This is a genomic window from Kroppenstedtia sanguinis, from assembly GCF_050433445.1.
GTDB lineage: Bacteria > Bacillota > Bacilli > Thermoactinomycetales > DSM-45169 > Kroppenstedtia > Kroppenstedtia sanguinis.
This window is the reverse complement of sequence record NZ_JBNPXF010000007.1, coordinates 1-57,671: the sequence shown is the minus strand read 5'-3', so window position 1 is coordinate 57,671 and position 57,671 is coordinate 1. Positions and strand designations below refer to the sequence as shown.

50 protein-coding genes and 1 pseudogene (1 of these 51 running past the window's edge) are annotated in these 57,671 nt (G+C 51.8%); 47 read left to right on the top strand and 4 right to left on the bottom strand.

Annotated elements, in window-relative coordinates; genetic code table 11:
* Positions 1–21 carry the 3' portion of a MetQ/NlpA family ABC transporter substrate-binding protein gene (locus tag JOD24_RS06065; RefSeq protein ID WP_429246527.1) on the top strand. 789 nt of this gene lie to the left of the window's left edge, so 21 of the gene's 810 nt are visible here — the last part of the coding sequence; its start codon lies beyond the left edge, outside the window; it ends in the stop codon at positions 19–21.
* Positions 22–70: 49 nt separating this feature from the next.
* Here the strand turns inward: JOD24_RS06065 and JOD24_RS06060 are convergent, their stop codons facing one another.
* Positions 71–709, bottom strand: a complete 639-nt coding sequence (locus JOD24_RS06060) for a YigZ family protein (protein ID WP_380165149.1) — start codon at positions 707–709, stop codon at positions 71–73.
* Positions 710–870: 161 nt separating this feature from the next.
* Here JOD24_RS06060 and JOD24_RS06055 point away from each other — a divergent pair, with 161 nt between their 5' ends.
* A complete protein-coding gene (locus tag JOD24_RS06055) occupies positions 871–1,098 on the top strand; it encodes a hypothetical protein (RefSeq protein WP_380165151.1) in 228 nt (75 codons plus the stop codon).
* A 247-nt stretch (positions 1,099–1,345) separates the two neighbouring features.
* On the opposite strand, the gene JOD24_RS06050 is transcribed toward JOD24_RS06055, so the two are convergent.
* Entirely contained in the window at positions 1,346–2,302 is a 957-nt protein-coding gene (locus tag JOD24_RS06050) for an LCP family glycopolymer transferase (protein ID WP_380165153.1), read from the bottom strand.
* A 116-nt stretch (positions 2,303–2,418) separates the two neighbouring features.
* On the opposite strand from JOD24_RS06050, the gene JOD24_RS06045 reads away from it, so the two are divergent.
* The 18 genes from JOD24_RS06045 to JOD24_RS05960 all read left to right on the top strand — a co-directional run bounded on the left by JOD24_RS06045 (position 2,419) and on the right by JOD24_RS05960 (position 23,454).
* Positions 2,419–4,737 (top strand): S8 family peptidase, encoded by a 2,319-nt coding sequence (locus JOD24_RS06045; protein ID WP_429246526.1) that lies wholly within the window; start codon positions 2,419–2,421, stop codon positions 4,735–4,737.
* Between the two features lie 763 nt (positions 4,738–5,500).
* Complete coding sequence (gene metK, locus JOD24_RS06040) at positions 5,501–6,724, top strand: methionine adenosyltransferase (protein ID WP_380165157.1); 1,224 nt, start codon at positions 5,501–5,503, stop codon at positions 6,722–6,724.
* Positions 6,725–7,417: 693 nt separating this feature from the next.
* Positions 7,418–7,810: a hypothetical protein gene (locus tag JOD24_RS06035; protein WP_380165159.1), complete on the top strand. Its 393-nt coding sequence runs from the start codon at positions 7,418–7,420 to the stop codon at positions 7,808–7,810.
* A gap of 73 nt (positions 7,811–7,883) precedes the next feature.
* Positions 7,884–9,518, top strand: coding sequence for a DEAD/DEAH box helicase (locus JOD24_RS06030; protein WP_380165161.1), 1,635 nt, complete (start codon positions 7,884–7,886; stop codon positions 9,516–9,518).
* Entirely contained in the window at positions 9,515–10,222 is a 708-nt protein-coding gene (locus tag JOD24_RS06025; RefSeq protein WP_380165163.1) for a ComF family protein, read from the top strand. The genes JOD24_RS06030 and JOD24_RS06025 overlap by 4 nt, the downstream gene beginning before the upstream one ends.
* Before the next feature lie 183 nt (positions 10,223–10,405).
* Complete coding sequence (locus JOD24_RS06020) at positions 10,406–10,678, top strand: HU family DNA-binding protein (protein ID WP_380165165.1); 273 nt, start codon at positions 10,406–10,408, stop codon at positions 10,676–10,678.
* Between the two features lie 174 nt (positions 10,679–10,852).
* Entirely contained in the window at positions 10,853–11,623 is a 771-nt protein-coding gene (locus JOD24_RS06015) for a basic amino acid ABC transporter substrate-binding protein (protein WP_429246525.1), read from the top strand.
* A 646-nt stretch (positions 11,624–12,269) separates the two neighbouring features.
* Positions 12,270–12,950 carry an amino acid ABC transporter permease gene (locus JOD24_RS06010; RefSeq protein ID WP_380165169.1) on the top strand — a complete coding sequence of 227 codons (681 nt, stop codon included), beginning with the start codon at positions 12,270–12,272 and terminating at the stop codon, positions 12,948–12,950.
* Positions 12,951–12,958: 8 nt separating this feature from the next.
* Positions 12,959–13,681: an amino acid ABC transporter ATP-binding protein gene (locus JOD24_RS06005; RefSeq protein ID WP_380165251.1), complete on the top strand. Its 723-nt coding sequence runs from the start codon at positions 12,959–12,961 to the stop codon at positions 13,679–13,681.
* Between the two features lie 123 nt (positions 13,682–13,804).
* Positions 13,805–14,002 carry a cold shock domain-containing protein gene (locus JOD24_RS06000; protein ID WP_380165171.1) on the top strand — a complete coding sequence of 66 codons (198 nt, stop codon included), beginning with the start codon at positions 13,805–13,807 and terminating at the stop codon, positions 14,000–14,002.
* Positions 14,003–14,154: 152 nt separating this feature from the next.
* The gene (gene hpf, locus JOD24_RS05995; RefSeq protein WP_380165173.1) at positions 14,155–14,706 is read left to right on the top strand and encodes a ribosome hibernation-promoting factor, HPF/YfiA family; all 552 of its coding nucleotides are present in this window, start codon (positions 14,155–14,157) and stop codon (positions 14,704–14,706) included.
* Positions 14,707–14,920: 214 nt separating this feature from the next.
* Positions 14,921–17,467, top strand: a complete 2,547-nt coding sequence (secA, locus tag JOD24_RS05990; RefSeq protein ID WP_380165175.1) for a preprotein translocase subunit SecA — start codon at positions 14,921–14,923, stop codon at positions 17,465–17,467.
* A 103-nt stretch (positions 17,468–17,570) separates the two neighbouring features.
* Positions 17,571–18,672, top strand: a protein-coding gene (prfB, locus tag JOD24_RS05985) for a peptide chain release factor 2 (protein WP_380165177.1) whose coding sequence is annotated in 2 segments (ribosomal slippage) — positions 17,571–17,642 and positions 17,644–18,672 — 1,101 coding nt in all. Because the reading frame shifts where the segments join, the coding sequence is not laid out codon by codon here.
* Positions 18,673–18,871: 199 nt separating this feature from the next.
* The gene (locus JOD24_RS05980) at positions 18,872–19,318 is read left to right on the top strand and encodes a hypothetical protein (RefSeq protein ID WP_380165179.1); all 447 of its coding nucleotides are present in this window, start codon (positions 18,872–18,874) and stop codon (positions 19,316–19,318) included.
* A 360-nt stretch (positions 19,319–19,678) separates the two neighbouring features.
* The gene (locus JOD24_RS05975) at positions 19,679–20,545 is read left to right on the top strand and encodes a response regulator transcription factor (protein ID WP_429246524.1); all 867 of its coding nucleotides are present in this window, start codon (positions 19,679–19,681) and stop codon (positions 20,543–20,545) included.
* On the top strand, positions 20,503–20,628 hold the full coding sequence (locus tag JOD24_RS05970) for a hypothetical protein (protein ID WP_429246523.1): 126 nt from the start codon (positions 20,503–20,505) through the stop codon (positions 20,626–20,628). Before JOD24_RS05975 ends, JOD24_RS05970 begins: the two co-directional genes overlap by 43 nt.
* A gap of 1,290 nt (positions 20,629–21,918) precedes the next feature.
* Complete coding sequence (locus tag JOD24_RS05965) at positions 21,919–22,758, top strand: ABC transporter ATP-binding protein (protein ID WP_429246558.1); 840 nt, start codon at positions 21,919–21,921, stop codon at positions 22,756–22,758.
* Positions 22,759–23,454 carry an ABC transporter permease gene (locus JOD24_RS05960; protein ID WP_429246522.1) on the top strand — a complete coding sequence of 232 codons (696 nt, stop codon included), beginning with the start codon at positions 22,759–22,761 and terminating at the stop codon, positions 23,452–23,454.
* A gap of 592 nt (positions 23,455–24,046) precedes the next feature.
* On the opposite strand, the gene JOD24_RS05955 is transcribed toward JOD24_RS05960, so the two are convergent.
* Positions 24,047–24,829, bottom strand: coding sequence for a YwqG family protein (locus JOD24_RS05955; protein WP_429246521.1), 783 nt, complete (start codon positions 24,827–24,829; stop codon positions 24,047–24,049).
* A 218-nt stretch (positions 24,830–25,047) separates the two neighbouring features.
* Here JOD24_RS05955 and JOD24_RS05950 point away from each other — a divergent pair, with 218 nt between their 5' ends.
* The 27 genes from JOD24_RS05950 (at position 25,048) to JOD24_RS05820 (ending at position 57,027) form a co-directional block, all read left to right on the top strand.
* Entirely contained in the window at positions 25,048–26,181 is a 1,134-nt protein-coding gene (locus JOD24_RS05950) for a conserved virulence factor C family protein (RefSeq protein ID WP_429246520.1), read from the top strand.
* Between the two features lie 592 nt (positions 26,182–26,773).
* Entirely contained in the window at positions 26,774–27,559 is a 786-nt protein-coding gene (locus JOD24_RS05945) for an enoyl-CoA hydratase/isomerase family protein (protein WP_429246519.1), read from the top strand.
* Between the two features lie 115 nt (positions 27,560–27,674).
* Complete coding sequence (locus tag JOD24_RS05940) at positions 27,675–28,052, top strand: hypothetical protein (protein ID WP_429246518.1); 378 nt, start codon at positions 27,675–27,677, stop codon at positions 28,050–28,052.
* A gap of 292 nt (positions 28,053–28,344) precedes the next feature.
* Complete coding sequence (locus JOD24_RS05935) at positions 28,345–28,665, top strand: c-type cytochrome (protein ID WP_429246517.1); 321 nt, start codon at positions 28,345–28,347, stop codon at positions 28,663–28,665.
* Between the two features lie 143 nt (positions 28,666–28,808).
* On the top strand, positions 28,809–29,579 hold the full coding sequence (locus JOD24_RS05930; RefSeq protein WP_429246557.1) for an ABC transporter ATP-binding protein: 771 nt from the start codon (positions 28,809–28,811) through the stop codon (positions 29,577–29,579).
* Positions 29,554–31,488 carry an ABC transporter permease gene (locus tag JOD24_RS05925; protein WP_429246516.1) on the top strand — a complete coding sequence of 645 codons (1,935 nt, stop codon included), beginning with the start codon at positions 29,554–29,556 and terminating at the stop codon, positions 31,486–31,488. Before JOD24_RS05930 ends, JOD24_RS05925 begins: the two co-directional genes overlap by 26 nt.
* Before the next feature lie 465 nt (positions 31,489–31,953).
* Positions 31,954–32,655 (top strand): winged helix-turn-helix domain-containing protein, encoded by a 702-nt coding sequence (locus JOD24_RS05920; RefSeq protein ID WP_040387492.1) that lies wholly within the window; start codon positions 31,954–31,956, stop codon positions 32,653–32,655.
* The gene (locus JOD24_RS05915; RefSeq protein ID WP_429246515.1) at positions 32,652–33,635 is read left to right on the top strand and encodes a sensor histidine kinase; all 984 of its coding nucleotides are present in this window, start codon (positions 32,652–32,654) and stop codon (positions 33,633–33,635) included. Before JOD24_RS05920 ends, JOD24_RS05915 begins: the two co-directional genes overlap by 4 nt.
* A gap of 95 nt (positions 33,636–33,730) precedes the next feature.
* Positions 33,731–34,444, top strand: coding sequence for a response regulator transcription factor (locus tag JOD24_RS05910; protein ID WP_429246514.1), 714 nt, complete (start codon positions 33,731–33,733; stop codon positions 34,442–34,444).
* The gene (locus tag JOD24_RS05905) at positions 34,434–35,459 is read left to right on the top strand and encodes a sensor histidine kinase (protein WP_429246513.1); all 1,026 of its coding nucleotides are present in this window, start codon (positions 34,434–34,436) and stop codon (positions 35,457–35,459) included. Before JOD24_RS05910 ends, JOD24_RS05905 begins: the two co-directional genes overlap by 11 nt.
* 86 nt (positions 35,460–35,545) lie before the next feature.
* Positions 35,546–36,466: an ABC transporter ATP-binding protein gene (locus JOD24_RS05900; protein ID WP_429246512.1), complete on the top strand. Its 921-nt coding sequence runs from the start codon at positions 35,546–35,548 to the stop codon at positions 36,464–36,466.
* Positions 36,459–37,196 (top strand): ABC transporter permease, encoded by a 738-nt coding sequence (locus JOD24_RS05895; RefSeq protein WP_380165209.1) that lies wholly within the window; start codon positions 36,459–36,461, stop codon positions 37,194–37,196. The genes JOD24_RS05900 and JOD24_RS05895 overlap by 8 nt, the downstream gene beginning before the upstream one ends.
* Positions 37,197–37,251: 55 nt before the next feature.
* The gene (locus JOD24_RS05890) at positions 37,252–37,797 is read left to right on the top strand and encodes an undecaprenyl-diphosphatase (protein ID WP_429246511.1); all 546 of its coding nucleotides are present in this window, start codon (positions 37,252–37,254) and stop codon (positions 37,795–37,797) included.
* A gap of 383 nt (positions 37,798–38,180) precedes the next feature.
* Positions 38,181–39,212, top strand: coding sequence for an N-acetyl-gamma-glutamyl-phosphate reductase (gene argC / locus JOD24_RS05885; protein WP_429246510.1), 1,032 nt, complete (start codon positions 38,181–38,183; stop codon positions 39,210–39,212).
* 19 nt (positions 39,213–39,231) lie between these two features.
* Positions 39,232–40,476, top strand: a complete 1,245-nt coding sequence (argJ, locus tag JOD24_RS05880; RefSeq protein WP_429246509.1) for a bifunctional glutamate N-acetyltransferase/amino-acid acetyltransferase ArgJ — start codon at positions 39,232–39,234, stop codon at positions 40,474–40,476.
* 20 nt (positions 40,477–40,496) lie between these two features.
* Complete coding sequence (gene argB / locus JOD24_RS05875; protein WP_429246508.1) at positions 40,497–41,306, top strand: acetylglutamate kinase; 810 nt, start codon at positions 40,497–40,499, stop codon at positions 41,304–41,306.
* On the top strand, positions 41,275–42,468 hold the full coding sequence (gene argD / locus JOD24_RS05870; protein WP_429246507.1) for an acetylornithine transaminase: 1,194 nt from the start codon (positions 41,275–41,277) through the stop codon (positions 42,466–42,468). The genes argB and argD overlap by 32 nt, the downstream gene beginning before the upstream one ends.
* A complete protein-coding gene (locus JOD24_RS05865; protein ID WP_429246506.1) occupies positions 42,446–43,498 on the top strand; it encodes a carbamoyl phosphate synthase small subunit in 1,053 nt (350 codons plus the stop codon). Before argD ends, JOD24_RS05865 begins: the two co-directional genes overlap by 23 nt.
* The gene (gene carB / locus JOD24_RS05860) at positions 43,491–46,700 is read left to right on the top strand and encodes a carbamoyl-phosphate synthase (glutamine-hydrolyzing) large subunit (RefSeq protein ID WP_429246505.1); all 3,210 of its coding nucleotides are present in this window, start codon (positions 43,491–43,493) and stop codon (positions 46,698–46,700) included. Before JOD24_RS05865 ends, carB begins: the two co-directional genes overlap by 8 nt.
* The gene (argF, locus tag JOD24_RS05855; protein WP_429246504.1) at positions 46,697–47,659 is read left to right on the top strand and encodes an ornithine carbamoyltransferase; all 963 of its coding nucleotides are present in this window, start codon (positions 46,697–46,699) and stop codon (positions 47,657–47,659) included. Before carB ends, argF begins: the two co-directional genes overlap by 4 nt.
* A gap of 592 nt (positions 47,660–48,251) precedes the next feature.
* Positions 48,252–48,527: a hypothetical protein gene (locus JOD24_RS05850; RefSeq protein ID WP_429246503.1), complete on the top strand. Its 276-nt coding sequence runs from the start codon at positions 48,252–48,254 to the stop codon at positions 48,525–48,527.
* Between the two features lie 5 nt (positions 48,528–48,532).
* Positions 48,533–49,813 (top strand): glutathionylspermidine synthase family protein, encoded by a 1,281-nt coding sequence (locus JOD24_RS05845; RefSeq protein WP_429246502.1) that lies wholly within the window; start codon positions 48,533–48,535, stop codon positions 49,811–49,813.
* A 242-nt stretch (positions 49,814–50,055) separates the two neighbouring features.
* Complete coding sequence (locus tag JOD24_RS05840) at positions 50,056–50,511, top strand: SRPBCC family protein (RefSeq protein WP_429246501.1); 456 nt, start codon at positions 50,056–50,058, stop codon at positions 50,509–50,511.
* 1,030 nt (positions 50,512–51,541) lie between these two features.
* Positions 51,542–52,948 carry a DNRLRE domain-containing protein gene (locus JOD24_RS05835; protein WP_429246500.1) on the top strand — a complete coding sequence of 469 codons (1,407 nt, stop codon included), beginning with the start codon at positions 51,542–51,544 and terminating at the stop codon, positions 52,946–52,948.
* Between the two features lie 350 nt (positions 52,949–53,298).
* Entirely contained in the window at positions 53,299–54,843 is a 1,545-nt protein-coding gene (locus JOD24_RS05830) for a class I adenylate-forming enzyme family protein (protein WP_429246499.1), read from the top strand.
* A gap of 106 nt (positions 54,844–54,949) precedes the next feature.
* Positions 54,950–56,209 carry a Tm-1-like ATP-binding domain-containing protein gene (locus JOD24_RS05825; RefSeq protein ID WP_429246498.1) on the top strand — a complete coding sequence of 420 codons (1,260 nt, stop codon included), beginning with the start codon at positions 54,950–54,952 and terminating at the stop codon, positions 56,207–56,209.
* The gene (locus JOD24_RS05820) at positions 56,206–57,027 is read left to right on the top strand and encodes a phosphoenolpyruvate hydrolase family protein (protein ID WP_429246497.1); all 822 of its coding nucleotides are present in this window, start codon (positions 56,206–56,208) and stop codon (positions 57,025–57,027) included. Before JOD24_RS05825 ends, JOD24_RS05820 begins: the two co-directional genes overlap by 4 nt.
* A gap of 71 nt (positions 57,028–57,098) precedes the next feature.
* Here the strand turns inward: JOD24_RS05820 and JOD24_RS05815 are convergent.
* Positions 57,099–57,671: pseudogene (locus JOD24_RS05815) on the bottom strand (IS3 family transposase); the annotation flags it as partial.

Genomic DNA, 57,671 nt, shown 5'->3' with positions numbered 1-57,671 from the left:
GCTGTGGTCCCGGCATTCTGAAGAAACCCAAACCCTCCCCGGCTCATCTGATGAGCTAGGGAGGGTTTTCTTATACTTCCATGGGACGGTGCTCTACACCGCGAAGGGTGACCCGTCCCCGACCATGGGTCCACTCTGCCACCCTCTCTTTGATCGATGATTCCTGACCGACGGGGACCCAGACTCTCCAGTGAACCTGCTCGTCGAAGCGGGGAGATTCCACTTCAACCTCCATGGATCGAAGTGCATGCTCCACTTTTCCCATGGCAGCATAGTCCACTGTAATCTCCATCTGGCTGTGTAGTAGCCAGTTCAGTGTTCCGGCGGCATCCAAGCCGGTGGAAGCCGATTGACTGTAGGCACGGACCAACCCTCCGGCCCCCAGTTTGATTCCGCCGAAGTAACGGGTGACCACCACGGCGGTGTTGAACAGTTTCCGTGCCTTGATCACTTCCAAGATGGGGCGGCCGGCTGTGCCGCCAGGTTCCCCGTCGTCGGAGGACTTTTCTGCTTTACTCTCTCCCAACACGGAGTAGGCATAACAGTTATGGGTGGCATCCCAGTGACGCTTGGAGATTTCCGTGATCCAGGCGACGGCTTCTGCTTCTGATTCGACACGGTTTACACGGCAGATAAAGTGGGATTTTTGGATGTGGATCTCCGCCTGTCCAGCTCCCTTCACGGTGAAGTATTGGGACGGCTTTTGCAACGGAATGCCTCCTCTCTTGTCGAAGTAAGGATCCCCTTCGGAGTTGGAGGGAACTGGGAAAACCTTTTGGCAACCTTTGTCGAAGGGCTGGTCAATTGGATTCTCCCTGTGTATTCTTTGAATCATTAACGGATGCTTGTCCGCTGAAAGGGTGGATTCTTTTGTATACCATCGGTATTTTGCCTGTTTATGAAGCGTGTCTGGCTCAACAGCTCCCCTGGATCTCTCCTGATGCCCGGGAGGGTGAGAGAGAGGGGCCCAGAAAGGAGCAACCTCCGCCTTTGGGAACCACAGAGACAGGGTGGCGGTGGATCTGGGATGAGCCGAAGCTGGAGCCGACCATCCGAGGAAAAGTCCTGATGCGAGATCCACCCCTAGAAGCGTTGTGATTTACTGCGCGGTCGGGATGGGATTTCACATATCGGCACCAAGGTTCTTGCGGGCCCAAGTCACTCCATGTGAAATCCCATCCTCCCTGTGAACGTTTTTTTCACAACGTTTCCAGGGGAGGGAAGGAGGGGTGAAAGGGTCAGCTGTTTGTGATTCTAGTGCCATGATCATCATACTGGAAGCCAGGTGAGAAAGTCCATCGGCCGCCAGGGGTTTCACAAGAAAATCGTAAAGAAAAACAGGCCTTTAGGGCCTGTGTGATGTGGGAGATTTCAATTCCAGATGCTCGCGCAGGACTTGACTAACCCGTTGCCGTTCCTTCTCTGGCACGATCATGTAGTAACGGGGGCTCCATTGATCTCTTCCGGACAAGTGAAGCACCTCCACGTTTTCTTCCTGGATCAGGCGCAGGGTACGGAGGAGGCGCCAGGTATCCTGCAGGCTGAGATCCGTTGTGACATGTTGTTGAAGGATATGGTAGAGATCATCCATCTTTAACAGGGTGGACCAATGTGTTCCTTTCTTCCACAAGCTTCTCATCACTTGTTGCTGTCGTTTGTGCCGATCCAAATCGTTTCCCCCTGTCCGATCCCGAACATAAGCCAGGGCTTGGGAACCGTTCAGTTTCATGGGGCCTTTTTTAAAGGTATGTCCCTTATAAGAAAAATTGCGGCTTCCTTCCACATCAACCCCGCCGAAGAGGTCGACTACCCTGCGAAAGCCGGAGAAGTTCACCTTCACATAGTGATGGATGGGTAGGGATAAAAATTGCTCTACCGTGCGGACTGTGGAGGGAATTCCGTTGCCGAGGGAATAGGCGTGGTTGATTTTATCCTCCTGGAGGCGTCCCTCCCCCAGCACAAGTCGGGTTTTACTGTCGCGTGGGATGTTGAGTACTTTTACCGTTTTTCGGGAGGGATTGAGTGTGACGATCATCAGGGCATCAGCTCTTCCCACATCCCCCTTTCGTTGATCCACTCCGATCAGCAACAGGCTGACGGGTTGACGGGTGGGAGGAGGAAGCCGCGGTTCAGAGGGGGAGGGGATCTGCTGTGTCAAGGGGGCGGGGGGGTTCTCGGGCGGTTTTTTCTCCTTGGGAAGCGACTCCAACCCGGATGGGCCGAAGCCTTGCATCCATAGAAGAGCCGAGACTCCGATGACTAGGATGAAAAGAAAAATAACCCAACCTTTGTTTTTTTTCAATGAGATCACCTCTCCCATCGCCTGATCTTGTTATTATGGTTCAGTTTCCCCATTCCCATCCGATTCATGGTAAGCTGAATTTAACAAACAGAGCCGACGGGATGGGGTTGAATGGGATGAACAGAGCAGGTTGGCTGATCGCAGTCGGATTTTTGCTCCTTCTCTTGATCACCGGTTGCACCAATACAGATGAAAAAAATGAGTCTGACTCGATGCCGGGGAAAAAAGAGTCGGGAAAAAAGACGGTGCAACAGGAGTGGGTGATCAAATGGAAGGGGAAAAAGGTGGATCCTGCTTTCCTTCGTACTGTGGACGTGCTTCATCGAAGGGAGAACGGGAGTGGGATCAACATGTTGGTCCGACTGAAAGGCGAAGTCAAGGAAGATGAGTGGTTGGATCGTTGGTCCTCCCACGTCGACGTGGAGTTTATCCATCCCAACCAGAAGTACGAAGTGGAAAAAGAGAAGCACCGAGACGAGAATGAAACAGAAGGATTGTACTATATCCAACAGATTCGGGCGGACCAGGCCTGGCGGAAGGTTTCTCTCCCCACCCAAAAAACGAAGTCAGATCCAGAGGTTACCGTGGCGGTGGTGGATACCGGAATCGATCTGGATCATCCAGATCTGGTTCCCTATCTGGTGGAGGGGGTGAATCTGAAGGACTCTTCTTTGCCCCCTGAGGATCAAATGGGTCACGGCACTCATGTGGCGGGGGTCATCGCTGAGGTGTGGAGAGGCTGGGAAGAGAAAGGGGATCGGATCGGCTTGCACCTGATGCCGGTGAAGGTGATGTCCGACGGTTCCGACGGTGATGTCTATTACACCTCCGAGGGAATCCGGGAGGCGGTTCGCAAGGGGGCTCGTGTCATTGTCCTCGCTCAGGGAAGTTGGACCTACTCAGAAGCGATGGCAGATGCAGTGGCTTACGCCGAGGAACACGGAGTGGTCTTAGTGGGGGCGGCGGGAAATGCGAGTGTCAACCGAGAGGGTGAAATCATCTACAACAGTCCTATCTATTATCCCGCTGCCTTTCCCACCGTCATCGGGGTCGGTTCCGTCGGTCCCACAGGCAAGGTGGTCCCCACTTCCAACTGGGGAACAGGGATCGATGTGGTAGCCCCAGGAGAGGGGATTCGAGCCGCTACCTTGGCGGGCCGATTTGGGAAGGATTCGGGTACCTCCTTTGCCACCCCGCAAGTGGCAGCTTTGGCGGCCCTGATTCTCCGTAAGGATCCGGAGCAAAGTCCTGCGCAAGTGCGCAATCTGATTCGCCAGACGGCCCGACCTGAAAAGGGAGTCCGTTGGAATCAACAGGGCGGCTATGGTCTGATCGATGTGTACAAGGCTTTGACTGAAAAGCCTCGCAAAGATATTTATGAGCCCAACGATCGGGAAGCGGAGGCGGCACCTTTTCCGCTGAATCAGGTGGTGGAGGGTGTACTGAAGGGGGCGCGGGATCGGGATTGTTTTGAAGTGGAAGTGAACTATGGTGGCATGCTGACTTTGACCCTCAAAGGAGTCGGCCAGAAGATTCCGGGGATCACGGCCGAAATCACGACAGCAGATCAAAAGCGTGTCCGCTACGAAGGGAAACAGGCAGAACAGATCCGGGTGACGGTACCTACCTATGGATCTGTGATTGCTTGCTATTCCACATCTAAGGATCGCTCTTGGGAGTACACCTTGGAGAATCGTTACCGCCCGCAACCGGATAAATATGAAAACAATGATCACCAATGGAATGCTTTCAATATCAAAGTGAAGCCCGGATACAGCGTGTTTAGAGCCACATTGCACAAGCGGCGGGATTACGACTGGTATCGGCTGGAGATCCCGGAAGAAGGCACCCTGAAACTTCGAGCGGAGATCTGGAGTCCGCGGGGGGACCCCGTCCTGTTTATTCAACGGGAAGGTTCCTGGAAAGGGAAAAAGGTGGACCAAGGGGCGGAAGGGAAAGTAGAGAAATACCAGATGAAGGTGAAGAAGGAGAGCATCTACATTCGGGTGTCGGATTACGGAACGAACCCCATCGATGACCCATACAATCTCACAGTCCAGTTTGCACCGAAAGACGGGAGTGCAAAAGAGAGCCATCGGATCCCCTCACGCGCGGCTCCCCTCCATCCCGGTACCACTGCTGGAAAGATCGAAGGGGAGATGGATCCAGATTGGTATGTCCTCGTCCTCCCCCAAACAGAGAAGACCACCCTTCGGCTCCAACTCCCTCGAGGAGCTAAGGATACCACTTGGTGGCTCTATGACGAAAACCTACGGGTCTTGGAAGAAAAGCACCTGTCAAAGGGGAAGAAACAGAGCGATCTGAATTCCAAACTACCTCCCGGTACTTACTATCTCCGGGTCCGGGGAGGAGATGTGGATCTCGGCAAAGCATATCGGCTGAAAGTGACTCCAAAAACCACTGGAAGGGGATAGGGTGAAAAAGATCCTAGACTACCTCCCTCCAAAGAAAGGAGAGGATGATGACGAACTCTGTACATATGAATGGAGGCAGGCGTGTTGATTAGACCTATTTTAGGCAGGAACTAAGGTCGGGATGGTGGGACGGTGAGAGCCTTTACACTCTTTGTAAGAGATCGTAGCCGTCCCACCATCCCCGTCCTCTCGAATGATATTTCGAGAGAGGGCAATGGGAAGAGCGAAAGGGTGGTTTTGTTCCTATCATCTTTTTTATGGTTAATCAACAGCCCTGGAATGGAGGGAATAAATAGAACCACCGGGGAGCCCCCAGTGGTTCTATTTTTATCGGTAACCTGGTTTGTATAATCATATCCAGCGTATCCTTAGATTTCGATCTCCTGGGACACTGTTCCATCTGCCATCCATTGATCCAAAGCTTTCTGTAGCCCCCCATTCAATCACCATCAGTTTTTTACTTCAAATCCTTCCATTATTTCTGAATAGCCTTCTCTGTCCATTAAAATCGATTGGAATTGATCCGCATCGTATTTTAGCATCGGGGTTGATCCCACTCTTCCAATGATTTGGCCTACCTAATCGAAAACGGCCCATTTAGGGTGTGTCGGGGGTAAGGGAGGGCTTGGGGGTTCATTGCCCATCGCTTGTCATTGGGCCCCTTTTCATGTATTCTTGATATGAAATTTTCCAGTGTAATCAACGTGAAAGAACAGCCGGATGTGGGAGAGTCTGCGGGGGCGCCTACTCCGGGCTTTTTCCTATGGATGAAGTATTTGGCTGTGAAGGGGGAATCACCTTGCGAAGTCTGTTCACATCGGAGTCGGTTACGGGGGGACACCCAGATAAGATTTGTGACCAGATCTCCGATGCGGTATTGGATGAAATTCTGGCTCGGGATCCCAATGCTCGTGTGGCTTGTGAAACTGCAGTGACGACGGGACTGGTGCTGGTTTCTGGAGAGATTTCCACGACTTGTTATGTAGACATTCCCAAGATTATTCGAGATACGATCCGGGAGATTGGATACACCCGTGCGAAGTATGGATTTGATGCGGAAACCTGTGGGGTGTTGACCTCCATCGATGAGCAGTCCCCTGATATCGCCGCTGGGGTGGACGAAGCCCTGGAGAAGCGGGAAGGGCAGATGACCGAAGAGGAAATCGATGCAATCGGTGCCGGCGACCAAGGACTGATGTTTGGTTTTGCCACCAATGAGACACCGGAACTGATGCCGATGCCGATCTCCCTGGCCCACCGCTTGGCCCGTCGCCTTCATGAGGTGCGGGTGGACGGGACTTTGGATTACCTCCGTCCTGACGGGAAGACTCAGGTGACGGTAGAGTATGAGGGAGACCGTCCGGTACGGATCGATACAGTGGTCGTCTCGACCCAACACTCGGAAGAGGTTTCTCTCGATCGCATCCAGGAAGAGATTCGGGAGCATGTGATCCAGCCGGTAATTCCTGTCGAAATGCTGGACGAGCGGACTATTTTTTATATCAATCCTACGGGGCGCTTTGTCATCGGGGGTCCGATGGGGGATGCTGGGTTGACGGGGCGGAAAATCATTGTGGATACCTATGGGGGTTATGCCCGACATGGCGGAGGGGCTTTCTCCGGCAAAGACCCGACCAAGGTGGATCGTTCCGGAGCATACGCCGCCCGGTATGTGGCCAAAAATATTGTAGCTGCTGGCTTGGCGGACAAATGTGAGGTTCAGCTGGCCTATGCCATCGGTGTCGCCCGACCCGTCTCCATCCATATCGATACTTTTGGGACTGGCCGGGTAGATGAGAAAACCCTCGTCGGCCTGGTACGGAAGCATTTTGACCTCAGACCAGCGGGGATCATCCACCAATTGGATCTGCGCCGTCCGATTTACAAGCAGACGGCGGCCTATGGCCATTTCGGCCGGACAGATCTGGACCTTCCCTGGGAGAAAACCGACAAGGCGGATGTACTCCGCAGGGGTGCCGGGCTGTAAGAAACATACGGAACGAGGGCGAAACGGTGATAAGTGTCAGGGCTGTTGATGAACCCTAAAGAGGATGTTGGGAACAAAACGACCTTTTTCCTCTTCCCCTTGCCCCCATCGTAAAATATGGCTTGAGGGGAGAGGGATGGTGGGAGGGCTACGATCTCTTGCAAAGTGCGCAAAGGCCCACCATCCCGACCTTAGTTCCTACCTAAAATAGGGCGAATCAAGACGCCAGGATAAGTGTGATTCAGGACCGCTGTCGGGGCGGTTCTTTTATTTTTATCGGTTCACAAAAATAGGAAAATGAGATAAAATGAAGGAGGTTCTCCTGCCGAGGTCTGTCGATAGAAGGTTGTGGATAAACCAGAAAATCGGCGGGGGTAGGGAGTCCTGTGCTGCCCAAGTCACTGGATCACGACTTCCATTCCCCTCTTGATGGGCTGAAGCTCCGGAATGAAAGCCGATTGTGAAACTCCATTCCGACCCTCTTCAAAAGCGGTAAATCCCAACGCTTCTAGGGCCTACTTCCTTTTGATCCTTCCGACTGCCTCAACAGTTAGATTCCGAGGGGACTGTCTTTACTTTCCTTGCAGGATGACATGGTCCCGTGGGTGAACAGGATCTCCTGGCCCCATCCATTCCGCAGAACCCCTTGGCTCTCTTGTGCATATATTGGGGGCAAAGGGGGAGAAAAGAACCATGGAACAGTGGCTTTTCTTTGGAATTGCGCTGTTCGCGGTCATCCGGATCACGGCGGACCAATTTTCAAGAATATTCAGCTTCCCCGGCCTTTACAGCCATTCCCCCCGACTGGTCCTGTTGACCCGTAACAGCCAGCAAAATGTGGAGTGGGTCATCCGTTCTTATTGTCAGCGTAGAAGATTGGCGGGAAAGCCATCCGAGATCTTGTGTCTGGATACAGGTTCCACTGACGATACCCCTTTGATTCTGCAACGGTTGCAAAGACGATACCCTACTTTGGAAGTGTTGCCGTACACTGCAACCTCCGCCAGATGGGACCGGGAACCGGAATCCAGCGGAGGGAGAACCACTTGGGTGCTCGATCTTCGCAATGATTCCGGAAATAAATAGTCAGCAGTACCAACCGAGCCGGACTGCCCCTCCCCTCCGGAGGGGATTTTGCATGGGAAAGTGGGGGAGAACTATGGACTTTACTATCTATCAGGTTCAAGGGGACACTTGGATCACCCTCGCTCCCGAGGTGGATCACTGTTTTTGGAGGAGATATGGCGTAGAGATCCACCCTGTCCAAACCCTTTCCTCATTTGGACAAGCCTTCCGTCAGGTGACCGGAGGAGTCCCCCCTCTTTGGACTGGAGAAGGGGGAGAGGATGTACAGCGGTGGGAAAGGATGGCCCATACTCTGCATCGACGGTTAGAGGGAAGAGCCCTCATCTGGGACGAGTTGAGAGTGGAGGAGTCAGAGGTGGAGCTACGCCAGGGGCTGCAATGGTTGGCTTTGACGAAGCGGGGGATCTTCCTTCCTGGAGTCGAGGCCACGGGTGCCGCTCTGCGCCGTAGGTGCAATCGTTGTGGAGCGGATGCCAGCCGGATCCGTACCGGTCCCTGTGCCCGCTGCGGGGGAGTCTGCGCCTGGTGTGACCGCTGTGTGATTCTGGGAAGGAATCGGGCTTGCATGCCCCTGGTTCTGGTGGAACCCCTGGGAAATCATTCAGCAGAGAAGGAGGTGGAACTGAGGTTGCCCGCTTTGTCTATGGCTCAACAGGATGCCGCGACCCAGTGTCTCCAGTGGTTGGAAAGGGAAGAGGCGGAGCTGTTGGTGTGGGCTGTCACCGGTTCCGGCAAGACGGAGATGCTATTTCCGGCAGTTCGGCAGATTCTGGAGCAAGGCGAGGGGGTATTGTGGGTCTCTCCCCGTCGGGAGGTGGTTACTGGGGTGGCGCAACGGATGCGACGGGCTTTTCCCGGAACGGAAGTGGCAGAAGTCCACGGGGAGACGGGAGAGATCTGGGAGAATCGGCCGCTGACCGTGGCGACGGTACAGCAGACCCTTCGCTATTACCGCCGATTCAGACTGGCGGTAGTAGATGAAGCGGATGCTTTTCCTTTGCAGGAAGATCCCCGCTGGCTCCAGGGAGTCCGTCGGAGCTTGATCGACGGGGGTCAACAAGTCTATCTGACAGCTACACCGCCCTCTAGCTGGAAACGACGGGTTCAACGAGGGAAAATGGCTTCTGTGACGGTTCCGGCCCGCTTTCACGGCTCCCCGCTGCCTGTTCCCAAAGTTTACCGGCTTGGGGGCTTACAGCGGAGATTGGAGCGAGGGGCTTCCATACCGCAGTTGGAGTTCTTTCTGAAGGAGGTATCGGCGGAGAAGGGACAGGCTTTTCTGTTTGTTCCGCGGATCTCCGATGCCAATCTGGTGATGGACTGGATCGAGCAGCGCATGCCCGGGCTGAAAAAAGCCACCGGGTTGGCCACGGGCAGAAATGAGAAAAGACGAGAAACGATCCAATCTTTCATGGAGGGAGAGCTTCAAATTCTGGTGACCACTACCGTGATGGAACGGGGCGTGACCGTACCTCATTGTCATGTGTTGGTGGTGGGGGCGGATCATCCGGTATTTGATCGTGCCACTTTGATCCAGGTGGCGGGGCGTGTGGGCAGGGATCCCGCCTGGCCGCAAGGGGAGGTGTGGTTTCTATCCACGGTATGGACAGAGGCCCAAAGAAGTGCGATCCGGGAGATCCGGAGTCTGAACCGATATGCAGAGGAGAAGGGGTACCTGTCAGTGGAAAGGGAAGCACCTGGGTTATGAGTCGATGGTGGGAAAAGTGGTTTGCCGCACCTGGACTTTGCCCCCTGTGTGGGTCTGTTCACTCCGCTTCCGTCTGGGCTGGAGTCTGGGACCGTCTCTGCTCCTCCTGTCAAGCCGGACTTCATCTGATCCAGCCGCCTTGCTGTCCCCTGTGTGGACGAAGCTGGCCGGTTGCTTCCCTCTGCGGGGATTGTCTCCGCCATCGGTCTCGGGATTTGGAACGAAATGTAGGTGTGATTCGCTATACTTCATTTGCAAAAGAATGGATACGTCTGTTCAAGTATCGGGGACAGGAGGGGTTGGCAGAACCCTTGGGGGAGATGATGGCGGAAGCCCTCTTCGCATCTGGGATGCGACCGGAGGCGGTCACCTATGTCCCTCTCCATCCAGACCGGATGCGCCAACGGGGGTTTAACCAGTCGGAACTTTTAGCTCGGGAAGTGGCCCATCGTCTCCATCTTCCGCTGAGGTCTGTTTTGGAGAGGACCCGGCCCACTCCGCCCCAGAGCCGCCGCAATCGCTGGGAGAGGATGAACGCCCTCGTCGGCGCCTTCCGATTGCAACCTTTTTGCGCTGAAACTATGGACAAAAAGTGGCTGATAGTGGATGATGTCTATACCACCGGATCCACATTGACAGAGTGCGCCAAAACCTTGAAGACAGCAGGCGCAAAGCAGGTTTGTTCCCTGACCTGGGCTCGTTGAACCGGAGGGGTGTATATGAGATTCATATGGGGAAAGGTATAGAACGGGGAAAGTTGGGTAACAAAGGGGAATAGAGCTCTATTGACCTTTCTGACAGATGGGGAAGAGAGCGTTTACCCCTGCAAATGATCCGCCTCCATAGAGAAAGGTTTAAGAGGTTTCAACTGATAAGGAGTGTGACCTATGAACAAAACGGAATTGATTGAGCAGGTGGCCGAATCTACTGGAAAGACCAAAAAAGAGTCCGCAAACTTGGTAGATGCGGTTCTCGATTCTATTGCCGAAGCATTGCAAAAAGGGGAGAAGGTTTCCCTAATCGGATTCGGAAATTTTGAAGTACGGGAGCGGGCGGCTCGGACCGGACGCAATCCCCAAACCGGGGAGCCCATCGAAATCGGTGCGAGCAAAATCCCTGCTTTCAAACCTGGAAAACAGCTGAAGGAAGCTGTCAACTGAAGAATGGTTCTTCCCTCCGGAAAAAAACCGGAGGTTTTTTTATGGGACAAAGGCAGGAAAATCTTCGTTACAGGACGAATAGTAGATTTTATTTACGGCTGATTTGGAAAAACGGAGGTAAGGAATAGTCTTAATAATAGCAAATTAATAGTGTAAACAGCGGAAGGGAGCAGAATGATGAAAGGAAAAAAAGGGTTTCTCCTGGCTATGATGCTGGTATTAGCTGCATGGATGACAGCGTGCAGTGGAGGTAAATCGGCGGATCACGCCACGGAGTTCAAAGTGGGAACGGATGCTCAGTATCCTCCCTTTGAGAAGCAGGAGGGAGATGGTGAACTGACCGGCTTCGATATGGAGATCATCAAAGCGATTGCCAAGGCGGAAGGAATGAAAGTCTCCGTCAAACATACGGGTTGGGATCCACTCTTTGAGGCGGTTAAACGAGGGAAATTAGATGCGGGAATTTCCGCTATGACGATTACAGAAGATCGTCTGAAGAATTATGATTTTTCCGATCCCTACTTTGAGGCTAAACAACTTCTCCTGGTTCCAGCCCAGTCGAAAGTGAAAACCCTGAAGGATTTGAAAGGCAAGCAGATTGGCGTCCAATCAGGGACCACGGGGGAGGAGGTAACCAAGAAAACTTTTGGAAAGACATACAGCGGGATTCGCGGATACGATGACACCCCGGCGGCGATCGAAGACTTAGTCAACGGACGGGTAGATGGTGTGGTTGCCGACAATGGAGTGGTTAAATATTTTATGAAGCAACTGGATGACCAAAAGTTCAAACTGATTGAGGACCCTTCCTTTGAGGCCGAAAATTATGGAATCGTGGTGAAAAAGGGGAACACCGAACTGCTCAAAAAGATCAATTCTGGTTTGAAAAAAATCCAGGAAAACGGCACCTATGATCAAATCCACAGCAAATATTTCGGGGAATGAGGTCGGTTTGGAGGGTGAGGGACACCCTCTTTTTTTTAAAATGTGCCTGGTAAATCTATCAGGGCTGTTGATTAACCAGAAAATGGGCGGTGGAAGGGAGTCGTGTGCTGCCATAGCGAGACCTGGGAGCGGAAGCGACCCTGGCGAGACTTGTGCCCTGTGGGTGCGAAGCGACTTTTGCGCCATGGGCACTACAATCCAAGGGAGCTGAAGCCCTGGAATAAAGGTAGCCATCCTGCCCAGCGGAGAAGTCTTACGAGAGGGCGTTTAGGGGCAACCTCTTCCCTGTGTTGCTTCCGTAAGGCTTTGCCCCTGCCCGATGGTCAGATTTGGAGCGGCCAGTTTTCACTTCCTTGCCGGATGGCAACGGTCGCGTGGGTGAACACGATCTCCCCACCCAAAATAGGGCTAATCAACACGCCTGTAAATCTATATATATTTGGGACTCAGCCAGTCGGGACGGGGCTTTACATGTCGTTTTCGTTGTTCTTCTGAGCCCAGATCACTCCAAATGAATCCCTACCTTCCCTCCGATGTTTTCATTCCACTGTCGGAACAGATCTGACCTATCCAACCTGAAATACAGACACGCCTGAGCTGACGGGACACTGTACTATATGATGTGGTCTGGAAAAGGAGTGTTTCCATGGACTGGTCTGTTGTTATTGAATATAAGGACTATTTTATTGCTGGACTCTGGATTACTTTTTTATTGACCCTGATCGGGGTTTCAGTTGGGTCCGTGATTGGATTAACTTTGGGTTTGATGCGGTTGTCCGGTGTATTTTGGTTTCGAATTCCGGCCAAGGTGTATGTGGATATTTTCCGGGGAACTCCACTTCTTCTCCAAGTATTCTTCATCCACTTGGCAGTGATCCCTACGATTTGGGAGGATTTACTCGGAGCCGAGATCCCCAGTGCCATGTTTTCCGGTTTCGTCGCCCTCTCCCTCAATGCGGGGGCCTATATTGCGGAGATCTTTCGTGGCGGTATCCAATCTATCGACAAGGGCCAGATAGAAGCGGCCCGCTCTCTGGGGATGTCTCAAAGTCAAGCCATGCGTCATATTATCCTTCCCCAAGCCTTTAAACGGATGTTGCCTCCGCTGGGGAACGAGTTTATCGCCCTGTTGAAGGACTCCTCCTTGGTATCGATGATCGCGGTCCATGATCTTACTTATGCGGCCATGACCACAGCGAAGAACACTTGGGTGCGATGGACACCCTATATCACCGCAGGGGTGATGTATTTCATGCTGACTTACCTATTGTCCCGGCTGGTGTTCCGATTGGAGAGGAGATATAGCAGGGAAGGAGAGGAAAGGTGATGACCGAGATCATTCAGATCGAGGGACTGGTGAAGAACTTCGGCACGACAGAAGTGCTAAAGGGTATCCATCTCACCATTCGGGAGCAGGAGGTGGTTTGTGTCATCGGTCCTAGCGGTTCAGGGAAGAGTACACTCCTTAGGTGCATGAATCTGCTAGAGTCGATCACCGCGGGGCAGGTGTTGGTGGACGGACATGACTTGACCGATCTGAAAATCAATATTGACAAAGTACGGACCGAGCTGGGCATGGTGTTTCAACAGTTCAATCTCTTTCCTCATAAACGGGTGATTGACAATATCAGTCTGGCGCCGATGAAAGTGCGAGGATGGAGCCGAGAGAAAGCTGAGGCAAAAGCCCAGGATCTGTTGCGAAAGGTGGGGCTGGAGGAGAAAGCCCATGTCTGGCCGGAACAGCTCTCCGGAGGTCAGATGCAGCGGGTGGCCATCGCCCGAGCCTTGGCGATGGATCCCAAAGTGATGCTGTTTGACGAGCCTACCTCAGCATTGGATCCCGAGATGATCGGCGAAGTCCTGGCAGTGATGAAGCAACTGGCCGCCGAAGGGATGACCATGGTCGTGGTGACCCACGAGATGGGATTTGCCCGTGAAGTGGGGGATCGGGTTTTGTTTATGGATGGAGGGAAAATAGTAGAAGAGGGCCAGCCAGAGGAGTTGTTTAATCATCCAAAAGAAGTGCGGACCCAGGAGTTTTTAAGTAAGGTGTTATAACCTTTTTCTTGCTTGTATACATCTGGTTTTCCTTGACTTTGGATAAAATGAAGTGATATAGTGGTTTTGCATGGAAGATCCTTCGGTATTTCATGTGCATTAACTAATGAAGGGATTGTTAATATGCAAGGCAAAGTCAAGTGGTTCAACGCGGAAAAAGGTTATGGGTTTATCGAGCGCGAAGGTGGCGACGACGTTTTCGTCCACTATTCCGCAATTCAGGAAGAAGGATTTAAAACCTTGGACGAAGGTCAAACTGTTGAGTTTGAAATTGTAGAAGGGCCGCGTGGACCGCAGGCTGCTAATGTAGTCAAGGCTTGACCCAACTATTGGATTCGACCCCTCCCGGACGCAAGTGCGGGAGGGTTTTTACATAAAGGGAGTTCTTTCGACAAAAAATCGTCATTAATCAGGAGGAATTCAAGTCTTAAACGGGAATAAATACAGTAGAAAGCGAAAGGGGGATTCGCTTGATGAAGTACAACATCCGTGGGAACAACATTGAAGTGACTGCAGCACTCAGGGATTACGTGGTGAAGAAGCTGGGACGATTGGAAAAGTACTTTGACTCCGCAGCGACAGAGGCCAACGTATCCCTAGGGGTTTTCCGCGACGACCACAAGGTGGAGGTGACGGTTCCCTTCCCAGGTCTGCTGGTACGTGCCGAAGAGGCGTCAAAGAATATGTACGCCTCCATCGACAAGGTCGTGGAAAAGTTAGAGCGACAGATTCGAAAATATAAGACGAAGGTGAATCGCAAGTTCCGCCAGGATGGAACGATCCGTGCCCTGGATAACGGAATGACCCCCGAGCTAGAAACGGATCTGGCTGAGGATCGTGACGACGAATTTGAGGTCGTTCGCACCAAACGGTTCAATCTGAAACCGATGGATACGGAGGAGGCAATTCTGCAGATGGATCTGCTGGGACACAGTTTCTATGTCTTCTCCAATGCTGTCACCGATCAGGTGAATGTGGTTTATAAGCGAAAAGATGGGCGTTATGGGTTGATCGAACCTGAATAAAGTAAAAATGGATCCCCGTCGGGGGCAGCCCTCTGTGCTGCCCTCTTTTTTGGATGAGGGAAAAATCTTTTGCGAAACAGTGAAAAGATGAACCGATTTTTGTTAAAATAATAGAGAATACCTTTTCATGGAACCCACAGACCATGTTCGTCTGTTCATAATAGTTTAGTTGTATGCAGGAGTGCCAAGCAGTCTCACGAAAGGAATGAAAGTTATGCTCAATCTTTTGAAAAAGGTGCTGCCTGATTCCAATGAACGGGAACTGAAGAAGTATTACAAAATAGCGGATCGGATCGAGGCTTTGGAACCGGAAGTCTCGGCTCTCTCTGATAAGGACCTCACCGGGAAGACAGAAGAATTCCGCAAGCGGCTCTCCGCAGGGGAGACACTGGATGATCTGTTGCCCGAGGCTTACGCCGTGGTTCGGGAAGCTGCTCGACGAGTCCTCGGCATGCGCCACTTCTATGTTCAATTAGTAGGTGGGATCGCCCTCCATCAGGGCAATATCGCTGAAATGAAAACCGGGGAAGGGAAGACGTTGGTTGCTACTCTGCCCACCTATCTGAACGCCTTGCCCGGTGAAGGGGCCCATGTGGTTACCGTCAACGACTACTTGGCCCGTCGGGATAGGGAATGGATGGGGCAGGTGTTTGAATTTCTAGGTCTCAAGGTGGGACTCAACCTGGCGGACATGGGACCTGATGAAAAAAAGGAAGCCTACCAGGCGGATATCACCTTTGGGACCAACAATGAGTTCGGATTTGATTACCTGCGGGATAACATGGTTTTGTATCCGGAGCAGATTACACAGCGCAAACTTCACTTCGCCCTGATCGATGAAGTGGACAGCATTCTGATCGACGAGGCCCGAACCCCTCTGATCATCAGTGGTCAAGCCAATAAAGCCACCGACCTCTACTACACGGCGGATAAGTTGGTACGCCGGTTAAAGCCGGAAGAGGATTACACCGTGGATATCAAGACCAAAAGCGTCTCTCTGACAGAGAAAGGTGTGGACAAGGCCGAGGTTTTCACCGGAGTGGAAAACCTTTTTGATGCCAAGAATATCAGCATCAACCACCACATCCAACAGGCTCTCAAAGCCCATGTGATTATGCAGCGGGATCATGACTATGTGGTCAATGAGGATGGAGTGGTCATCGTCGACGACTTCACCGGTCGGCTGATGCATGGCCGTCGATACAGCGACGGATTGCATCAGGCTATCGAAGCCAAGGAAGGTCTCCAGGTACAGCGGGAGAGTATGACCCTGGCCACGATCACCCTGCAAAACTATTTCCGTATGTATGAAAAGCGGGCAGGGATGACGGGAACGGCCAAGACCGAGGAAGAAGAATTCCGCAAAATTTACGGTATGAATGTGATTCAGATTCCGACGCATCGGCCCATGATCCGTGAGGATCACACCGACCAGTTGTACAAATCGGAAGATGGCAAATTCAAAGCTGTGGTGGAGGAGATCGCCGAACGCCATGCGACGGGCCAACCGATGCTGGTGGGGACCGTCTCTATCGAAAAATCGGAAAAGCTGTCCAAGATGCTGAAAAAGCGGGGCATTCCCCACCAGGTGCTTAACGCCAAGAACCACGCCAAGGAGGCAGAAATCATCGCCCAGGCAGGGCAACGGGGAGCGGTCACCATCGCCACCAACATGGCGGGACGGGGAACGGATATCGTCCTCGGCGAAGGGGTTTCCGAACTGGGAGGCCTACATGTGATCGGGACAGAACGCCATGAGAGTCGCCGCATCGATAACCAGCTCCGGGGCCGGTCCGGACGTCAGGGAGACCCAGGCTCTTCCCAGTTTTATCTTTCCTTTGAAGATGACCTGATGCGCCGGTTTGGCTCTGAGAAGATTCAGGGGATGATGGACAGTCTGGGGATGGATGAGGACCAACCGATCGAAGGGAAAATGTTTAGCCGGGCGGTGGCCAACTCGCAAAAACGGGTGGAAGGGAACAACTTTGATGCACGTCGCTGGGTGTTGCAGTATGACGATGTCCTGAACCAACAGCGGGATATCATCTATAAACAACGCCGAGAAGTGCTACATGGAGAGAACCTGCGAGAGGCTGTTCTCAATATGGGCAAAGAGATGATCACTCGCGTGGTGGAGGCCCATACCTCCGAGGATGAGATCCCCGAGGAGTGGGATCTGGAACCCGTGGTGGAGTTCGCCAATTCTTCCTTTCTCCAGGACGGTGAGTTGGAGGAAGAAGACCTGGATGGCATGGAGGAGCGGGAAGAGATCATCGACTTCCTCTATGACAAACTGGTCAAGCACTATGAGGAACGGAATCAGGAGATCGGAGCTGAACGGCTGGAAGAATTCATCAAAGTGGTCACTCTGCGGACCGTGGACCGGAAATGGATGGATCATATCGATGCCATGGATCAACTGCGTCAAGGGATTCATCTGCGGGCCTATGGTCAGACAGATCCCCTCCGTGAATATCAGTTTGAGGGCTTTGAGATGTTTCAACAGATGGTTGAGGAGATCCAGGAAGAACTGGTTCGCTATGTGATGAAGTCGGAGCTGGCGGAGGATGAAGAGATCGAACGGGAAGAGGTGGCCACCCATCAAACGGCTTCTTCCGGAGGTTCTCCTCATGAGGAAGGAGAGAAACCCAAGCGGCAGCCGATTCGCAATACAGACAAGGTAGGCCGAAACGACCCTTGTCCCTGTGGTAGTGGCAAGAAATACAAACAGTGCCATGGCCGGACAGCTAGCACCGGTTGATCGCCTCCGATTTGGAATCCGGTCCTTGCGACAGTGATGCAAGGACCGGTTGGTCTGTGATATTCTTTCCAGTGAAGTATTTTTAGTAAAGGGGAAATGAACGATGCCATTAAGTGACATCCGTCATGAATTGAATAATACAGCCAAGCGGTTGGCGGACATCAGGGGGTCTCTTTGACCTCCCTCACAAAGAGGAGCGCATTCAAAAACTGGAACAAAAGATGACCGATCCAGACTTCTGGAACGACCAGGAGAAAGCACAAAAGGTGATCGATGAGAACAATCATCTCAAGGGCATGGTTCAGGGTGTGAAGGAATTGGAGGAAGCCCAAGAAGAAGTCGAAGTGGTCGCTGAATTGATCGCCGAAGAGGATGACGAATCCATGCTTCCTGAAGCGGAAGACGGGTTGAAGGATTTGAAGCAGAAGCTGGATGAATTTGAGTTGTCTCTGCTCCTCAGCGGTCCGTACGATAAGAACAGTGCCATTTTGGAGCTCCATCCGGGAGCGGGGGGAACGGAATCCCAGGATTGGGCAGAAATCTTGCTCCGCATGTATACCCGCTGGGCGGAACAGCGGGGATATAAGGTGGAGACCCTGGACTTTCTCCCAGGAGAAGAAGCCGGGGTGAAAAGCGTCACCCTGTTGATCAAAGGGCACAACGCATACGGTTATTTGCGGGCGGAAAAAGGGGTGCACCGCTTGGTGCGGATCTCCCCCTTCGACTCCTCTGGGCGGCGTCACACTTCCTTTGTCTCCGCCAATGTGATGCCGGAGATTGAGGATGACGATGAGGTTGAGATTCGATCGGAAGATCTCAAAATCGACACCTACCGTTCCAGCGGTGCCGGTGGACAACATGTGAACACAACGGACTCGGCAGTCCGGATTACCCACTTGCCGACCCACATCGTAGTGACGTGTCAATCGGAGCGGTCTCAGATCAAAAACCGGGACCAGGCCATGAAAATCTTGAAAGCACGTCTAGTGGAGAGGCAGATGGAAGAAAAACAGAAAGAGATCGCCGAGCTAAAAGGGGAACAATCCGAGATTGGCTGGGGGAACCAGATTCGTTCCTATGTGTTTCACCCCTACAGCATGGTGAAAGACCATCGGACTCAAGTGGAAGTGGGGAACGTCCAGTCGGTGGTCGACGGAGAGATCGATCCCTTCATCGAGGCGTATCTGCGCCAGCAGATCGACTAGGGGACAAATAGCGCAGAAGGCTACCGGAAAACCGGTGGCCTTTTTTGTGGATTGGATTTGCTAAAAGCGGGTGTGGGGAGGAAGGATAAGAAAAAAACCATGGGAACTGTTTTTCTGTTATGTAAATCCAATCCCCACTGTCAAGGGACGAATCGGGTCACCAGCCCTTGGTCCAGATGGGAGAAAAGAGGATGGATATATGTCTTCTCACCTGATCTCGGTTACCGCCCTGATCGGCATCCTGTTACACTTCCCCGCCCAGGGAACCGGGCATCCTTTAACTTATATCGAATGGGAACAACCTTGTCCAAAGATACAACATTGCTGGGACTTCCGTGCCAACGTGTGGCATGTGGAGGGGGAAAGCGAGGCGTTAAACCAGGGACACGCTTTTAATTTTGAAAAGGGGCAGCCCCACCGCCTGGAACTCACCCTCCACACCGGCGGGGAGCCGGCAGAGTTGGTGGTAGAGCTGTTTGATCCCCAGTATCGGTTAGTGGACCGTCTGCTGATCCGCTCCCAAAATTCCCTTCATCGCAGGATCGATTGGTCCCGGCTGGAGACGGCGGGTCGTCACCATGTCTTCGTCTACTTTCGCCGGGGAGGCCTTCAGGCACAGGTGAGCGGTCGCTTGTATTATGGATGAGGTCGGCTTTGTCAGCTCGGTGATTGCCTGGGTCCGAGTGTGTCTGATCACCTCTAAATTCAAATTGCTTCAGGTGATAGTGAACTTTACAATAAAAGAGCACGACAAACTTTAATCGCTTTCGGGCGTGTTGATTCACCCTATTTTAGGTGGGAAAACAGGTCGGGATGGTGGGACGGTGAAGAGCTTTTGCGGTCTTTGCAAGAGATTGGAGCCGTCCCACCCTCCCCGCCCCCTCAAGCCATATTTTACGATGGGGGCAATGGGAAGAGCGAAAGGGTCAATTTTGTTTCCTACACCCATTTCCTGGTTAATCAACAGCCCAAAATCGCTTTATATTTTTCAGGGGGAATTTGATCCATGAACCTGTTCAAGCTGGACCATGAAATTCTCCAAAATGGGACCCTTCCGCCATTTTCTGTTACAATTCAGGGTTCCTGTCCCACTGCGATTGTTAGTGAGACGGAGATCCAAACTGAATTCATCCAGGCCCTGCAAAACATACGAGATGTGAGGACCTTTGATTTTACGGATGGATTATACGAACGCCTGACTGTGGAGCAAAACATTGCTTTTTATCATAAATGGTTTGGCTGTTCCACCCCGTTATCTGAGATTCTTGTCATGTTTGAGCTGTATCATTGTGCAAAAATCCCGCTGAGAAAGTCCTCCGAATCTGAAATCCGTCGGGTTCATTTCGCGAAGTACCTGATGTCAGGGGCCTCGCCGATGATCTTTCGCGAGCCTGTCCACGGCGTAGATGTACTGACCACACATTCATTCCTTACGATGTTAAAACAATTGACAGATCGTCAGATACCAGTATTGATCCTCGTGTCCAACCTGGAGCACGCTTTGTTGCTTGGGGATGTCACATATAAGTTGCAGGAGAATGGCCTTCATGAAGTGGAAATGGATGGCGGTGAGAAGGAGGCGCCTGGGCTGGAGGAATCTACATTACCTACCACTGCAGATTTGTTTAAAATTCCGGCGAAAGTGGATGACAAAGTCATTCTGTTCGACCCCACCGAAATCGATTACATCGAAAGCCAGGACGGGAAATCCATGATCGTCATCAACCAGGAATTCTTTGCCATGGATTCAACCTTAGCCGAAGTTGAAAAAAACTGGAGGTTTACGGCTTTTATCGTTGTCATCGCTCTTATATCGTTAATTTGCAAAAGGTGCGTGAAATTATTACATGGTCCAAAAACAAATATTCATTGAGAATAGCCAATAAAGACCAATCCACCATTCCCTTATCCCGAACCAAAATCCAAGAGATCCACGAGATATTCAACCTCAAATAGGCACTTCTAGGGGCTGTTGATTAACCGGAAAATAGGCGACGGAAGGGAGTCGTGTACTGCCATAGCGAGGCCTGGGAGCGGAAGCGTCCCTGGCGAGACTTGTGCCCTATGGGTGCAAAGCGACCTTTGTGCTACAGGTACTACAATCTAAAATCAAGGTTGCACCACAGGTACTACAATCTAAAAAATCAAGGTTGCACCACAGGTACTACAATCTGAACGAGGTGGGAGCAGGGTGGTGAGGAGGCTCCGATCTCTTGCAAAGAGCGCAAAGGCTCTCCGCCTCCTCACCACCCTTTTCCTTCTGTGATTTTCCACACAATGATACTTGGGGGAGTACTAGGTTGCGCCAAGGCACTACAATCTGAAATCGAGGTTGCGCCAAGGCACTACAATCCAAAGGAGCTGAAGCTCTAGATTAAGGTAGCACTACAGGTACTACAATCTCGATGGCAAGGTTGCCATCCTACCCAGCGGAGAAGTCTTACGAGGGGACGAAAAAGTTGCCATACCTGCTGGGTATGATGCCTTAGGTTGACTTGCTCTTCGCACCATATAGGGAGGGTTGGGTTTCACATGGAGGGATTTTGGGATCGCCAGGTTCAACGAAATCGAAATGTGAAACCCTATCCAGACCGGCCTGCCGACAGGTTTCACAACGCTTCGAGGAGCCACTTTCCTCCCTACTTTGCTTCCGCGAGGCTTGGCCTTGCCTTGGAACGGCCAGTCATTACTTCCTTGTGAGTGTGGGTGAACACGATTACCCAACCGAAATATGGCTAAACTCTTCTGGTACATTTCATCCTTTATGCATGGAGATGCCGTATTGCGTCACCCCTCATTCAACCCCAGATTGGTACCATTGACCTCGGATTCCCCACATCATACCTTGAAATTAATGCGTGAGCGATCCTGCCACGATATGATCAAACTCAGGCGTGTTGATTCGCCCTATTTTAGGTAGGAAAACAGGTCGGGATGGTGGGAGGGTGAAGAGCCTTTGCACCCATAGGGCACAAGTCTCGCCAGGGTCGCTTTCCGCTCCCGGGTCTCGCTATGCGTTCTTTGTAAGAGATCATAGCCGTCCTAGCATCCCCGTCCCTCAAGCGATATTTTACGATGGGGGGCAATGGGAAGAGGGAAAGCGTCGTTTCGTTCCCATCATCCACTGTATGGTTAAGCAATAGCCCTGGGTCAAACTAGATCAGCAACCACTCCTTCGGGCTTCTGGATGATCGGACGATGGAGAGGAGACCAAACCAAGGTAAAGGGGATATTCCGTTGAAAAAGATGATCGAGGTCACCGGTTTAGGGAAAAGCTTTGATCAGAATGTTGCAATCCGCGATATCAATTTCGATGTGAAGGAAGGAGAAATCTGGGGGCTACTGGGACCGAGCGGATCAGGTAAAACAACCACCATCAAGATTTTGACGGGAGAGCTTGAGAAAACAGCCGGAGATGTGAAAGTTTTGGGGATGGAGCCGGAGCAATTTCAATCCACAAAATTTAAATCACAAATCGGGATTTTATCTGATACCAGCTCTCTATATGAACGGTTGACCGTATACGATAATTTGAAGTTATTCTGTAAATTGTACGATGCACCCCTCAGTCAAATGGATGTGATGTTACGCAAAGTCAATATGGAGAGGGAAGGCGGCAAAGTGGTTGCCAAGTTGTCCAAAGGAATGAAACAGCGTGTCTTACTGGCCAAGGTGCTCATACACCAGCCGAAACTCCTATTCCTGGATGAACCGACATCGGCATTAGATCCAAGCAATGTAGCGCACATTCATCGAGGCTTGCAGGAGCTGAATAAAGCGGGGACTACGATCTTTTTGACGACACATAACATGGAAGAAGCGACAGTATTGTGTGATCGTGTGGCCTTTTTAGATCACGGGCAGATACAGGAATTGGGCTCGCCGGACGCGCTACGGTATAAATATTCCACCCATGCTTTCCACGTGGAAACCCTTGCGGGTGAAAAACTGGTCATTGAAAATCAAGCGGCTAATGCAGATCAAATCAGAGAACTCGTGGCCAGCGGAAACATCAAAACCATGCATACGGATGATCCTACACTGGGACAAATCTTTTTAAAAGTGACTGGAAAGGAGTTGGTATAAGTGAACTTGCAACGTGTGGGTGCGATCTTTGAAAAAGATCTGAAAGACTTTATGAAGAATATGATGTTATTGATGATGCCGATTATACCTCTTGTTCTCTCTTTGCTTTACAGTCGGTTGAGCGGAGAACAAGGGGCTTCTCTCTTTATGAGTTATATTATTATAGGTACAACCTTCGCAACGGTGACCTCCGCATGTATCATGACCATGATGGCAGAGGAAAATGAAAAGAAAACATTGCGTGGTCTTATTCAATCACCGGCTTCCATGCTGGACATTTTGCTAGGTAAAAGTCTGGTGACTGGATTGATGACGTGGATCACTTTAATCCTGTCATTGATCATCTATGATATTTCTCCATTCTTGAACGTACAGGCTGTTATCGGTCTGATTCTATTGTTTCTGTTCTTTTTATTCCTGGGCATCGGCGTGGGCCTTTTTACAAAATCAGTGGCGGCGACCTCTCCGTATCTGATGCCGATCATGTTTTTATTCGGCTTTACACCGATGATTCATATGCTCGGCCTGGATCCAGACAGTCTGGCGATCCAAATTGCCGATGCATTTCCTCTACCACAGTTAATCGAGATGCATCACTCTTCATCCTGGCTTCCACTGGGCGTGGTGGCGATTTGGATGCTGGGTGCCGCAGGATTTGCCTGGTTTTGTTTTAAAAAGACAAGAACAGATGATTAGTAGATGGAATTTTACAAATAAAATGAGGCGTGTTGATTCGCCCTATTTTAGGTAGGAAAACAGGTCGGGATGGTGGGACGGTGAAGAGCTTTTGCGCTCTTTGCAAGAGATTGGAGCCGTCCCACCATCCCCGCCTCCCCAAACGATATTTTACGACGGGAGCAATGGGAAGAGGGAAAGGGTTGTTTCGTTCCCATCATCCACTGGTTCATCAACAGCCCTGAAATAAAATAAACAAAGAACAGCTCTGGTGCTCCAAAGTTGTTCTTTGTCGTCTGATTTAAGGACAGGGGGACCTGGCAAGCAAGATCTGTCCCCTAGATGTGTTGTAAAAAAAACGTTCACAGGGAGAGTAGGGTTTCAAATGGAGTGACTTGGGTTTGTAAGAACGGGGTACCGAAATATGAAATCCCCTCCCGACAAGGTCGATGTAAATCACCATACTGCTAGTGTCCCCTCAGCGATCATTGTGTGGAAAATCACAGAAGGGCAAGGGCGTAGAGCTTTTGCGCTCTTTGCAAGAGATCGGAGCCGTCCCACCATCCTGTTCCCACCCCGCTGAAAAACAAGATCAAGGTTGCCTGAAGGGACACTAGTCCCTCTGTATGACCAGACAGGCTTCGTCGAAGCGCCCTGCTAACAGATCCTCGCGAGAGATGCAGAAAGAAAGGATTCCAAAGGGTCCCCAGGCCCTCTCCAACTCCTCATCGGAATCCATCTGCAATAACAGCACCCAGTCCGAATTTTCCTTTCCCGTCTGCCGCCGACAGGTCTCAAAAACATCTGTCTCCAGCGACAAGGGTTGCCCAAAGGCTTGATGGTGAATGGCAGGTCTCTCCTCCAGCTCATATAGCTGATCCATCAGATCGTACCAGATCGCATCCATCTCTTGGGGAGCCTCCACATCGGGCAGGGTCTTCTCCAGACGGAATCGAATTCCTTGTTCGGGGGGACAGATTTCCCTAGGCAGGTCATCGGGGTAGATGGTCGGTTGTAAGTCGGAAGGATCCACATCTTGGTATAGCACTTGGAAGGCAACTGCATCTAGAGATGCTTCCCAGAGTAGATCCTCTCCCGCCACAAAGAAATACAACATTCCCCGATCTGGCAAAGAGTTCATCCGGTCAGCCTGATGGATTTCCACCAGATTGAACTGAGCGGCAAAAGTGAGGGGTTTTCCCGCTGTACTGGGCCAGTCCAGATCCGGGGGAAGATCGGGAAAACCACCAAATTTGGAGGCGCCTGTGGCCACCTTCTCCTCGGTGGTCTCGATGATGAGACAGGGAACCAAGGTTTCCGTAATTTCCTTCTCCGCTTCCGAGAGACCTTGTTCTGCCAACAATTTCCTTATTTTTTCTTCCATTGTGATTCTCACAGCAGACCCTCCTGTAATCATTGTAAAAAAAGTCCTTTTCAATAAGAAATATTCCCCGGTTCGACGACTTCGGGTCTTATTATTCATTTTAACCTTTTCGAGGTCTCGATGAAACGAAGTGATGAAAGAGCGGGGGAGATGTGATATTATCCGGATGAGTCAAAAGGGCTGGATCGATAGATGGGGAATGTTGTATGTTGTAGAAGGGGGAATTCTCAATGAAGATCCGATCGATTGAACCGACACCCAGTCCGAATGCGATGAAGTTGAACATGGATGAACGGGTCGCCGGCGGACAGACCTACACCCGGGACTCCCAGGAGCAGGCACCGGTTTATATCCGACGACTGCTGGCGATTGACGGGGTGAAAAGTTTGTTCCAAGTGGCTGATTTTATATCTGTAGAGCGGGATTCAAAAGCGGACTGGAAGAAAATCCTTCCCCAGGTCCGAGAAGTATTCGGTGATGAGGTCTCTGGTGAAACCCACGAGAAAACCGATAGATACGAACCGAACCCAGGTTATGGAGAAGTCCAAGTGTCTCTTCAAACCTTTCGGGGCCTCCCCATTCAGGTCAAATTGACCTGGGGAGAGGAAGAACGGCGCTTCCCCCTGCCATCTCGTTTCGGAGAAGCGGTCATGAAAGCGCAAGTCGCCTCTGAAAATATGGTGATGGAACGCAAGTGGGAAGATCAGGGGATCCGTTATGGGGACCTGGATGAAATCGGGGTGGAAGTGGTAGAAGAAGTGGCAGCCACCTACGATCCGGAGCGGCTGGAGCGTCTGGTGGAGAATGCGCTTCAGCAAAAACCTGGGGAACCCACAGTGGATCCCAAGCGGGGACATCCAGTCACTCCGGAGATGTTGGAGGATCCCGACTGGCGCAAGCGATATGCGGCTTTGGATCAGATGATCCCCACCTTGGAAGACCTGGATGTGCTGGATCTGGCACTTCAAGATCCCAAATCCTCCATCCGGCGTTTGGCCACCGCTTACCTGGGATCCCTGGAGGATCGGAGTGTCCTTCCTCTGCTGTACCGGGCCTTGACAGATCCTTCGGTCACCGTTCGTCGCACTGCTGGCGACTGCCTCTCAGATCTGGGAGATCCAGAGGCGATAGGCCCCATGATGGAAGCATTGAAGGATAAGAGCAAGTTGGTCCGGTGGCGGGCGGCCATGTTCTTGTATGAGACCGGAGACGAAAGGGCGCTTCCCGCTCTTCGGGAAGCTCAGGATGATCCGGAGTTTGAGGTCAGCATGCAGGTAAAGATGGCGATTGAACGAATCGAACAGGGTGAGGAAGCCAGCGGTTCTGTCTGGCAACAGATGACGCGGCGAAACGAAATGAACTAAGGTCTGCCAGGGCATTCAGTTGATGAAGGAATACTTCCCTGGCTAGCCGGGACTAGTGCTACTAAAGCGACTGCGATCCTACCCAGCGCAAGTCGTTCACAGGGAGGTGAGTTTCACATGGAGCGATTTTGGATCGGTCGAACTTTGACGCCGGAATGTGAAACCCCATCCCAACCCGAGATAGTACTCTCTTCAGGGCTGTTGATTAAGCATAAAATGGACGATCCTTTCGCTCTTCCCATTGCCCCCATCGTAAAATGTGGCTTTTGCAAAGAACGCATACCTGTTTTCCCACCTAAAATAGGGCAAATCAACACGCCTGTACACTCTTAGTGAATCCGGTGTGGAAAGTCTCAGAAGGATGAAGAGGGTGAGGATGGATTGGTCTTTGTGTTTTTGCAAGAGAACGGGTCGCCTCACCTTTCTGTTCACCCGAGAGTTCGACAGCTCCTCCATCTGAAATAATAAAGGAGTTATCTCTTTTGTGTCGAATTAAGGGGACGGACCCTTTTTCGCTTGGCCCGAGCGTAAGAGGTCTATCCCTCAATTTATGCTTTGCGGGGGAGATTACTGCGCGGAGGTGAGTGCCGTCATGGAATGGGAAAATATTCATTTTAAACAAGAGAAGGGTTGGGCTTTGCTAACCATTCACCGACCCAAAGTGATGAACGCTCTCAATCGGGAGACTTTGGAGGAATTGGCCCAGGTTTTGGATTATGTGGAAACCTCCGATGACATCCGAGTGCTGGTGATCACCGGCGCAGGCGAAAAGGCCTTTGTGGCGGGGGCGGATATCAAGGAACTGCGCCAGGTTCCGTCTTCCGGAGAAGCGGAGCGGTTGGCTGCCTGGGGGCAAGCCCTTTTCACGCGGATCGAAGAGCTTCCGATTCCCGTCATCATGGCTGTCAACGGCTTTGCCCTGGGGGGCGGCTTTGAATTGGCTCTCAGTGGGGATATCCTATTGGCCTCGGAGAAAGCCCGCTTCGGTCTACCAGAAGTCAACTTGGGCGTCCTCCCTGGCTATGGGGGAACCCAACGTTTGACCCGTCTCCTCGGAAAGTCCACGGCCAAATACTATGCTCTTACGGGAGAGATGATCTCAGCGGAAGAAGCCCTGCGTTTGGGGATTGCGCAAAAGGTGACAGCTCCTGAACAGCTTTTATCCGAAGCCACCCGGCTGGCCGAAAATCTGTCTCAAAAGGCACCGGTGGCGATGCGCTATATCAAGCAGGCGATCAACCAAGGGGCGGAGGCGGATCTAAAGACAGCCCTTCGCTTGGAAGCATCCTATTTTGGTGTGGTATTCAACACAGAAGATCGTCTAGAAGGGATGGACGCCTTCCTTGAAAAACGGGAAGCCTCATTCCGTGGGAATTGACACCACTTTCGTAAAAATGAGGCTCCGAAGGAACCGACGGGCCAGAGGGTCCGTCGGAATTCTTTTCACAGTGCTGACATCCAAGAATTCAGTTGATGAAAAAGGAGGGTAATCTATGATTGCTGAATGGTTGGAGAAGATCCCAGTATTCGTCTGGCCGGTTTTAGCGGTGATTCTGATCTTATTCTTTGTGGTGGTTTTCATGGTTGCCGGCAAGCGGAGCAAGGAAGTGGATGAATTGGAACAGGCTTTCAAAGAACCCTACCATCCTTCCCCAAATGAGCAGGCTGTCGATCGGGAGCCAATGGCGACTGAGAAGACAGGGAGTGAAGAGGAAAAGGAGCAGAACCAGGAGGAGCCCACTGACAGAGTTGGGGATGAGTCAATGGATGCAGTGGACAAGCCGACAGATGCAGTTGAGGAGGAGCCTCAAAAGGATTCTCCGGCCGGGCTGGGGAGCAGATCGCGTCGTCACCGAAAGGGGTCCCGGTAAAGATTACGTGTGAACCGGACTTCCCGGGGGAAAAGTATATGGGAAGCGTTAGGTGGAAAAGTATGTGGAAAGACAGGCGTGTTGATTCGCCCTATTTTAGGTAAAGGTCGGGATGGTGGGACGGCGAAGAACCTTTGGCTCTTGGCAAGAGATCGTAGTTGTCCCACCCTCCCCGTCCCCTCAAGCGATATTTTACGATACGGGCAATGGGAAGAGCGAAAGGATCGTCCATTTTATGGTTAATCAACAGCCCTGGTGGAAAGAGTATGGAATCCAAAGGAGATGACACCGTTTGCGGAAGAAGGGGATTGCCTGGATCGCGGCCGCGGTGATTTTCCTCCTGGCGGCCTGCGGACCCCAAGGGGGGCAACAGGGTGGAAAAAGCACGGCGAACGCCTCACCGGAAACCCTCTACAAAAATAACTGTGCCAGTTGCCACGGGCAAAACCTGGAGGGAAACGCCGGGCCTTCTCTGGAGAAGATCGGCCAGCGGGCTGGCAAGGAAGATATTGAACGAATCATCCAAAACGGCAAGGGACAAATGCCGGCGCAAAGACAACTCTCAGAGGAGCAGAGATCGAGATTGGCGGCATGGCTGGCGGAGAAAAAATAAGGGCGACCCGAATGCGGGTCGTTTTTTTTGTGGAACATGACAAGAATGTTAGACAGATGAGAGGTTAATCGAAAGAACTTCATTTTGCTTTCCTTTAAACTTTGAAACATGAACAGATCCTGTGAGGAAGGTGAATGAACAAGATGGACGTGTTGAAAGTGAACAACCTGAGTAAAGTATACGGAGGCAAAGTATCCCACCGAGCCCTCTCCGATATCAGTTTCAGCATTGGACAAGGGGAATTTGTCGGAATCATGGGTCCCTCCGGCAGCGGGAAAACCACCCTGCTCAACCTGATCTCCACCATCGATACACCCACATCGGGAGAAGTCCAATTGCAAGGGAAAAACCCCCATGAACTGAAGAAGTCCAATTTGGCCCGTTTTCGGCGCCGACAGTTGGGGTTTGTCTTTCAGGATTTCAACCTACTGGACACCTTGACCGTCGGAGAAAATATTGTCCTGCCCCTGACGCTGGATCGCAAAGATGTGAACGAGATGGAGCAGAAGTTGAAGGCTGTCGCCGAGCGGCTGGATATTGCCGCAATCCTCGACAAGCGGACCTATGAAATCTCCGGGGGTCAGAAACAGCGGGCGGCGATTGCCCGGGCAATCATCCATTCCCCCTCTCTGCTGTTGGCAGATGAACCGACCGGTAATCTCGACTCCAAAGCTTCCCGCACTGTGATGGAAACGATGGAGGCGATCAATGAACAGGATGGAGCCACCATGATGATGGTGACCCACGACCCAGTGGCCGCCAGTTATTGTCATCGAGTGATCTTCATCAAGGACGGGGAATTGTTTAATGAAATTCACCGCGGGGAAAACCGGCAGACGTTTTTCCAACAGATCATCGATGTGTTGTCTTTGTTAGGAGGGAATTCCCATGACCTTTCGTCAGTTCGCCTTTAATAATGTGCGGCGTAATTTCCGCTCCTACTCGGCCTATTTTTTGAGCAGTGCCTTTGCGGTGATGATCTTCTTCGTCTATGCCGTGTTCATCTTCCATCCGGAATTGGACGAGAGTGAGCTGAAGGCGTCGGTGGTCAAAGGGATGACCGCGGCTGAGGTGATCATTTTTGTTTTCTCCTTCCTGTTTGTCTGGTATTCCGTCAGTGCCTTTCTCAAAGTGCGGAAAAAAGAGTTCGGCGTACTCACCTTGCTCGGGATGTCCCGCAGTCAATTGAACCGCATGGTCTTTCTAGAAAACTGGATCATCGGGTTGGCTTCCATCGGGACGGGGATCTTGGCGGGGCTCCTATTCTCCAAAGGTTTCCTGATGATTGGAGCCCGAGTGTTAGGGATCGAGGAGTTGTCTTTTTATTTCCCTGTGAAGGGACTCTTATTGACCCTGGTTTCCTTTTTGATCCTCTTTCTCGTCATTTCGATGTTCACCGTGTTCATGGTGCGAAACCAACGCGTGATTGAGTTGTTGCAAGGCAGCCAAAAGCCGAAAAAGGAACCGAAGCCCTCTATTCTGTTGTCTCTGTTGGCTGCAGCGTGCCTGATCGGTGGCTATGGATTAGCCTTAACCAGCGATACTTTCACGAGTGAGGAAATCATGTTTTCAGTCATCGGTCTGGTGATCGTGGGCACCTATTTCTTATACACCCAGCTGAGTGTCTTTCTGATCCGACGCTTGAAAAAGAACCGCGGTTTCTACTGGCGGGGAACCCGGTTGATGTGGCTCTCCGACCTGACCTATCGCATGAAAGACAACGCCAGGATGTTCTTTCTGGTCACCATCGTGTTTACCGTCTCATTCACTGCAACGGGTACATTGATCAATTTCTACGATCAGATCATGCAAACGATGAACCAGACAACTCCCTTCAGCATCAGTTACAAAATGGAGGAGAAAGGATTCGAGGGAATTTCTCCCGAGTCCGGTCAAAATATCATTGAAGGGGAGTTGAAAAAAGAGGACGTTTCGTATCGAAAATGGAAAGCGGAGTATTTAAATCTAGGCCCTGACAATATGGAGCAGTTTGTCAACGCCATCAAGCTGTCCGACTATAATCGGTTGGCCAAAATTGTGAAGCAGCCTGCCCGGACCTTAAAGCCGGGAGAGGTGTTGGCCTTCGATACGAGACCGGATCAATTCCAAGCCGATGACCGGATCGGCCAGGAGCTCCAGCTGATGAAGAAGCCTTACAAAGTTGCGGCTTCAATCGATCAACCGATCATGTTCCGTGGATCCGTTGAAATTGTGGTTCCAGACCCCGCCTTTGCACAGCTCAAAAAAGCGGCGCAAGAAACCGGGCCCGATGAACCTCACGTGGAGTCCGGAACCTTTGCCGGTTATTCCGTCCCGAAATGGGATGCTTCTTTCCCGCATCCTCAAGGAAATCAAATCGGTGAAACATTGAAAGAGAAACTGAAGATGCCCGATGTGAGCTGGCCCGGTTTCACCGCCCGGGATGCCGCCTTTACGGAAGTGAAGCAGGGACTGGGAGCGACGCTCTTTGTCGGATTGTTTGTCGCGGTGGTGTTCCTGATCTGTGCGGGCAGTTTCCTGTATTTCCGCCTGTACACCGATCAGGACCGGGACCGGCAACACTATCGCGCCATTTCCAGGATCGGGTTGACCGAAAAGGAAATGAACAGAAGTGTCACAGTGCAGATCGCCCTCCTGTTCTTCATCCCCTTTGTGGTGGCAGTGATTCACACTTCGGTGGCCTTAGGTGCCCTACAAAATATGATGATGATGAAATCGATTCTGATCCCCTCCGCGTGGACTATCGGTTCCTTCCTGGTACTGCAGTTGGTTTATTTCATCATCGCACGACGGAGTTACCTGCGGAATTTGAAAGTATGGTAAGTAAATATCATTCCTTCTCCCCGGGCCTTCCCAAAACCGCCCGGGGAGAAATTTTTCTGAAAAACGAAAGGCCATCCTGCATCTCTTTGGGGGCGTAGGGATGGCTTTTTATCAGGCGCATTGATTATCTATATTTTGGGTGGGGAGATCGTGTTCTACCACGCTCCGGTTGCCATCCAGCAAGGAAGTAATGACTGGCCGCTCCAAATCTTCCGATCGGGCAGGGGCAAAGCCTTACGGAAGCAACACAAGGAAGAATGTTGCCCCTAAACGCCCTCTCTCCAGATTCTCCGCTAGGTAGGATGGCAAAGGTCGCTTTGGCAGCACACGACTCCTTTCCACCGCCCATTTTTTGGTTAATCAACAGCCCTGGTTTTTAAATTTAACAGGGTCACCGGTTTGGAGGAAGTTGCCGGTTTCCTGTATAGTGAAATCGTGGACTTTACAAAGGACGGGGGTGGAAGCATGTATCAAATCATGATCGTGGAAGATGACGGGAAGATCGCCGGGTTGTTGAAAGATGGCTTGGAGCGATACGGATATGAAGCTGTCATCGTGGATGACTTCGCCCGGATTTTGGAACGGTTTCAGGAGCTTCAGCCGGATCTGGTGTTGCTGGATGTCAACTTGCCGCGATACGACGGATTTTATTGGTGTCGGCAGATCCGGACCGTCTCCACTTGTCCCATCCTGTTCATCTCCGCCCGGGACAGCAAGATGGATCAAGTGATGGCCCTGGAAAACGGCGGGGATGACTATATCACGAAGCCCTTCGACTATGAAATCGTGATGGCCAAGATCAAGAGCCATCTCCGACGGAGTTATGGCTCCTATTCCCCGAAGATGGAGAGCCGCAACGTTACCTTGGCGGGATTGGTGCTGCATCCGGAAAGGCTGGAACTCTCCTTTTCCGGGAAAAAAGTGGAGTTGAGCAAAAAAGAGGCCACCTTGTTGGAAGCGCTGATGGAATCTCCGATGACTGTGGTCAGTCGGGAGGAGCTGTTGGAAAGGCTGTGGGATGATCAACAGTTCGTCGTCGACAATACGTTGAATGTCAATGTGGGGCGGGTGCGCAAGAAACTGGAGGAACTGGGGATCGAGGAAGGGATTGAGACGATCCGGGGTGCCGGCTATCGCCTGAGGCCGGTTTGGAGGGAAGGAAGATGAAACTTTTCATACGGGACCACGCCTCCATCTTGATTTTTTTTATCCTTCAACTGTTGTTGATCTCTTTTCTCCATTGGCTGGATGGACTCAATCATTTTTCCACGCTGTTGTATACGATGTTACTCAGCTCCAGCCTTTTTCTCGTTTTTCTATCCTACCGGTATTGGTGCTACCGTTCCGTTTATCGGCGGCTGTCCCATCCTCTCCAGGAGATGGATGACTCCGTTCAGGGGGAGGGCGGGGTCCCGCTGGAAGAGGCTTTGAACGACCTCTTGCAATCTCAATACCGCCATTACCAGGACCGGTTACATGAGTATGAACGAAAACAACGGGATCAAGTCACCTTCATCACCCAGTGGGTGCATCAGATGAAAACTCCTCTGTCCGTGATTCAGTTGATCTTGCAAAACAAAAATCACCTGGATGTGAACAGTCTGCGGGAAGAGGTGGACCGGATCCGGAGAGGACTGGAAATTGTGCTGTATACGGCCCGCTTGGAAATCTTTGAGCGGGATTTTCATGTGGAACCGGTGCCGCTCCTTCGATTAGTCCATGAAGTGATCCATGAAAACAAACGCTTCTTCATTCAAAACCATGTTTACCCGGAAGTGACCGTGGATGAGGAAGCGGTGGTGGAATCCGATGCCAAATGGCTGAAATTCGTCTTGAACCAGCTGGTGGCCAATGCGGTCAAATACTCCTCCGGAGCGGGGAAAAAAGTGACCCTCCACTCTTATCCCCGAGGAAGAAACTGGGTGTTGGAGGTGAAAGACCGGGGCGTGGGAATTCCGAAACAGGATCTGCGCCGGGTGTTTGATCCCTATTATACAGGGGAAAACGGACGAATCGTCAGCGAGTCCACCGGGATGGGCCTGTATCTGGTTCAGGAGGTGTGCCATAAATTGGGTCACGGAATTGAAATGGATTCCCAGGTGGGGGAGGGGACTACAGTTCGCCTCTTATTTTTCCGTTCCAACTGAGCCGGAAAGGGTGATCCCAAAGTCATGCAAGAGATCAGGGGCCGAATCCGGTCACAGGCATGCTGCCCCATAATCAATGAAGGAAGGTGAAACAGATGGAAGATATCCGAGTGCTTATAGCCGATGATGAAAAGGAAATAAGGGATTTATTGAAAAAATACCTTGAAAAGGAATTTTATAAGGTGGATGTGGCTGGGAATGGAGAAGAAGCCCTTCATTTGTTTGATGATAACAAATACAATCTGATCATCCTGGATCTCATGATGCCCAAGGTTGATGGGATCGAGGTATGCAGAAGGCTCAGGAACAAAACCAATGTTCCCATACTGATGCTTACGGCTAAGGATCATGAGGTTGATAAGATTTTAGGTCTCAGCATAGGAGCGGATGATTATATTACCAAACCATTCAGCATCAATGAGGTGGTTGCCAGAGTCAAGGCTCTTTTGAGGAGGTTTTTAGTACTGGGCAGCGACAGGAGTTCTCATGAAAATAACCTTATAAAGTTTAAAGGCATCTCTATTGATCTGAAAAAGTGCACAGTCATCACAGCTGGAGAAGAGGTATCTTTAACTGCAAAAGAATTTCAACTGCTGAAGTTTTTCGCTACCCATCCGGGACAAGTATTTACCAAGATCCAACTGTTTCGCAATGTTTGGGACGGTAATTACCCGGAAGATGATAACACAGTGATGGTACACATCAGAAAGCTTCGAAAAAAAATAGAAGCCGATCCCTCCAACCCGCAATTTATTCTTACCGTATGGGGATTAGGATACAAGTTTGCAGGTGAAAAGGATGAACAATGACAGGAGTGTCTTTCTTCTGATCCTTCAACTCGCCGTGATCACCGGACTTTTGGTTCTCTCTTCTGTTGATGATCCTCTTCAAAGTCTGTTGAGGTGGGTGTTATTTACTGCCTTATTCGTTATTACTGGATTCCTTTTATTCATCACCCTTCGTTCCCGCACAAGAATGAAACTCATGATTGCAGAGATAAGGAGAGCAGTTAATGGAAATTTAAAGACCCGGCTATTTTCCAAGCAGGATGATCATTTGTTTGAGGAAATGATCTTCTCTGTGAATGAGTTGATTGAACAACTGGAAAAAATTCAAGTCCAGGCTATAAAATTCCAGGGAGCAAGAAGAAGGCTCCTATCCAGTATCTCTCACGATATCCGAACCCCCCTTACTTCCATTATTGGATATGTTGATGCCCTGAAGGATGATATAGCAACTTCAGAAGAAGAAAAGAGAGAATATATCGGAATTATATCCAAGAAATCCAATGGTTTAAAGCAATTGATCGATGAAATATTCACGATGGCGAAGCTGGATGCGGATGAAATCCCATTGAAGATAGAATCCCTGGATTTTGCAGAGATTGTCAGGGAATCGCTGATTGAGTTTTTGCCAGAGATAAAAAAACATGATCTGGAGTTAAAAGTAATCATTCCGGAAGAAAAGTACATGATCACGGCAGATCGTCTAAGCTTAATGCGAATCATAGGCAATATAGTAAAAAACGCTATACATTACGGGAAGCGGGGGAAAACATTGGGGATAGAGCTTACAGAAAAAGCCGATGAATATCAGTTGCTGATCTGGGACCAGGGACCCGGGATTTCTCAAGTTGATATTGGGAACGTGTTTGAAAGAATGCATCGAAGCGATGGTGCCCGGAATCTTTCACATGGAGGCAGCGGATTAGGTCTTGCCATTGCGAAAGCTCTTGTGGAAAAGAACAACGGCAGAATATGGGTCGAAAGTATTCCATGGGAAAAAACCACTTTTGGCTTTTCAATCCCCAAACACAACCAGTGAACCAATTTTAAGAAACAATTAAGGGGTGGGTAAGAGGCAATTAAACTCTTTTGCTTATAATGCATGATTGAGAGAGGGTGACCCATATGAGTGTGGTGATCAAAACCACAAATCTAACCAAGTTTTATGGCAACCAGATATCAGTGGATCATCTTAATATGACTGTAAACCAAGGAGAGATTTACGGTTTTTTGGGCCGAAACGGTGCTGGAAAAACAACCACGATCAGAATGTTATTGGGGTTGGTAAAGCCTACCCATGGGCAAATCGAAATATTCGGTGAAAATTTGTTCAACAAACAAAAAGAGATATTAAGACGAATCGGATCGATTGTTGAAGTGCCGGGGTTTTATGAAAATCTGACAGCTGCAGAAAATTTGCTGATCAATGCCAAAATCATCGGGGTCCATAAGAAAAATGCGATTGAAGAAGTTCTGGAGATGGTGGGACTGCAGCATGAAACAAAAAAGCCGGTGGGCAAGTACTCCTTGGGGATGAAGCAGAGATTGGGGATTGCCAGAGCTCTTCTCCATTATCCAGAACTGTTGATATTGGATGAGCCCAGTAATGGACTGGATCCGATCGGTATCAAGGAAATGCGGAGACTCATTAAAACTCTGGCAAAAGAAAGAAATATCACCCTGTTGATATCCAGTCATATCTTATCGGAAATAGAACAGTTGGCAGATCATGTGGGGATTATTCATGAAGGAAAGCTGTTGGAAGAGGCCACATATGATCAACTTCGGAGGAGAAATCGCAAATACCTTGAGTTCCAGGTTTCCAACGACAATAAAGCAGCTATGCTCCTGGAGAAACACTTTGATACTTATGATTATGAGGTCCATGATGATGGAAATATCCGTGTTTATACTCATCTAGGAGAACAGGGAAAGATCAATCAATTGTTCGTGCAGCATGGCATTGAAGTATCAAAAATTATGATGAGTGAAGATAGACTGGAGGATTATTTCACAAGATTAGTGGGTGGTGGGATGATTGGTTGATCTGGTATATACCGAGCTCCTAAAGCTCAAACGCTCCAAAATGTTCTTAATCAGCATTATCGGAGCAGCTGTGGCTCCTTTTATGGTGGTTGTCGCATCTTATATTCATATGAAAACAAAACAACCAACTCCGTTCATTCAGTTCGATGAACTTTTTGACAACACCAGTTTGTATACAGTCTTAATTATAGGGGTCCCCCTGTATGGAGTGGTTACTGCTTATCTGTTTAACCGCGAATATATGGAGGATACATTAAAAAACCTGTTAACGATTCCTGTGCCACGAACAAGCCTTATTATGAGTAAATTGCTCCTATTGTTCATGTGGATGATGATGCTGACTTCAGTTGCTTGGGGACTGACATTGATACTTGGGATGCTGGGACGCTTTGAAGGGCTGAGCACTTCATTGGTCCTGGGATCTCTCAAACAGTTCAGCATAGGGGGAGGACTTCTTTTTATCTTGTCAACACCCATTATCCTTGTCACCCTTGTGGCGAAGAATTACGTACCGACCATTATATTCACGATTGTGATCACCTTGATCAACGTAATGACTGCAAACTCAGAACACAGAGGATTGTTTCCATGGGCAGCAGCAGGAGACATAGCAAATCATACTCTGCTTCCAACATATCCAGCGGAATATTCATATGTTTCCATTGCCGCAACATCTGTCATTGGGTTTATAGCCACAGTCATCTACTTTAAAAAGGCGGATATTCAGTGAACCACCCGCCAATCCATTTTCAAATCCAGATACTGAAAAGGTAAAGGGGAAAAAGATGGACTTCACCATTTTTCAATGGATTAACGGTCTGGCTGGAGAAAATCGCTTTTTGGATGGTTTTATGATGTTTATGACGGATTACGGCCCTTACGGATTTGCCTTGATCCTGTTCCTGATGGTCCTCAACTGGCGTTCCAAATCCCTGCGGATCAGCGGACTCTGTACGGGTGCGACATTGGCCCTCGCTTTGGCTCTGAGTTATGGGATCGGCCAATTGTGGCCCCGTGAACGACCGTTCGTGGCCTATGACCATGTAAATATACTGCTCCCTCATGCCGCCGATTCGTCTTTTCCCAGCGACCACACCACTGGAGCTTTTGCCATCGCTTTTGGGGTTTGGTACCACAATCGCTTCCTGGGTGGAATGATGCTGGTGTTGGCGCTGTTGATCGGTGTTTCCCGTTCCTATGTGGGCCATCATTACCCGGGGGATGTATTGGCAGGGATCATAGTTGCTTTCTTGGCCGCAAAGGCGGTGCAACTCATTCGCAATAAACGGAAACAGAAGGGACGGGCTGAAGACACCGTCTCCACCAGTTAAGCAACAGAAGCTGATCCCAAGCACGGGAAGCGGGCGGGCTACACTTTCAACTGCTTGGGACAGGCTGACTGCCCAGGGGTTGTTCGAAGAGAGGGCGCTGATCACCCAAGAATCCCAAGGCATCCGAAGGAAGTTTGCGGTAAGTGCCCTTAGGGCATTTCAGCCCTGCGGAGTCTCAAAAAGATGATGATGAAAGATTACTGTTACCCGCCCCCGTATGTTTTAAATATATATTCTGCCCGGGATTGTGCACTGACCCCGTTCCAAAAAAAAGAGAGGAATCGGGGATGGTGCATTATTTTTTTGCAACCCATTGCATAAATATTAATGCATATGTATAATGATACGAAACCGAACCGGGAGAGCGGAGGGAGAGAGGAAGGATGAAGGTGGCGGTAGTGGGTGCCACTGGATATGGAAGTGCGGAACTGATTCGAATCTTACACAGGCACCCCTATGTAGACTTGACTCAATTGATTTCTTCATCAACGGCAGGCGGGGAGCTAAAGGAAGTGTTCCCTCACCTCTCCCATCTGTCTCAAGTGTTGGAGGAGTGGGATGGAGAGGAACTCGCTGAGGAGGTGGAGGCGGTTTTTTTCGCCACTCCGGCAGGCATCAGTAGTCGGCTAGCCCCTGCTCTGGTGGAAAAAGGAGTGTTGGTGATTGATCTGGCGGGGGATTTTCGATTGGAGCCAGAGGCGTATCGAAAGTGGTACGGGGCGGAACCGCCAGCGTCTCCTTGGCTGGAGCGGGCAGTCTACGGGCTGAGTGAATGGGTGGCGCCTGCCATTCGGCAGGGGGACTTGATTGCTAATCCGGGTTGTTATCCAACGGCGACCCTGATGGCGTTATTGCCTCTGTTGCAGGCAGGCGCCATCGACGACGCTCCGATCATGGTGGATGCCAAGTCCGGCATCTCCGGGGCGGGGCGAGGCCTGAAACAGACCAGCCTGTTCTCAGAAGTAAATGAGAATCTACATCCTTATCAAGTCGGCGTGCACCGTCATACTCCGGAGATCGAAGAGCATGCCACCCGCATCGGGGGCAGAAAGACACAGGTTCTCTTCATTCCGCAGTTGGTTCCCATGAGCCGGGGCATCCTGGTGACGCTTTACGCTCCGGTGGCTGAGGGATGGACCAGTGCCCAGGTGGTGGAGAGGGTGAAGGAGGTTTACCGGGAAGCTCCCTTTGTCCGGGTGCGGGGCGAGGAGTCATGGCCCCGCACCAAAGATGTGCAAGGCAGCAATTTTTGTGATCTCGGTTTTCATGTGGATGAACGGACAGGGATGCTGGTCGGGATCGCCGCCATTGACAATCTGGTCAAGGGGGCGGCGGGGCAGGCCGTGCAAAATTTGAACTTGCGTATGGGTTGGCCGGAGATGGCAGGGCTGGATCTGCTACCGCAATATCCATAGAGAGAAGAGGAGGAGAAGGATGGAGCAACTTCAGGTGAAAGTGGCGGAAGAAGCAGGATTTAAGGTGGCGGGGGAGCCCCGGATTACCTCTCCCCAAGGATTTACAGCGTCGGGCCTGCATGTAGGGATCAAGCGGAAACGGAAAGACCTGGGGTTGATCGCCTGTGAGGTACCAGCCACCGCTGCTGCGGTTTATACGATGAATACTTACCAAGCTGCACCGCTGAGGGTGACCCAGGAAGGGCTGGCGATGGAAGGGAAGATGCAGGCGATGATTGTCAACAGTGGCAATGCCAACGCCTGTACCGGTGCCCGTGGCCTGGAAGATGCGAAGGCGATGCAGCGGGAGGCGGCGCAGTGGTTGAATATTCCGGAGCACAGGGTCGGAGTGGCCAGCACCGGCGTGATCGGAGAGACGTTGCCTATGGATCGGATTCAGCCGGGAATCCCCGAGCTGGTCAAACAGCTGGATTCAGCGGGACACGTTTCTTTTTGCCAGGCCATCTTGACGACAGATACCCGTATCAAAACAGTGGAAGTCCGCCTGACTGTGGATGGTCGGGAAGTGAGAGTGGCCGGAGCCGCCAAAGGTTCAGGCATGATCCATCCCCGTATGGCGACCATGTTAGCCTTTATCAATACCGATGCGGTGATCGAGGCACCAGTGCTCCAGTCTCTCCTGAGACAAGTGACCGATGAAACCTTTAATATGATCACCGTGGACGGGGATTGCAGCACCAATGACATGGTGTCGGTGATGGCCAGCGGATTGGCGGGAAACGATCCCTTGACACCGGAGCATCCCCAGTGGCCAGCCTACTACCAGGCTTTCTCCTATGTAGCCCGAGAGCTGGCACAACTAATTGCCCGAGATGGAGAGGGAGCCACTCGCCTGGTGGAAGTGGTGGTGACGGGAGGGGAGACCCAGGAAGGAGCCCGGAGAGCTGCCAAGGCGGTAGTGGGATCCAGTTTGGTGAAGACCGCTGTCTTCGGCGCCGATCCCAACTGGGGCCGGATCCTGACCGCTCTCGGATACAGTGGAGCCCGTTTTCATCCGGATCGGGTGGATCTTTATATCGGATCGATCTGTGTAGTTCATCAGGGTTGCTCGGTATCGGGGGTGGAGGAGCTGGCGAAGGAAGCGTTGGCACAAGATCCTGCCCGAATTGAGCTGAACCTGAACCAGGGGGAAGCCAAGGCGACTGCCTGGGGGTGTGACCTCACCTATGACTACGTACGGATCAATGCCAGCTATCGCACATGAGCAAGTGAGGAGGGAACAGGATGGATTTTCGGCCGCTGGTGATCAAAATCGGGGGGAGTGTGCTGGAAAGATTACATTCCTCGTTTTTTCAGGAATGCGGGCAGTTGATGGAGCAGGGATATCATCCGGTGGTGATTCACGGAGGTGGGCCGGAGATCAGCCGCATCCAGAAACGATTGGGCTTGTCTGCCCGTTTCGTCGACGGTTTGCGCATGACAGATGATGAAGGGCTGAAAGTAGTGGAAATGGTCCTGGCCGGCAGGATCAACAAATCCCTCACCGCCCGTTTCTGGGCTTCTCAGATCTCCGTTGTCGGGATCTCCGGAGCGGACGGAGGGCTGCTACAAGTGAAGCCAAAGGACCCGGCGTTGGGATGGGTGGGAGAGGTGACTGCTGTCCACCCTCGTCTCTTATACAGCTTGTGGGAGTCGGGCTGGATTCCGGTGGTGGCCTCCCTCGGGCTGGATAACTCCGGCAACCGGTACAACGTGAATGCCGACACCGCTGCCGGTGCCATCGCCCAGGAGTTGGCGGCGGAGCGACTGATCCTGGTGACGGATGTTCCGGGGATTTGGAAACGGGAGGGGGAAATCAAGAAATTTCTCTCCCAGGTAACCCCGGAGCAGGTCCAAAAGATGATCCAAAGCGGCGAGATCGCAGGTGGCATGATCCCTAAGGTGAGGGCGGCTCTCGCCGGTTTGGAGGCGACCCGCCGCGGGGTGCTCATCACAGATGGCAGCATTCCAGGGTGTCTGGGAAGTGAGACGGGGACCCGAATTGTAAAGGAGGCGACCTCAGATGACGTTGTTCCCCACCTATCAACGAAATGACCTCCGTCCCGTCGAGGGTCAAGGAGCCTGGCTGTGGGATGAGGCGGGGAAAAAGTATCTCGATTTCACTTCCGGGTTGGGTGTCTGCAATCTGGGGCATGCCCACCCCAAAGTGAAAGAGGCCGTCCAGGAACAGCTGGATCGACTGTGGCATGTCTCCAACTTGTTTCAGATTCCTCTCCAGGAGGAGGTATCCGAAGAGCTAGCTCGGGTGAGCGGTCTTTCTTTGGCCTTTTTCTGCAACAGCGGAGCCGAGGCCAACGAGGCGGCGATCAAGCTGGCCCGTCGCTACGGCAGGGAAGGAAAAGGGCTGGCCCAACCGGAAATAGTCACCTTCCATTCCTCCTTCCACGGCCGGACCTTGGCAACCTTGACGGCCACCGGTCAGACAAAGGTGAAAGAAGGCTTCGCTCCCTTACCGGAGGGGTTTCGTCAACTGCCCTACAACGATGTTTTCGCCTTGGAGGCCGGCCTGACGGAGACCACTGCCGCCGTCCTGCTAGAACCGATCCAAGGGGAAGGGGGTGTCCACCCTGCGGACCCCTCTTTTCTACGGAGATTGGAGGAGCTTTGCCGGGAACGGGAGATTCTGCTGATGGTAGATGAGATTCAAACCGGGATGGGCCGGACCGGGAGCCTGTTCGCTTTCCAAGAGGCAGGGATTCAACCCGATGTTCTCACCTTGGCCAAGGGATTGGGAAACGGGATTCCCGTCGGGGCGATGTTGGGCCGAACCGGTCTGGAGACCCATTTTGGGCCGGGGAGCCATGGTAGCACCTTCGGTGGCAATCCAGTGGCGATGGCTGCTGCCCAGGCGGTCCTGCGGGAATGGACGGAAACGGATCTACCTGTCCAGGTGCAGGAGACGGCCCGGCAGCTGACTGCTTTGCTCCATGAACGGGTGGCCCAGTCGCCTTTCGTGCGGGAAGTTCGCGGCCGGGGATGGATGTGGGGAGTGGAGTTGGATCGGTCGGTGGCCCCGCTCCTCTCTCACTTGCGGGACCGAGGACTGTTGGCCTCGCTGGCGGGCCCCTGTGTCTTGCGCCTGTTGCCGCCCCTGGTGACGGAAGTGGCGGAATTGGAGTGGGCGGTCGCCCAGATCGAGGAGGCGCTGTTGCAGTTGGAGGAGGTGGGCAGAGATGAAAGCGTATCTCGTATTTGAAGATGGGGAAGTGTTTCCGGGCACTTGGATCGGGACCCCGTGGGAGATAGCTGGAGAAGTGGTTTTCACCACGGGAATGACCGGTGATCCGGAGGTGATGATGGATCCTGCCCACGCCGGTCAGATCGTCACTTTTACCTATCCCTTAATCGGAAACTGCGATCCGGTTTGGGAAGGAGAGAGGATGCCCCCGCCTCGGTGCGGCGGGGTGGTGGTGAGTGAGTTGGCTGCAGAAGGAGAGGTGGGAGCTTGGCTGGATGAGCATGGCATCCCGGGGATCTCCGGTGTCGATACCCGGAGCGTGGTACGCAAGCTGAGGAAGAAGGGGCCCATCCGGGGAGTGATCGCTTCCACCCCGACTCCTCATGTGGAAACATGGCCAGACCCCCGTTCTTTGCAGTGGGTGAAAGAAGCCTCGATCTCTCAACGAATTCAACTGCCGCCCCAGTCTCCGGAGGCTCCCCATCTTGTAATGATCGATTTCGGAGGGCATATCTCCACTTTGGCTTACCTCCGTCGACAGGGATGTGGAGTGACGGTTGTGCCCTTTTCCACTCCTCCCAGAGAAATCGAAAAGTTGGCTCCCCAGGGTCTTATTTTCTCCGGCGGGCCTGGGGATCCCAAGGCACTGCTTTCCTATTTGGAAGGTTGGCGGCCTCTCTTGCGCCAAATACCGACACTGGGAGTGGAACTGGGCCACCAGGTGCTGGCTTTGGTTGGCGGAGCGGATACGGAACAGCTCCCTTGCGGACATCGGGGAAACCATCATCCGGTGAAGGAAACAGAGACGGGACGGGTGTGGATCACCTCCCAAAATCATGGATATACCGTGACCGCCTCCTCTTTGAATCCGGCCCATTGGCAAGTGACCCATCGCCATGTGCAGGACGGGTCCGTGGAAGGCTTAGCCCACCGTCACCAGCCCTTCAGCTCTATCCAGTTCCATCTGGGAAACCCTGCGGCGGAAAAAGTGTTTTCCCGGTTTTTACATCAGATGAAGGCGATAAAGAGGGTGAAGGTCTATGGTTGAACCGGCAGTAAAACGCGTATTGGTGATCGGTTCCGGACCGATTGAGATTGGTCAGGCGGCGGAATTTGACTATTCCGGAACACAGGCTTGCTTGGCTCTGAAGGAAGAGGGCATCCGAGTGATCTTGGCCAACAACAACCCGGCTACGATCATGACCGATCCAGAGACAGCGGATGTGGTCTATACAGAGCCATTGACTGTGGAGCGATTGGCTCAGATCATCGAGCGGGAACAGCCCCAGGGATTATTGGCCACTGTAGGAGGGCAGACCGGGCTTAATCTGGCTGTCCATCTGCAGACGGAGGGAATCTTGGAGCGATTTGGGGTGAAATTGTTGGGCACTCCTGTGGAGGCGATCCGACAGGGGGAAGACCGCCAAGCATTCAAAGAGAAGATGGAAGAGATTGGGGAGCCGGTACCGGAAGGGAGAACGGTCGCCACCACGGAGGAGGCTCTCCAATTTGCAGGGTCTATCGGCTATCCTGTGATCATTCGTCCCGCCTACACTCTTGGTGGATTTGGAGGCGGCACGGCCCGGAATGAGGCGGAGTTGGCCCAAGTGGCCCGGCAAGGCCTGGCTGCCAGTCCTATCGGGCAGATTTTGGTTGAGGAAAGCATTCTCGGCTGGAAGGAAATCGAGTACGAGATGATGCGGGACCGTGGGGACACCTGTCTTGCTATCTGCAATATGGAGAATATGGACCCTGTCGGCGTTCATACCGGGGACAGTATCGTTATCGCCCCCACCCAGACCTTGACCCACGGACAATGTCAGCTTCTCCATGGGGTTGCCTGCAAAGTGATCCGGAAGTTGCAGGTGATCGGAGGGTGTAACATCCAGTTTGCGGTTCATCCGGATACCGGGGATTACCGAATCATCGAGGTGAACCCCCGGGTCAGCCGCTCCAGCGCCCTCGCCTCCAAAGCCACTGGGTATCCCATCGCTCGATTGGCCGCCAAGGTTTCCATCGGGTACCGGTTGGATGAATGTCTCAATCCCGTCACAGGACACACCTATGCCAGCTTTGAACCGGCGTTGGATTATATCGTCGTCAAGTTGCCGCGCTGGACATTCGATAAGTTTCCGGAGGGGAACCGCACTCTCGGCACAGGGATGAAGGCTACAGGGGAAGTAATGGCTCTCGGCCGCAATCTGGAGACCGCCCTGTACAAGGGCATTCGTTCCCTCGATAGGGGGAGCTATACGCTGTTGCATCCGGAATTCAGAGAATGGTCGGAGGAAGAGTTGAAGGTGGGGTTGATCCACCCTGATGATCGGCGGTTGTTTGTGTTGGGGGAGGCCTTCCGACGGGGCTGGGAGCTGGAGGAGGTGCATCGTCTCACGGCGATCCACCCTTGGTTCCTCCACCGGATTCAAGGGATGGTCTCCCGGGAGAAGGAGCTGGCCTCCCTGTCTTGGGAGCGTCTGTCAGATGACCAACTGGTACAGGCCAAAGAGAAAGGAGTGGCCGATGCCGCCTTGGCGGATTGGCTGGGTGTCAGCGAAAAGAAAGTCCGGGAGCGTCTGCAGGGGTTAGGACGTTCTCCCTCCTACAAATGGGTGGATACCTGCGCCGGGGAGTTCGAAGCGGAGAGCCCTTATTTTTATTCCTCCTGGCAAGGAGCTGACGAAGTCCCTTCACCGCAGACAGGTCGGCGGGTGCTTGTCCTCGGGGCAGGGCCGATCCGAATCGGACAGGGAATCGAATTTGACTACTGTTCCGTTCATGGAGCAAAATCTTTGAAAAAACAAGGGGTCACTTCCGTGGTGATCAACAACAACCCGGAGACCGTCAGTACCGATTATGCCACCGCCGACCGACTCTATTTTGAGCCGTTGACCGTGGAGGATGTGCTTGGGGTGGCAGAAAAAGAACAGGTGGATGGGATCCTGGTCCAATATGGAGGACAGACGGCAGTCCAGTTGGTTCACGGATTGGAAGAAGCAGGCCTTAACATCTTGGGTACCTCTGCTGACATCATTGACCAGGTGGAGGACCGCCATCGGTTCTATGATTTGTTGCGGGAGCTGGACATTCCCTGCATCCCCGGTGAAACTGCCCATACCCTTCAGGGGGCACTTCAAGTGGCGGCTCATCTCGGCTATCCTCTTCTGCTTCGCCCCTCTTATGTTATCGGCGGCCAGGGAATGCAGGTAGTGCGGAATCAGGAGCAATTGGAAGCGGCTATGAGGCGCTACCTCCGGACCTTGCCAGAGCAGGCTTACCCGATCTTACTGGATCGGTTTGTGGAAGGGATGGAGGTAGAGGTGGACGCAGTCACGGATGGAGAGGAACTGGTGATTCCCACATTGATCCAGCACGTGGAGAGAGCTGGCGTTCATTCGGGAGACAGTCTGTCCATCCTGGCCGCCCCCGATCTGAGCGAGGAGCAACAGAAAACTATCGTCGACTTCACAGGCCGGATCGCCCGTGCCCTGTCCCACTCGGGGTTGATCAATATTCAGTTTGTCATCGAGGGGGAAACGGTCTATGTGCTGGAGGTGAATCCCCGGGCTTCCCGCACCCTCCCTGTGATTAGCAAAGTGACAGGGTTGCCCTTGGTGGAGTGGGCCACGCGCGTTCAGTTAGGGGAATCCCTCGCTTCTTTTGCTCCCCTAGGATTGCAACCCTCCCCCTCGCGCTGGGCCGTGAAGGGACCGGTTTTTTCCGCTCCGAAGCTTCCTGGCGTGGATCCTGCCTTGGGGCCGGAGATGCGTTCCACAGGGGAGGTACTCGGCTTGGGGACCACGTTGGAAGAAGCGCTGGCCAAAGTTCTTCCCCTGGCGGTTCACGGTCCATTGCCTGCAGTGGCCGAGGGAACCCGTCTGTTTCTGTCCTCTGCTGACAGTCCGACGCTGGGAGAATGGGGAGCCTTTCTCCACCGGCAGGGAGTCCGTCTTTTCTCTACCTCACAGATGGCGGAGGCTCTTAGGCAACAATGGCAGGTTCCCGTGAAGGGAGTTCCTCCGGAGGGATGGGAAGACTGGTTTCGGCAGGGGGGAGCCTCGTTGCTCTTCAGCTCTGCCGGCGAGGAGATCCCGGAGGGATTCCAGTTGCGGAGGTTAGCACTAGAATGGCAGGTTCCCTGTTTTACTTCCTCAGATACTTTCCAATGGTGGATGCGTCTCTGGAAATCCGGAGAACCGAAGAGTTCAAGTCTGATTCCCCTATCTGAGAAAAAGGAGACGACATTGAAATGAGCGTGAAGGAAACGACAACTCCAATCGAGGAGGCATTGAAAGGACGGGATTTTCTCACCCTCCTGGATTTGACTCCCGGGGAGATCCAAGGACTGCTGGACCAGGCATTGGAGATGAAACAGGAGTGGAAAGAAGGGAAGGCGGGGCAGCCGCTAACTGGAAAAATGTTGGGCATGATCTTTGATAAACCTTCCACTCGTACCCGGCTCTCCTTTGAAAGCGGAATGGCGCAGCTGGGGGGGCATCCTCTGCATCTGAAGGGAGGAGATCTGCAGCTGGGACGGGGGGAAAGTCTATCGGATACCGCTCGGATATTCTCTGGCTACGTGGATGCAGTTTTGATCCGTACCTTCAATCAGGAAACGGTGGAAGAGTTGGCCCGACATGCTTCGATTCCCGTCATTAACGGGTTGACCGATCTGCATCATCCCTGCCAAGCGTTGGCGGATCTCCTCACCTTAAAAGAGAATCGAAGCCATCTCGCTGGACTCACTCTGGCCTACACGGGGGATGGAAATAATATGCTTCATTCCCTTTTGGAAGCTGCTGCGTCAACGGGTATTCATTTGCGAGCAGCCACGCCTCAGGGGTACGAACCGGACCCGGCGATCATCCAGCGGGCACAGAAAGTAGCCGTCCAAACCGGGGCGGATCTCTACTTTACCTCGGATGCCAAGGAAGCCGTCACTGGAGCTGATGTCGTCTATACCGATGTTTGGGCCAGTATGGGACAGGAGGAGGAAAAGGAGCAGCGAAAGCAGGATTTTGCTGATTTTCAAGTGAATGCGGCACTGATGTCTCTGGCGAAACCCGATGCTCTGTTCATGCATTGCCTTCCCGCCTATCGGGGGTTGGAAGTGACCGATGAAGTGATCGAAGGCCCCCAATCTGTCGTCTTTCCCCAAGCGGAAAACCGTCTGCACGCACAAAAAGCACTGTTGGCTGATTTGATCGGCTAATCAAGGAGATCCACCCGTTACAAGAAGAGTTCACATGGGGTGATTTGGGTTCGCACGATCCCGACGAGCCCTTCTGTGGACCGATCATGCAAAGGATACTTCGCCATGGACGGCGGAGTTTTTTTGTTTTATCGGCGTGAAGGTCTGCTTTCGTTACGTGCCGAAGGGAATTGTTTTCCTGTCTCGAAATAAATAGATTCCTCCAGGGCTATTGATTAACTACAAAGTGGATGATGGAAACGAAAGGATCCTTTTGCTCTTCCCGTTGCCCCCATCGTAAAAATATCGCTTGAGGGGACGGGAATGGTGGGACGGTTACGATCTCTTGCAAAGAACGCAAAGGCTTTTCACCGACCCACCATCCCGACCTGATTTCCTACCTAAAATAGGGCGAATCAACACGCCTGAGATTCCTTCCTTTACGAAAAAGAAGGAAGGAGCTAAGCTGGAAGGAGCGAGGGAAAGGAGGGGTCATTTAGGAGATCTGGAGTACCTGGGAGCGAATGACAGAAAACGTGCAAGGAGAATAGACAAAATCACAAAGTATTTGTCATTTATGGGGAATTGATGAAATAAGGGGGTTCCATGACAGATGATGAACCAGGGGAATCTTTTGGGGAAGGGAAGTACTCACAAACTGGTTAGCCTGTTTATGGCGACGGCACTGGTGACAGCGGGATGCGGCGCAAATCAATCCAAAGACTGTACAGACAAGCACGGGCAACAGGACCCCTCTTGTAAAGAAGAAAAAGGTTGGTCCTCTGGCGGCTCCACTGGTGGTTCGGTCCACGGAACATCCGGCATTTCCTCTGGAAAAAAATCCAAAGGTGGGGTGGGCGGTCGTTCCAGTGGGTCCAGCGGGGGATGAGGGGAATGCGTGCCTATCCAGAGCGTCGCAAACGTTGGTATGATTTGATCCGGCAGGAAGGAATCTTCACTTGGGACTGGTATTACGGCGAGGAGTACGCTCTGGCGGACCTTCATCCTATCCCTCTGGAATTCCGAACGGAATTGGCTATAGCCACTGAAGCACTTGGCCACGTGTTTGCCCGAGTGGCGGAAGTCACTCGACGTGGGGAGGAGAGCCTGTTTGCGGAGCTGGGCCTTCCCCGGGAGACCTGGCAAGCGGTTCGGGTCACCCTCGATCCTAAATATCCGACGGTGATCGGACGATTTGACTTTGCCCGCACTCCGGAAGGATTGAAGATGCTGGAGTTTAACAGTGACACGCCCACCGGGGTGGTAGAGGCCTTTTATGTAAATGGGAAGATCTGCGAGTTGGGGGGGATGGAGGACCCCAATGCAGGCATGGATCAACAGATCCGGCAGGCCTTTTCGACGTCGATCTGTTCATACCGGAAGCGGGGATTTTCATGTGATAGGATCTTCTTCAGCGCTCTAGGTTGGCATGAGGAAGATGCGGGAACGACACGTTACTTGATGGAAAAATCCGCTTTGCCAGCACGGTTTGTTCCTTTGGAGGATCTGAGGGTAACCCCGGATCGGTTGACAGCACGTTGGGAAGGTGAAGAGATTCCAGTCGACGTTCTGTACCGGCTTCATGCCTTAGAGATCTTGGCTGGAGATACTGACGAGGACGGTTACCCCACGGGAGCCCATATGTTGGATCAGGTAGCCCAAGGGAATCTCCTGTTGATCAATCCGCCGTCGGCTTTGCTTTCTCAGACCAAGGCGATGCAGGCGTTGCTCTGGAACCTTTACGAAGAAAACCGATTTCTAACCCCGGAAGAACGGGAGATCGTGGCTACCTATATGTTGCCCACTTATTTGGAGAACCGGTTTTTGGGAAAAGAACCCTATGTGGTGAAACCTATATTCGGTCGAGAAGGAGGAGCGGTTCGTCTTTGTGATGCACAAGGGCGGGTGGAGCATCAGGATTCCGATCTCTTGTACGCAGATCAGCCGATGATCTATCAGAAACGTGTGGAACTGGAGCCCGTGGAGATAGAGACACTAAAGGGTCCTTTTCAGGGTCATTTGTTATGGGGATCCTTCCTGATTGAGGGAAAATCTTCAGCTATCCTGGCCCGGGTTGACGGTCCAATCACTGGCAATCTCTCGTATTTTCTCCCAGTGGGTTACCCACGGAGGACAGATAAGAGCGGACATGGGGGAGATGGCTCGAAGGACTGATTTTATCCATTTTTATATTCGGAAATTTAACCTCTTTTGGGATTTGCATCCTGGAGAGGTTTTTTGTAAAGGTGGGAAAACACGCTGTATAACCTCTGGGACAAGGAATCCTACGGATTGTGAAAATATGTTAGTTTACGATAGGGAATAAAGGGGTTATGATTATTGACCGTATGGACAAGGTCGGTCTGTACGGAAAAAAACAGAGAAAACGGCCTACAGGGTCAAGGAGGAGGAAAAGTATGCATCTATCGATGGAGACTTATGCCCAGACCACACCGGAACATCTGTTTGATTATTTGGAGACGGAAGGACAGCTGAAGCAGTGGGTTCCCCGGTTGAATCGGATCACGTACAAATATATTCCGGAAACAGGTGAATGGAAGAGCGCCACATTTATCCTCCATTTCCGCTCTGGCAGGAAAGAACAGCAAGTGCATGGAGAGGTCGTAGCTTATCGGAAATCAGAACTCTTCGGGGTTCGCCTTTTCTTTACACACACCATCCTGGATGTGTTCTTCACGCTTCGAGAAGAAGAGGAAGGTCAGGTCCAGATCACCTGTGATTGTGAAATCAGTGTCGGTGGGAGTGTAAATCGCCTCAAAGCCCGCCTGGACACCTGGAAAATCCGCCGCGCCTTTATGGCCTATTTCAAATACCTGAAAAATAGAGCGGAAAACCTTCCTCTATCGGCTTAGAGAGCACCCTAGGTACATAATAACCAGGGGATTTAAAGCTCTGACTCCGAAGGGTTTACGGTGAAGGACTCTGTATTCGAAAGAACTTGCTCCAGTCAATGTTTATTGTTCCAGAGGCTAGCACCACGTTAACGGCAGTATTGAATTCGGCAGACACCCTGGCGTTGTGACGGTAGTATTTCTTGCATCAGTGAACGATCAGAAGTGATTAGACATAGTGAAATACCGGAAATTTGACGAGGCTGTTCTAATGGGAACTGCCTCGTCAATCTCTTTATAAGCCATCTACCCACCTCGGTGCCCAAATTGCACACCATCCCAACGGAGGATGTCCATACCGCTTTGATCTGACCAGATGGACATGTGGCTTGGGTAGTCTCCAGGTCGGACCCCACCCCTATGAAGACGGTGAGGGAAGGAATGGCTCGCTGGTGCGGGGAGGCTCATTGTAAATAGAGTGTGCTGATCTCAAAGATTGAAGATTGGGAAATAGGGGGACTCTGAAGATTTGTGACCCACTGCAGGACGTTTTACAAGCAGGTGTTTGAAGAAACCATCCTGTTGTCGGGAGGGAAGTAGGAATTGGGCCAAGAGGACGAAGGAGAAGTTGATCTTCTCTCGTCCTTTTTTCTTTGCGTTTTGAGAGGGGAGAAGCACTAGAATCTGTATCTGTCTTGCTAAAAATAGGATGAAGCAGGTCTGGAGGGATGGATCCGTAGCTCCGCCGCTATGACAGCGTCTCCAGGTAAAGGAATTTGAATAGAGTTCCTTCAGTATCTAATCAAAGATGTATACTACTAAATGAGTATAATAACATTGATAAGATAAATCATTTGTATTACTATATCATTCTATGGTTTTATTTTTTAAGTGGAACATAGAGGTTTCAGGTGAGGAACCACCTGGTTTCCTCTGGTTCAAAATATTTCGGAATCCGATTTCTACTTTTTGACCCGAGAAGGACAAAACCCATTTCTATGATGAGTCGAATCTTACTTTGTAAAACGAGATCAAGGAATGAGGAAAACAGATGAATAAGAGAAAGCAGCGGGGGAGAGTCCAAGTATGGACGTTGGTCTTTATTATTCTCTGGGCCATGATGCCCTGGCCCTTGATCAGCTTCGTCGATGCTGGGGAAAAGCCGGAAACGCCAAACCATTCCGTTACAGAGTTAGAAAAAGGACAAGGCCGTGGTGATTCAACCCCAAGGGCGGAAATCGAATCTGAGTCGACCTCAAACCCAGAATCGAGCCCTCCGGCTGAGAAAAGCACCGATGAGCGAGGGGTCGGGATCAGGCAACATCGGATCCAAGCCGAGATGGACACCTATGTACAGGAAAAATATCCGGACTATAACTATCCCCATTCTCCTGAGTTGCGGACGGGCCATGCCACTCAAGTGGGCAAGACTCGTTCTTATATCCAGTTTGGCTCCGAACTTCCGGACTTGGAGGGGGGATTGCTGATTAGAGCCAAATTCAAGGCGTACAAATACTATGAATATCCCAACCACGCTGTGGATACGACGATCCAGATTCATCCCGTCGGTTGGAATCCGGCTGATATCGATTGGAACAAACAACCTGAAATCGGTGACTCCTATGCCGACAGGGATTTTCCGGCAGGGGCGGCAGAGGGTTGGTATGACTGGGATATCACTCATCTGGTGCAGGACTGGTATGGCCATCCCGACGACCCAGCTGGTCTGGTGATGCAAGCTTCTAATGAAGAAATCGACGGCAGCTATCGAAAATTTTACACTGGCGTTGATCGCGATGGGAAATATGCTCCCCGTCTGGAACTGACCTATTCTCCGAAGCCAGCGCCTCCCACGGGAACCAGGGTGGATAACGGATCCGCTATCCATCTAACTTGGAACCGGGTCCCTGGAGCTAAAGGTTATAAAGTTCTGATTTCCAAGGGCGAGGGTTACGAAAGCGTGGATGTCGGAAATAGGACTCATTGGAGTGCCCAAGGGAAAAAGGGTGATTCCCAGTTCCGGGTGGTGGCTTATAACGCCTATGGAGAAACCGCGCCTTCGGACTCCTACCGGCCATCGATTCCTGGGCAGATACCCCCTTCCCAGCCGGGGAAACCGGTATGCAGCCGGGAGATAAAAGGCCGCTTCACCTTTACTTGGCGGGCTTCCGAGGTGGACAAATATCGGGTGTACATGGGGACAGCTCCAGGTCAGGCGGATCTGGCCAACGGAGCGGAGGTGACCACCAACCAATATACCCATCCCGAGGCTTTGGACCCCCGCAGGATCTACTATCTGGCGGTTGTAGCGGTCAACGGCGCAGGTGATGTCTCTCCCCCTTCGGAAAGTGGCAGAGGGGGAGGATGGCTGGTATGGCACTGGAAACTGCTCGGAATTTCGCCTCCCTCTCCATTCCAAGAGAAGCCGATAAAGCGGAAGAAATCTAGGTATAGTTAAAAAAGTTCGCCTTTGAGCTCGGATCTCATGGTGGAGATTCTTGCTATTTAAAGGATTGGAGTATAGAATTTATAGAGTAGAATAGTCGATATTCCGTGATCTAAATTACTCGATAGGGACTATTCCTTCTGTCGTATAGGCATCTAGAGAAGGAGTAGCCTGTGTAACCTGCGGAGACCTTAGAGTATAAGTCTCGCCAACTTGACATCGTTCCGGTCTCGGGATGAAGAGACCGGAGACAGTCGTACAGTTCTGCCCCCCGGCTATGGACACCCGTCGCTCCAGACAGCACTATTTCACTACGATTTATCTGAGGTTCAACATCGGGATTTATACTTGGAGGTGGAGAAATGACTGTCACCATGGGATTGATTCTGAAAAATCGCGCCAGCCTCACTCCAGACTTAGAAGCTATTGTCACTCCTGATCAAAGGTATACTTATCGGGAATTTAATCAGCGGGTCAACCAATTGGCTCACTACCTCCTGGCTCAAAATGTTCGTAAAGGGGATCGGGTGGCTCTGCTATGTGCTACTGATCACTATTTCCCGACGGTATTTTATGCGGCAGCTAAAATCGGGGCGATCGCGGTGCCGTTGAACTCTCGATTGAATGCATCTGAAGTGGAATGGATCGTCAAGGACAGTCAACCGAAGGTACTGTTTTATGATGGAGAATTTTCTTCATTGGTCTCCGGTTTGGAAAAACTCGATTTTTTAAATGTTATGATTCAAACCAGCTTCGGTGAGGACGCTCATCCCCAGTATGGAGAGATCTTCCGCCAGAACCCGGTATCGGAACCGAATGTAGAGGTTTTAGGAGAAGATCCGATTGTGATCCTCTATACTTCGGGAACCACCGGGAAACCGAAGGGAGTTCTCAGTTCTCATCAAAGTCTGTTTAATTCCGGAGTGTCCACATTTCCCGCTATGACCTATCGGGAGAAGGATCGTATGGTGACCGCGATGCCCCTGTTCCACGTCAGCGGAGTCGTCTCCATTGCTTCCGCTGCGACCTTAGGGTTTACAATGGTATTGATGCCGAAGTTCCATCCGGTGCATATTTGGGATTTTGCGGAACAAGAAAGAGCTACCCAATTGATGGCCGTTCCGATGATGTTGAAATTGATGTTGCCATCCTTGTGGGAGGACAATCGGGATTTGGGCACACTGCGGACGATTCTTACTGGGGGATCGGACGTGCCTGTCGAACTGATTCGTCAATATGATTCACTCGGTTTTACTATGATCAATATGTATGGAGCCAGTGAATTTACCGGAGTGGCCACATTTTGGAGCTCGGAGATGGGCTTGGATAAAATGAACTCTATAGGAAAAGCGTTGGCCTCGGAAATCCGGATCATCGACCGGGATACAGGGAAAGAATTGCTCCCAGGGGAAATCGGGGAAGTGGTCTGTCGCGGTTTTCAGGTGTTTCAAAGATATTGGAACAATGAGGAAGAAACGAAGAAAGTACTGCGGGATGGTTGGTATTATACCGGAGATGCAGGGAAGTTTGACGAAGAGGGCTTTTTGTACATAGTGGATCGGTATAAGGATGTCATTTTAGTTGACGCAGGTGAGAACGTGTATCCGGCAGAAGTGGAGCGAGTGATCCGCAAACTGGATGGAGTTCGGGAAGTGGCTGTGGTCGGTGTCAAGGATGACATGTGGGGTGAGTTGCCCTGGGCCTACGTGGTGTTGGAAAAGGACGCGGTTTTGACGGAGCAGATGATCCTGGCCCATGTGCATAAGGAATTGGCGGCTTACAAGCTTTCTCAAGTCCATTTTCTCGAAGAACTGCCCAAAAACAGTTTGGGTAAGGTGAAAAAATTTGAGCTAAAGGAACAAGCGAATCAAGAGAAAAAGGAACAAGAAAAGGCAACACAGGGATAAATCCGTAACCGGGGGACGCTTGGCTGTGCAGAGTAAAGGAAAAGGTCGAGGACTGCCTGGTGGATTTGACTGGACAAGCCAATAAATCCATAGGCGAGGTGACTGAATGAATAAGAATGGAAATGCAACGGTCGTGTTGTTGGGGACCTTGGACACCAAGGGAATGGAGTATCAGTTCATCCGGGAGCGGCTTGCAGAAATGAGGGTGGACTCCCTCTTGATCGACGGGGGCGTGATCGGTGAACCGCAAATTCAGCCTGATATCCGGCGAGAAGAGGTGGCTCAGGCAGCGGGTAAAGAATTACAGGAACTGATCGATGCCCGTGATCGTGGGGCCGCCATCACCACGATGGCAGAAGGTGCCGCCACAATTGTGAAAAAGATGTACCAAGAGGGACAGTTGGATGGCATACTGGGATTGGGAGGCTCTGGGGGCACCGCTTTGGTTACAAGAGCGATGCGGGAGCTTCCTGTAGGGGTGCCGAAGTTGATGGTATCCACGATGGCTTCAGGGGAGACACGCCCCTATGTCGGTGCTGTGGATGTGACCATGATGTACTCCGTCGTCGATATCTCAGGAGTCAACCAGGTGTCATCCCGGATTTTAAGCAATGCAGCCCAGGGGATTGCCGGGATGGTGACAGGGAAAGCCCCTGCCTTGTCCGAGAAGAAACCTCTGATTGGGGCATCCATGTTTGGGGTGACCACACCGGCAGTGGAGGCCGGACGCAAGCACCTGGAGGAACTGGGCTACGAGGTACTGGTTTTTCATGCCACAGGGACGGGAGGCCAGTCGATGGAGGCCTTGATCCGAGACGGCTATATCACCGGGGTGTTTGACCTGACCACCACTGAATTGGCTGATGATCTGGTGGGTGGCGTCCTGTCAGCGGGTCCGCAACGTTTGGAAGTGGCGGGTGAGAAAGGCATCCCTCAGGTGGTCTCCCTAGGAGCGCTGGACATGGTAAACTTTGGGCCTAAGGATACCGTTCCGCCTGCCTTTTTGGAACGGCGACTGGTTGAGCACAACCCCACAGTCACTTTGATGCGGACGACACCGGAAGAGTGTGCGGAGCTGGGCCGGCGCCTCGCTCGCAAGCTTAACCAAGCAAAGGGGCCTGTCGCCCTGTACATTCCTCTGAAGGGGGTTTCCTCCATTGCCAAAGAGGGGGAACCCTTCTATGATCCCGCGGCGGATGAAGCCTTGTTTCATGCTTTGCGGGAGGAGATCGACCGGGATGTGGTGGAAGTGCATGAGCTGGATATGAATGTCAATGATCCGGCCTTTGCAGATGCCATGGTGCAACGCCTCCATCAACTCTATTCGGAATGGATGAGCAAACAACCAGAGGAGGGAAACCAATGATCAGCAAAGAGGATGCTCTGCAACGTCTACATGGGGAAGTGAAGGAAGGGCGCCCGATCGTCGGGGCGGGAGCGGGGACGGGTCTGTCGGCCAAGTGTGCTGAAGCCGGCGGAACCGATCTGATCATCATCTACAACTCGGGTCGTTACCGCATGGCGGGACGAGGTTCTCTGGCAGGCCTGCTCCCCTACGGCGATGCCAATGCGATTGTGGTAGAAATGGCCGCAGAAGTATTGCCGGTGGTCCAGGATACACCGGTGTTGGCTGGCGTCTGCGGCACCGATCCCTTTCGGCTGATGCCCGTCTTCCTGAAACAATTGAAGGAAATGGGCTTCACCGGCGTGCAAAATTTCCCCACCGTGGGTCTGATGGATGGAAACTTCCGGGCTAACCTGGAGGAGACTGGGATGGGTTTTGATAAGGAGGTGGAGATGATCCGGGAAGCGAATCAGCTCGGATTGTTGACCGCACCTTATGTCTTTGATGAAGAGCAGGCGCGGAAAATGGCCGAAGCGGGAGCGGATGTGTTGGTGCCCCATGTCGGCTTGACTACTTCCGGCAACATCGGGGCCAAGACCGCACTCACCCTGGATGAGGCGGTGGAGCGAGTACAGGCGATGCATGATGCGGCTAAAGAAGTGAACCCGGAGATCCTCGTCCTCTGTCACGGAGGCCCGATCGCTGAACCTGAGGATGCGGACTATGTTCTGAAAAACACCACAGGGATCGTCGGCTTCTTTGGTGCTTCCAGCATGGAACGCCTGCCTACGGAAGTGGCTATCACCGAAAACATGCGCAAATTCAAGACGATCGGCTAAATCGGTTCGATATAAAATCAAAGGGTCCATTGGTCTTGACCCCGTCAAGTAGACAATGAAAAAAAGAACGGTTATGCGGCGACTTTTTCCCGATGCTCAACAGGGGAAAAGTCGCCCAATTTTTTCTGGAAACGCTCTTGGTTGTAGAAGGTGATGTATTCCTCGACGGCTTGGTAGGCTTCCTCAAAAGTCTTTGGTTGCGTGAGGTGAAGCTTCTCTGTTTTCAGATGGGAGAAGAACGATTCGATTCAAGCATTGTCAAAGCAATTCCCACGACGCGAATGGCTTCCTAACATCCCGTAGCTCTTCAAACGGTGGGCATACGTCCGGGAGGTATACTGAAAACCTTGATCCGAGTGTAGAAGTACATCCTTTAGAGATCCTTTCTCCTTAAGCCGCTCCAACGAATCCAGAACCAGCTCCAGATCATTACGCTTCGACAGGGACCAGGAAACGATCTCATTGTTATACAAATCTTGTACTGCCGACAGGTAAGCAAAGGAGTTCCCCATTCGAACGTAGGTAATATCCGTTACGAGACGACGTAACGGAACCTCGGCGGTAAACTCTCGATTCAACCGGTTCGGAAAGAGGATGGATGCTTTCCGCCCGTAAAAGGGCCGTTTTTTGCGAATCACCGAACG

What these genes read in the sequence shown, in the direction of transcription:
- JOD24_RS06045 (WP_429246526.1), top strand. Translation starts at nt 2,419, where the DNA reads ATGAACAGAGCAGGTTGGCTGATCGCAGTCGGATTTTTGCTCCTTCTC.
- metK (WP_380165157.1), top strand. Translation starts at nt 5,501, where the DNA reads ATGGATGAAGTATTTGGCTGTGAAGGGGGAATCACCTTGCGAAGTCTG.
- JOD24_RS06035 (WP_380165159.1), top strand. Translation starts at nt 7,418, where the DNA reads ATGGAACAGTGGCTTTTCTTTGGAATTGCGCTGTTCGCGGTCATCCGG.
- JOD24_RS06030 (WP_380165161.1), top strand. Translation starts at nt 7,884, where the DNA reads ATGGACTTTACTATCTATCAGGTTCAAGGGGACACTTGGATCACCCTC.
- JOD24_RS06025 (WP_380165163.1), top strand. Translation starts at nt 9,515, where the DNA reads ATGAGTCGATGGTGGGAAAAGTGGTTTGCCGCACCTGGACTTTGCCCC.
- JOD24_RS06020 (WP_380165165.1), top strand. Translation starts at nt 10,406, where the DNA reads ATGAACAAAACGGAATTGATTGAGCAGGTGGCCGAATCTACTGGAAAG.
- JOD24_RS06015 (WP_429246525.1), top strand. Translation starts at nt 10,853, where the DNA reads ATGATGAAAGGAAAAAAAGGGTTTCTCCTGGCTATGATGCTGGTATTA.
- JOD24_RS06010 (WP_380165169.1), top strand. Translation starts at nt 12,270, where the DNA reads ATGGACTGGTCTGTTGTTATTGAATATAAGGACTATTTTATTGCTGGA.
- JOD24_RS06000 (WP_380165171.1), top strand. Translation starts at nt 13,805, where the DNA reads ATGCAAGGCAAAGTCAAGTGGTTCAACGCGGAAAAAGGTTATGGGTTT.
- hpf (WP_380165173.1), top strand. Translation starts at nt 14,155, where the DNA reads ATGAAGTACAACATCCGTGGGAACAACATTGAAGTGACTGCAGCACTC.
- secA (WP_380165175.1), top strand. Translation starts at nt 14,921, where the DNA reads ATGCTCAATCTTTTGAAAAAGGTGCTGCCTGATTCCAATGAACGGGAA.
- JOD24_RS05980 (WP_380165179.1), top strand. Translation starts at nt 18,872, where the DNA reads ATGTCTTCTCACCTGATCTCGGTTACCGCCCTGATCGGCATCCTGTTA.
- JOD24_RS05975 (WP_429246524.1), top strand. Translation starts at nt 19,679, where the DNA reads ATGAACCTGTTCAAGCTGGACCATGAAATTCTCCAAAATGGGACCCTT.
- JOD24_RS05965 (WP_429246558.1), top strand. Translation starts at nt 21,919, where the DNA reads ATGATCGAGGTCACCGGTTTAGGGAAAAGCTTTGATCAGAATGTTGCA.
- JOD24_RS05950 (WP_429246520.1), top strand. Translation starts at nt 25,048, where the DNA reads ATGAAGATCCGATCGATTGAACCGACACCCAGTCCGAATGCGATGAAG.
- JOD24_RS05945 (WP_429246519.1), top strand. Translation starts at nt 26,774, where the DNA reads ATGGAATGGGAAAATATTCATTTTAAACAAGAGAAGGGTTGGGCTTTG.
- JOD24_RS05940 (WP_429246518.1), top strand. Translation starts at nt 27,675, where the DNA reads ATGATTGCTGAATGGTTGGAGAAGATCCCAGTATTCGTCTGGCCGGTT.
- JOD24_RS05930 (WP_429246557.1), top strand. Translation starts at nt 28,809, where the DNA reads ATGGACGTGTTGAAAGTGAACAACCTGAGTAAAGTATACGGAGGCAAA.
- JOD24_RS05925 (WP_429246516.1), top strand. Translation starts at nt 29,554, where the DNA reads ATGACCTTTCGTCAGTTCGCCTTTAATAATGTGCGGCGTAATTTCCGC.
- JOD24_RS05920 (WP_040387492.1), top strand. Translation starts at nt 31,954, where the DNA reads ATGTATCAAATCATGATCGTGGAAGATGACGGGAAGATCGCCGGGTTG.
- JOD24_RS05915 (WP_429246515.1), top strand. Translation starts at nt 32,652, where the DNA reads ATGAAACTTTTCATACGGGACCACGCCTCCATCTTGATTTTTTTTATC.
- JOD24_RS05910 (WP_429246514.1), top strand. Translation starts at nt 33,731, where the DNA reads ATGGAAGATATCCGAGTGCTTATAGCCGATGATGAAAAGGAAATAAGG.
- JOD24_RS05905 (WP_429246513.1), top strand. Translation starts at nt 34,434, where the DNA reads ATGAACAATGACAGGAGTGTCTTTCTTCTGATCCTTCAACTCGCCGTG.
- JOD24_RS05900 (WP_429246512.1), top strand. Translation starts at nt 35,546, where the DNA reads ATGAGTGTGGTGATCAAAACCACAAATCTAACCAAGTTTTATGGCAAC.
- JOD24_RS05890 (WP_429246511.1), top strand. Translation starts at nt 37,252, where the DNA reads ATGGACTTCACCATTTTTCAATGGATTAACGGTCTGGCTGGAGAAAAT.
- argC (WP_429246510.1), top strand. Translation starts at nt 38,181, where the DNA reads ATGAAGGTGGCGGTAGTGGGTGCCACTGGATATGGAAGTGCGGAACTG.
- argJ (WP_429246509.1), top strand. Translation starts at nt 39,232, where the DNA reads ATGGAGCAACTTCAGGTGAAAGTGGCGGAAGAAGCAGGATTTAAGGTG.
- argB (WP_429246508.1), top strand. Translation starts at nt 40,497, where the DNA reads ATGGATTTTCGGCCGCTGGTGATCAAAATCGGGGGGAGTGTGCTGGAA.
- argD (WP_429246507.1), top strand. Translation starts at nt 41,275, where the DNA reads ATGACGTTGTTCCCCACCTATCAACGAAATGACCTCCGTCCCGTCGAG.
- JOD24_RS05865 (WP_429246506.1), top strand. Translation starts at nt 42,446, where the DNA reads ATGAAAGCGTATCTCGTATTTGAAGATGGGGAAGTGTTTCCGGGCACT.
- carB (WP_429246505.1), top strand. Translation starts at nt 43,491, where the DNA reads ATGGTTGAACCGGCAGTAAAACGCGTATTGGTGATCGGTTCCGGACCG.
- argF (WP_429246504.1), top strand. Translation starts at nt 46,697, where the DNA reads ATGAGCGTGAAGGAAACGACAACTCCAATCGAGGAGGCATTGAAAGGA.
- JOD24_RS05850 (WP_429246503.1), top strand. Translation starts at nt 48,252, where the DNA reads ATGATGAACCAGGGGAATCTTTTGGGGAAGGGAAGTACTCACAAACTG.
- JOD24_RS05845 (WP_429246502.1), top strand. Translation starts at nt 48,533, where the DNA reads ATGCGTGCCTATCCAGAGCGTCGCAAACGTTGGTATGATTTGATCCGG.
- JOD24_RS05840 (WP_429246501.1), top strand. Translation starts at nt 50,056, where the DNA reads ATGCATCTATCGATGGAGACTTATGCCCAGACCACACCGGAACATCTG.
- JOD24_RS05835 (WP_429246500.1), top strand. Translation starts at nt 51,542, where the DNA reads ATGAATAAGAGAAAGCAGCGGGGGAGAGTCCAAGTATGGACGTTGGTC.
- JOD24_RS05830 (WP_429246499.1), top strand. Translation starts at nt 53,299, where the DNA reads ATGACTGTCACCATGGGATTGATTCTGAAAAATCGCGCCAGCCTCACT.
- JOD24_RS05825 (WP_429246498.1), top strand. Translation starts at nt 54,950, where the DNA reads ATGAATAAGAATGGAAATGCAACGGTCGTGTTGTTGGGGACCTTGGAC.
- JOD24_RS05820 (WP_429246497.1), top strand. Translation starts at nt 56,206, where the DNA reads ATGATCAGCAAAGAGGATGCTCTGCAACGTCTACATGGGGAAGTGAAG.